Consider the following 57671-nt stretch of genomic DNA (forward strand, 5'->3'; position numbering starts at 1 on the left):
AAAAACGATCACTGTCAGTATTGTTGCTGGTTTGCCTTGCTGCCGCGGCCAGCGCGCAGGGACTGCATTACGGCATCAAGGCAGACCTGAACATGTTTAAACTGGACGGGGCAGGCATTAAATCAAATTACACATTAGGCGGAAGATTAGGCGTATACGCCGAATATGATTTTTCAAAAAGATGGGGGCTGCAACCCGAACTCCTCTTCTCACAGGTGGCCCCCAAACGTGGCGATGATTTCGGGGCAAAATATATCTCTACCGGTAACGACAACGCCAATAAAAGCATTAAACTCAGCTATATTACCCTGCCGTTGTTATTGCGTTACAATGTGAATAAGTTAATTACTATCAATGCAGGACCGCAATACAGTTACCTGTTTTATGCCAACGAAAACCTCCTGACCTACAACCGTAACGCTTTTAAACGCAGCGACGTGGGAGTGGCCGCCGGCGCTACACTGAACTTCGATATACTGCACGTATATGCACGCTATGTGCTTGGACTTACCAATGTAAACGACATCGATGACCGGTACCAGTGGAAAACACGTCAGATACAGATCGGCCTCGGCGTGAATATAAAGTAAGCGCTTTATGCCTTTACTACGGTATCGTATATACGTTGTAATTGCTGTATATGTCTTTGCGTGTGAATGTTGATAAACTGTATCCATTCCAATCGTGTAAAAGGCCCGAAGCCCGGCACTTCAAAGCTGGTACATTCTTCGGTAAGGTTCACCGTATTGGCGGCAGTTGTTAATTTCTGCCAGGTAGCAGCGGCATCCTGCAATACAGCGTCTTTGGGCAGATACCCTTCTTCCGGCAGGATCATTTCCGGGGCCTTCATTTTAATATCGAAGTTCAGGAACAGGGATTTTACGGCAGGCACTTTTTTATCCGGTTGCCGGTCGGTAGGTACAGCGCCGCCATACAACACGCCGCAGTCGCCGGCTTTGCAAATATGCGATGCCACCTGTGCGGCCGTCCAGCTACCTTCAAAAGGTACCTTGTTCAGTTGTTCTTCATCAAAGGAGGTTAGCAATTGTTGCAAGGTATCACCGGTGGTGGTTATTTCCAGAAGCAGTTCTTGTCTCATGATTTTCTTTTCCACAAACTTAACCGGATATATCGATACGGAAAGGGGGAGAATACGACAATCAGGCGGGCGAAAAAGGACAATAACAGCTGCGGGTATGTAGTTACCTGCAGCTGTTCCTTATTTTTTAAGATATTATTTCCGGGAAGATCCCAGTTTCCTTTCAGCAGATTCCACTGTTTGCGCAATCAGCTTTGCAATGGTCATAGGGCCAACGCCACCCGGTACTGGTGTATAGGCGGCTACACGGTCTGCCAGCGGCCCCAGTTCTATATCGCCGATGCCGCCTTTATGATAACCGGCATCTATTACAATGGCATCATCTTTTATCCACTCGGCTTTTATAAATTCAGGCTTGCCCACAGCGCCTACTATGATATCTGCCTGTTTGATAAGCTCTGGTAAATTATTGGTCCGCGAATGACAAATAGTAACCGTGGCATTTTCATTCAGCAGCATCATGGCTACCGGTTTGCCCAGGATAGGACTCCGGCCTACTACTACCGCATGTTTGCCCGCAATGGGTATCTGGTAATGCTTCAGCAGCTCCATAATTCCGGCAGGGGTGGCACTGCCATAAGCGGGCTCATTCATCGACATCCGGCCAAAACCCAGGCAGGTAACCCCATCTACATCTTTATCAATATGTATTTTATCAAAACACGCCCTTTCATCGATCTGGTGCGGAACCGGGTGTTGCAACAGGATGCCGCAGATCTGGTCGTCGTTATTCAGCTTTTTGATGGTATCCAGCAATTCTTTGGTAGTGGTTTCCTTTGGCAGGTGTACTTTTACGGAGGTCATACCCACCCGCTCACACGCATTACCTTTCATTTTCACATATACTTCTGAGGAAGGATCATCGCCCACCAGGATGGTAGCCAGTACAGGCACCACACCCGTTTTTTCAATGATGCGCTGCACCCTGATCTTTAATTCCGCTTCCATTCGTTTGGATAAGGCTTTTCCGTCGAGCAGTACTGTTGTTGTTGTCATATTCAGGTGTTTATTTCCGTGTGTTGAGGTAGTTGTACCGTAGAAGGGCACAAAGATACTAACCCCCTTTGATATATTTTTTTTTAGACAGACACATTCCTGTTACCTTTTTTTTCGTCTTTATAAACATAACGGTCTTCTTAAAGGGCGGTTATTGTTTCACGTATGAAAATCAAACTCTTTTCTATCCTTCTTGTATGTACAGGATATCTCCTTCCGCTTAGCAGTTACGGGTTTACGGCTCCCCCCAGGGAGGTGGACATTTGCGTGTACGGCGGCACCTCCGCAGGGGTAATTGCCGCCTATACCGCAAAGCAGTTGCACAAAACAGTGCTGCTGGTATCACCGGAAAAACACCTGGGCGGCCTTACCTCCGGCGGTTTGGGATATACCGACATCGGTAATAAGTATGCTATCACGGGGTTGTCGCGCAACTTTTACCGCCGGATCGGCAACCACTACGGAAAACTGGAACAGTGGATTTTTGAACCCCATGTGGCAGAAGCTACTTTCCACCAGTATATCGATGCCGCCAAAGTGGAAGTGCTGTACGGATACACCATCACTAACGCTGTAAAGCAAAACGGGTACGTTACGGAAATAACCGTGAACGGTCCCGCTGCACAGGTGGTAAAAGCCAAAATGTTCATCGATTGCTCCTACGAAGGCGACCTGATGGCCAAAGCGGGCATTTCCTACACCGTTGGCCGGGAACCCAACGCACAATACAACGAAACCTATAACGGTGTGCAACTGCTCGATAAGCACCAGTTCCCTGATGGCATTGATCCGTACAAAATACCCGGCAAACCCGAAAGCGGCCTGCTGTGGGGCATCAGTACCGATTCCCTGGCAGCGCACGGGACGGGAGATAAAAAGGTACAGGCGTATAATTTCAGGATCTGCCTGAGCAACCGCCCGGAAAACAGTATTCCTATTACAAAGCCGGACGATTATGATCCGTCGCGTTATGAACTGCTGCTACGCGTGCTGGACGCTACCCAGCCTAAGATCCTGAAGCCCAATCTCAAGATAGACCTTATGCCCAACGGGAAAACGGATATCAATAACTACGGCGCTTTTTCCACGGATATGATTGGTATGAACTACAACTATCCGGAGGCCGATCCCGCTACCCGGAAAAAGATCATCCACGATCATGAGCTGTATACCAAAGGGCTGCTCTATTTTATAGGACACGACGAACGGGTGCCCGCCCATCTCCGGGAACAAATGTTACAATGGGGATACCCGAAAGATGAATACACTGATAACGGGAACTGGTCAACCCAGTTGTATATACGTGAGGCAAGACGCATGATCGGCGGATATGTGATGACACAGGCCAATTGCGAAGGCCGCGAAAAAGTAACGGACCCTATTGGTATGGCCGCCTATAATATGGATTCCCATAACTGCCAGCGTATCGTGGTAAATGGGATGGTAAAAAATGAGGGAGATGTGCAGATTGGTGGTCTTGGCCCTTACCCGGTTTCTTACAGGTCCATTACACCTAAACCGGAGGATGCGAAAAATGTATTGGTGCCGGTTTGTTTATCGGCGTCGCACATTGCCTATGGCTCTATCCGCATGGAACCGGTGTTTATGGTACTGGGGCAATCCGCTGCCACGGCGGCTGCTGTAGCCATCGATCAGCGCAGTTCCATCCAGGAGGCTGATGTACAGAAAATACAAACCATGCTGCGTACCAATCCGCTGGTGGATAACAGCCCCGCTGAAATACTGGTGGATGACAACGACGAGCAACACGTAACCATCACCGGCGAATGGAAAAAGCTGATTCATGGGGGCTATGGTCCATCCCTGCTTACAGACGACAGCAAGGGAGCCGTGCATAAATCAATACGTTTTTCACCTGCTATCCAGAAAGCCGGTAAATATGAGGTATTTACCTATGTACCACGCCTCCCCGGTTTGGATGGGAATGCACACGTAAAAGTATTCGATGGCCGCACCGTGAAAGAAGTGGAAGTTGCAGCAGCAAGTATAAAGGTAGAGGGACAAACCAGCGGCGAATGGGTGAGCCTGGGCAGCTACCAGCTGAAAGCCGGAAACGGCGCCTACGTGGAAATAGACAATCACAAAACGGACGGCATAATAGCCGCAGATGCGGTGTTATTTGTTCCCAGATAATTATTTTGGAAAAAAAAGAAAAGGAAGGATTCGGTTTACAATTTTTATCGTCTTTATAAGTACAGGTAGTTCCGCGAAATGATTATTTTGTAATAAATTCCATGACCTTCCTTGCCGATAGATAGTCCACATAATGAAAAAGAGCTGTTGCTGCGTGTGGCAGCGGGGGATCAGCCCGCCTTCCAGCGGTTGTTTAACCGTTACTGGGGGAAGATGTATGCCAACACCCTGCAATTTGTTAAGTCGCCTGCCCTGGCAGAAGACCTGACACAGGAAATTTTTATAAAGATCTGGATGAACCGGGAACGCCTGCTGGCGGTAAACCGTTTCGACGCCTTTCTGTACACTACGGCGAAAAACCTGATCCTGGATGAATTCCGGAAAAGGGTATTGCCCACGGTGCAGGAAGAAGGACACCACGTGTACATGGCATCAGACCTTCCCTCTGCACAGGACAAACTGGAACTAAAGGATTTCGAAGGCCAGTTGCATGCAGCCATTAATCAGCTGCCCGCACAAATGCAACTGGCTTTCCGGCTGAGCCGTTTCCAGGGAATGTCGCACGATGAAATAGCCCGGCAGATGAATATTTCCAGGGTCACCTCCAAAAATTATATCGCACGGTCCATTGCCGCCATCCGGAAGTATATGGGTGGGAGAGCAGAGCATGTTACATAAGTATGGAAACAGGTGATAACGTTGCCGGTTAAACGAAGAATAATATTTTCCGGTAACAGAAGGATTCCCGCCCGTTCTTTTTTCGTCTTTATTATACAACCCTTCATGAGAGTGTTGTGCTTGCATCCGGTTTTATGTTACACGATGAGTTAAAAGATTTATTGGAGAAATACCTGGACAACCGGATTACACCGGAAGAAACCAGGCGCCTGCAGGCATTGATGCAGACGGATCGTAACGGGCCGGCACTGGAAGAAATGATTGCAGCCATACTGGCGGAAGACAGGTATACTGATGCCGCTCACCCAGATCTGCAACAGGCTTTTAATAAAGTGATGGAAACCGCAGCACTTCGGCAGGCGCTCACCCGGAAAGATCATGATGAGGATACAAACGACTCCGCGCAACAACCTGTCCAGGAGGCAGATAACCGTTATCACATCTCCCGGAAAAAAATCCGCACCTTTTATAAAACAATGGCCGCGGCAGCAGCAGTAGCATTTATACTGGCAGCGGGTTACACCTGGCGCTATTATTACGTAGGCCCGGCGCCGTTAGTATCCAAAAAAACAGTATCACCCATATCCACAGGTAATAAAGCAGAGCTGATCCTGGCAGATGGCAGCACTATTGTGCTGGACGATGCAGGAACAGGCACTGTAGGCAAACAGGGGAATACCCGTATCATTAAACTGGACAGCGGCCGGCTCGCGTATCACGCCGCAGGCAGTAACAGCACCGCTCCCGAATACAATACCATCCGTACGCCCAAAGGCGGACAGTACCAGGTAGTATTGCCCGACGGCAGCCAGGTATGGCTGAACGCCGCTTCCTCGCTGACATTCCCCGTGATGTTTGCGGGCAGCAACAGAACAGTACGCCTCACCGGGGAAGCTTATTTTGAAATTGCTCAGCAAGCCGCGAAACCTTTTATCGTGCAAACATCCGGTGTACAGGTGAAAGTACTGGGCACGCACTTTAACGTAATGGCATACACCGATGAAGCCCGCGTAAAAACAACCCTGCTGGAAGGCGCTGTGAGCGTTACACAGGGCGCCGCTACTACCATGATGAAGCCCGGCCAGCAGGCAAGCATCGCTGAAAAGGAAGACCATTTTTTAATTACACGTCCGGATATGGAAGAAGTAATGGCCTGGAAAGAAGGACAGTTCAGGTTCCGCAAAACAGATATCACCGTTATCATGCGGCAGATAGCCCGGTGGTATGATGTGGACATCGAATACGAAGGCGATCTTTCCGGTATTCAACTGTTTGGCAGTATGACCCGCAAGGAAAATGTAACACAGCTGCTGGAACTGCTGGAGCAAACCGGAAGGGTGCATTTTATCGTCAAAGGAAACCGTATCACCGTAATGCCCGCCACTATGAAATAAATCAGGAGTACTACTCCACGTATGAATTATTTAAACTCAACCAAAAGATAGTATGGAACTGTTTACTATTGCGCACTCCCACGGGAGCAGGAGCCGTATGCCGGCTAAACAACGAACATGGCTGGTGATCAAACTGACCACCTGGCTGCTGCTGGCAGCATCACTAACCGCCGGCGCTCAAACCGTAAAGCTTTCCGTCAGTAAAATGCCGCTGGATAAAGTATTTGATCTTATCAGCAAGCAAACCGGTTACCAGTTTATCTGTGATGAAAAATTACTGGAAGATGCGCCGCCGCTCAGTGTGAATATCGCCAACAAATCACTGGAAGAAGCGCTGAAGATCTGCCTGAAAGATCTTCCGCTTACTTACACGATTAAATATGGCACCGTCGTCATCAAAAAAAATACCACGTCCGGCGGAAAGCTTTCGCCACAGGAAGGCCGCTCACCGGGGAAAACCATTACGGGCATCGTTACGGATAGCACCGGTGCAGGTTTGCCCGGCGTAACGGTAGGCATCAAAGGCACTACAAAAGGCGTACTTACAGATGGAAACGGAAAGTTTTCATTGCCCAATGTAACAGACCAGGATGTGCTCACTATTTCCAGTATCGGGTATCTCACAAAACAACAGCCTGTGAAAGGCGAAAATTTTTTTCGTATACCTTTGTCCGTTACCCCCAAATCATTGGTGGAAGTGGTGGTAGTAGGATATAGTACCCAGAAAAAAGTAAACCTCACCGGCGCCGTAGCCACTGTATCCGGCGAAGTGCTGGCAGCGCGGCCGGTAGGGCAAACCACGGCAGGCTTACAGGGTACCATGCCCGGTGTTACCATCACACAGGGCAACGGTAAGCCAGGCGGCGACGGTGGTACGGTACGTGTCCGCGGATGGGGCACCCTGAAGAACCCCGATCCGCTGGTGCTGATCGATGGTGTGGAAGGTTCCATCAACAACATCGATCCTAATGTGATCGCTTCCGTTAGCGTGTTGAAAGATGCGGCATCAGCAGCTATCTATGGTTCGCGTGCGGCCAATGGCGTAATACTGGTAACTACCAAAAGAGGTAAAAGCAATAAGCTGTCTGTTAACTACAACAACTACGTAGGCTGGCAGAAACCCACCAATCTGCCTGCCCTCACCAACGCGCTGGATTATATGCTGCTCGCCAACGAAGCTTATAAAAATTCCGGCCGCACCCCGCTATACTCCGATGCATTGCTGGAAAAATACCGGCAGCAGGGAAACGGCAATTCTGATTCATTACCGAACACCGATTGGCAGAAGGCTGTGCTAACAGGCTCCGGTTTTCAGCAGAGTCATTTTTTAACGGTGAACGGCGGTACGGATAAAGTAAAGATGCTGGTATCACTGGGGTATTTTGATCAGAAAGGACTGATGGATAACAGCGAATTTAAACGCCTTACCATCCGCAGTAATACCGATATTATTTTTTCGAAGCAATTAAACATGCAGTTTGACCTGCAGTATATCAGCCCGGTAACCACCGAACCGTCAGCAGGCGCTGATGCTATCTTTGCTTACATGAATAATATTTCCCCCAACCAGCTGGCCGTAAATGCCAATGGTACCCGCGGGGAAGGATGGGTGGGCCTCAACCCCGCTGCTGCCGCCAGCGATGGTGGCCTGAACCGCGTAAGCGCCCCCTGGGGAAGTATTAACACCACCCTGAATTACCAGCCGGTAGAATGGCTTACCGCCTCCATTAACATTGCACCCAAATACGTGCAAACCTATACGAACAAATTTAGTAAGGTGCTGCAAACCTATCATCCTGATGGCACGCCCAGTTATAAGTGGCCACAGGTAAGCACACTGGACGTTTCCAGTCAGCGGCAGTTTTACAATAACATGCGCGGTACCCTTACCTTCCAGAAAAAATACGGTGCACACGACCTGAAAATATTGGCCGGTGCAGAACAGAACAGCTACCGCCAGGATAGATTTACAGCGTACCGCGACAACTACATTTTACCCGACTATCCTATACTGGATGCCGGAGCGGCTACCAATATGAATAACGGCGGCGCCGGCGAAGAATGGTCGCTGCGCTCTTTTTTCGGCAGGATCAACTATAACTACAAAGAAAGATACCTGCTCGAAATCAATACCCGTTACGACGGATCTTCCCGTTTCGCGGAAGGCCGCAAGTGGGGCGTATTCCCTTCCGCATCTGCCGGATGGCGTATTTCAGAAGAACCATTTATGGCGCCCCTGAAACCGATGGTGAATGAATTAAAGCTCCGCGCATCCTGGGGCCGGCTGGGTAACCAGAACATAGGAACCTACCCCTCTGCCACGGTAGTGAATTTAAGTTCTTATTCGCTCGGTGGGCAAATAGTTGGCGCCGCTACGCTGGACGCTCTGGCGAACAGGAACATCACCTGGGAAAGTACCGAGATGAGTGATGTAGGATTTGATGTGACCCTGTTTTCCCATCTCTCGGTAACAGGAGATTATTATATCAGCAAAACAAAAGATATCCTGCTGTTGCTGAACATCCCGCTGATCACGGGTTTGAAAGCGCCTTACCAGAACGCAGGAAAAGTAAGTAACAAAGGATGGGAACTTGGCATTAACTACGATGGTAAGATCCGTGACTTCAAATATAACATTGGCGTTAACGTATCTGATGTGAAAAATAAAGTAGTGGATATGCATGGTATTAATCAATCGGCTGTAACCGTGAGCAGGGAAGGATATCCCGTGAACTCCATTTTTGGATTACAGGCAGAAGGATTTTTCCAGGATGCCGATGAAGTGGCAAAACACGCCACACAATTTGGTACTATTGCCCCCGGCGATATTAAATACAAAGATCAGAACGGCGATGGCATCATCAATGAAAGTGATAAAGTAATTCTCGGCAACACCATTCCCCGCTATACTTACGGCGTTAGCTTAAACGCATCGTGGAGAGGCTTCGACCTGGGCGCATTTCTGCAGGGCGTAGGTAAAGTAGACGGCCTGATTTACGGCGCCGGCATCATGCCTTTTTATGTAAGTTCTGTAGGTGGTACAGCGCAGGAACGATTCAAAGACTACTGGACACCGGAACATAAAAATGCTGCATTTCCACGGCTGGTGTTTGGCGGTACCAACAACCAGCAGATCTCCAGTTTCTGGATGAAGAGCGCTGCCTATCTGCGTTTGAAGAACCTGCAAATAGGATATACCCTGCCGGCCAACCTGGTGAAAACCATGCGGCTCAACAGCCTGCGGGTATTTGTAAATGGTTCCAACCTGTTTACGTCCAGTAAATTCTGGCCGGGCTATGATGTGGAAACCGCCGTGGGCGTGGCCGACAACTATGCCATTGTAAAGGTTTACAGTTTTGGTGTTAATGTAAATTTCTAAAAACAGCAATCATGAGAAAGCGTTTTACCTGTTGGATGATAGCGGCTGTTACCCTGTTAGGGATACAGGCATGTAATAAAGACTACCTTGATAAAGATCCTTTAACCGGCCCTTCCGACGCCGATTATTTCAAGAACCAGGATGAACTGCTCCTGGCGGTGAACGGGCTGTATAAGGGGCTGAATAAGCCAATGGATAAAGAAAATGACCCTGGTCAGCTGGATGGGCTGCCCCTGGTTTTACTGCTGGATGCCACCAGCGATATTGGCTACGAAAGGAATAACAGTGATCTGCAAAAAATAGGCACCGGTAATCATGACGCCAATAATACAGTTACACAAGGCGTATGGAGCAACTACTATAAGGTGATAGGCCGCTGTAATTATATCCTGGATAATGCGGAAAAAGTAAGAGCGGTAACCAATCCGGCGCTGTATCAACGCAGCATGGGCGAAACGCGTTTCGTACGTGCGTATATGTATCAGCAGCTGTTGTCCATGTTTGGCGGTGTGCCGTTGGTAACGCACGTGCTTACACTGGAAAATGCGCAGGTGCCGCGGAGCGACAAAGCAACCATCCTTAAATTTGTGCTGGAAGAACTGGACAGCGCCGCTGCCTGGCTGCCTGCCACTTACCCGGCTACAGATTTTGGCCGTGCCACCAAAGGCGCTGCACTGACGGTAAAAGCCAGGGCTGCACTGTATAACGAACAGTGGAAAACTGCTGCAGATGCCGCCAAAGCCGTGATGGACCTCGGCGTGTATAAGCTGGACGACAGCTATCCCAGGCTGTTTTCCTATGAGGGAAGAAATTCGCCTGAAGTGATATTAAGCCTGCAATACCAGTTGCCGGTGGTTACCTGGGTAGGCCCGTATCCGTTTTTATGCAGGAATGCCGGCGGCGCTTCCAATAAAATCCCTTCACAGTCGCTGGTCGATAGCTACGAGTGTACCGACGGCTTAACCATTGATCAGTCGCCGTTATTCAACCCGCAAAAACCTTTTGAAAACCGTGATCCGCGGCTGGGTTATACCGTTGCGCTTCCGGGATCTATATTTTTTAACTACCAGTTTGAAACGCATAAGGACAGTCTTAAGTGCTGGAACTACAACACCAATCCGGCTACCCGGATCGTGAACCAGGATGCCGTTAACGCTTATGCATCTTTCAGTGGCTATTGCTGGCGCAAGTATGTGGATATGAAAGATAAAGACAACATACGCCAGTCCACCATGAACGTGACCCTGGCGCGCTACGCGGAAGTACTGCTTATTTACGCAGAGGCAAAAACAGAAGCCAATGAGCTGGATGCCACCTTATACCAGGCCATTAATGCAGTGAGAAAAAGGCCGGGTGTAAATATGCCCGACATTCCTGCCGGCAGCACGCAGGAAGCGCTGCGTTCCGCTGTAAGGAAAGAACGGCTGTATGAATTGTCGATGGAAGGATTCCGTTTGTTTGATATCCGCCGCTGGAAGATTGCCGATAAAGTGATGAAGGGACCGTTTTATGGCCGCGTGCCGAGAGGCTGGCTTGCTGCAGCCCCGAAGATAGATGCCAACGGTATTGCTGATTACAGTGCGGTGCCCAACAAAGGAGAGATGCGGGTGGTGGAAGTGCGTACGTTTAATGCTGCGCGGGATTACCTGTGGCCGATTCCTTATATAGAAACACAAACAGATCCGTTGATAGTACAAAATCCCGGGTATTAATTTCCGGAGATAAATACCTGGTCATCCTGTCTGCTGCCCGTTGTGTTTACAGCGGGCAGCTTAGTTTTTGAGATCTTTCGGAAGCAGGCCGAATTTTTTCCGAAAGGCAGCCGTGAAGTGCTGCGGGTATTTATAGCCCATCCGGTCGGCCACTTCGTTTACATACATTTTTTCCTCCAGCAACAATCTTTTTGCTTCCTGCATTCTCAATCCTGAGATGTAGCCAAACACCGTGGTATTAAACAGGGCTTTAAAGCCGTTTTTAAGCTTCATCTGGTTGATGCCGGCAGTACGGGCCAGCGCCATTATAGAAAGCGGTTTTTCGTAGTGCAGATCGATGTAGTGCTTAATGCTGTGAAGCCGTTCTGTATCGCCGGGTGTTAACCGCGCAGGAACCGGCGATGGCTGATCCAGTTGCAGTACCTGCATCAGGAACAGCTCCGTGGCTTTTGTTTCCAGGTAGGTGGCCCTTAATGCGCCGCTGTAAGGAGCATGCTGCATATCATGGATGATGCTGTGCATAGCCGGTAGCATTTGCGCAGTAAATTCCGGTGCAGGCCTATTAAAGGTTTGGTACCCACGGAACCGTTCCATAAAGCGGCTTTCTTCCGTGAAGATGTGATCAAAGAAATCGTCCGTAACAATCAGTTCAAAGAAGGAGCGTGTTTTATTATTGGAGGGAGGAATGAAAAGGTCGTACGACTCCGGCGTTTCGCGGTATACCACAAACTGTTTTTCGCGGATGGCGTGTGTGTTGGCAGCGCTGGCATCCTGGATCCTGAAGTGTGATACGATGGCTTGCTTATCCGGACGAAAGGACAGCACCCTTGCATCGTGGTTAATGTAACTTCCCCAGCGGAGATCCACGCCGTTAAAAGTGATCTCTTCCAGTTGAATGCGGAACCCGGAAGGGTCCTGTATACTCAGTTGCTTTTCCTGCACGGGCGGCTTGTGGGCGTTATGGGTTACCTGGCATCTGCGGATCATAATACTTCTTTTTGCGTTGGTGAGTGTTCCTTATGCGTTATCAGCCGGGATGTACGGGTGGTAACTTTGGATCTAAATTAAATCATAAAAATGGAAAACACATCGTACCGCACCGTGTTTGGTGCAACAGGAAAAATAGGCAGGGCGTTGCTCGGTTTTTTATCGCAGGCGCAGATACCTACCATTGCAGTAACCCGCAACCTGGACAAAGCGGAACCCCTGCCTTTTGTAGAATGGGTAGCCGCGGATATGAGCCGGCCGGAAACGTTGCCTGCCGCCCTGAAGAATAGCGCAGCTATTTTCCTGGTATCCGGTATGGGTACCAGCTTTGTAGAGGAGCAGCACAATGTAATTACCGCCGCCAAAGCCGCAGGGGTGAAAAACTTCGTGAAACTATCCTCTGCGGCGGCCGGGAAAAGCTCGCCCGCGCACATTGTACAATCGGCTATCGGGCGGTCGCATAAGGAAGTGGAAGAATTGCTGAAAGCTTCCGGCCTGAACTGGACCATCCTGCAGCCGACCGGCTTTATGCAGAATTGGCTGGGGGAGTTTTCAAAACGGGTAAAAGAAGAGCGTGGTATTTACGAGGCCACCGGCGATGGCAGGCGGGCGTACATCGATCTCCGGGATATTGCGGAAGTGGCATTTACCGTGCTGAAAGAGCCGGCAAAGCATGCGGGGCAAACGTATATCCTTACCGGCGATGAAGCGCTCAACTACTGGCAGCTGGCTGATATCATAGGAGAAGTGATTCATCACAAGGTGACCTATGTACCGCTTACCCTGGAGGAAGCCCGGGAACGGATGGAAATGAAGGGGATGCCGCAGTGGGCCATTCAAACCTTTATGGCCTATACGGAAGTGCAGCGGAATGGCGACGCCGCTTATGTAAGCAGCGATGTGCAGCAGGTGTTGGGTAAGCCGGCGCGTACTACCGCCGCTTTTTTTGCAGATTATGCGGAATGGTTTAAATAATAAGACCAGATGTTTGCTATTATATTACCCCGTTACCCGGAAGATATTCTTCCGGGTAATGTATTTAGTGTAAAAACGACAATTAATATAAAATATCAATTAACCATTGATTTGTTCCCCGAAAGCCCCTATCCATCATATCTCCCGTAATAATTTTAAAAAACCTGGAAAAAAATAACTGGTCAATTACTATTAATTGTATATTAGACAATTAATAATTCTCACGTTCCGGGAAGGAACAGAATGCCGTAGGTAAAGACAGGTTTCACGTTTATGTTAATTTTCCACTTATGAATGGTGTGCATCTTCAACAATATGCAGACGATATTCTTTTAAATTTGCTGAAAGAGGATAGCAAGGAAGCCTTTGACGTGATCTATATGCGTTACTGGGAGCAGCTGTATTGCTACCTGGTAAAGGCAATTAAGGATACCACAGAAGCGGAGGATATCCTGCAGGAGATATTTGTGTCCCTGTGGAAACGCCGCAGCAACCTGCACAACGTAGATTCCCTGTATACCTATCTTTACTCCTGCGTACGGTATGGCGGCTTCCGGTACATCCGACAGGAAATCAAAAGAAATCATTTCCGCAAATCCTGGAGCATCCTCTTCACGGAGGCAGACGATCTCTTTGAACGGCAACTGGCCGCCAATGAGCTTTCCCTGCTGGTAAACCGTGAAATAGATAAGCTGCCGCTGAAAATGCGGGAGGTATTTCTCCTTAGCAGAACAGAAGAACTTTCTCATAAAGAAATCGCGCATAAACTGAATATCTCTGATAAAACCGTGAAGAAGCAGATCAGCAACGCATTGAAATACCTGCATCTGAAACTGAATGTATAATTTCTTAAAAAAATATTCAGGTTATCTACTACCATCCCTTCTTTTTATACACTTCTATATTAACCACGTGTTCCTATACAAAGAAAAACAGCCGTTATGAATGAAACAGACTTTAACACGCTGCTGGAACTTTACCTGGAAGGGAAATGTACGCCGGAACAAAAAGAGTGGATGGAGCAGTGGTTCGACCGCCTTTCAGAAGAAGGAAGCGGGGAGGAGTTGCCGGCAAACAAGGAACTGGTGATGCAGCGGTTGAAAAACCGCATCGATGGACAAATCAAAAGACAAAATTTTTTTAATCTTCCGGTGCTATTACGTGTAGCCGCCTCCGTTATTGTTATTTTATCATTGGGTACATGGGCATATCTGCGTTATCAAAGTACCGCTACCGTTGGATTGCAGTATGTTACCAGGTCGGCCGCCAGGGGACAGCAATTGAAAGTAACGCTCCCGGATGGATCAATGGTAACACTGAATGCAGGTTCAGGTATCCGGTACCCGGAAAATTTTAAGGAGAACAGAACCGTAACATTGCTGGAAGGTGAAGCCTGTTTTGACGTAACCATCGATCAGGCGCATCCCTTTACAGTAACAAGCAATGGTATACAAACAGCAGTACTGGGTACCGTATTCAATGTACAGGCATACAAAGCACTTGACGAAATAACTGTAACGGTTATACGTGGAAAGGTGGCGGTGGAAACATCTTCACAACAAAAACCACTGCTGGTGCTACCGGACGAACAGGCGGTAATCCGCTCTGCTACCGGATCGCAGCAGAAGAGAAAAGTGAACGCCGCAGCGGTAACCGGCTGGGTAACAGGAAAGTTAGCCTTCAGAAATGAAACACTGCAGCACGTGGCCGTTCTGCTGGAGAATATTTATGATGTTAAAATAGTTTTTAAAGATGAAGCTACGAAGGGAATACGTTTTACAGCAAATTTCAGCTCCACCGATTCATTGGAGAAAATTCTTTTCGCCATCGCTAAAGCCAACAAACTTAACTGGTCTATCAGGAACAAGGTAGTACAATTCTAATCGCATTTTACTTTAACCAAAACTCTCAAATGTATGAAGCAATTCATTTGGTGTCATCTCTATGCCATCCGGAAAACGATGCGCACCGGCTGCAGCATATTCCTACTCATTTCACTTGGAACGCAATTGCTGTTTGCAGGCGCCTTAACAGGGCAAACAGCCAGGGAAGTAAAAATAGATGTGCAGCTGGAGAACCGCTCCCTGCAGGATGTTTTAACAGAGATAGAAAAGAAAAGCGGACTGTCATTTGTATACAATGATAAACTGGTAGCGGAATACACGCGCTTGTCCGTATCCGCAAACCGGCAGCCGCTGTCGGTTGTACTGGACAAACTACTGAAAAATACAAAGCTCAGTTATCTGCAGAAAGATAACCTGATCATTATTGTGGAAAAAGAAACCCCACGCACGGAAATCATCAGTAATGAGATACCCATACAACAGGTAACCGTACAGGGAAAGGTAACCGATGATAAGAATGAAGCTCTACCCGGCGTAAGCGTAAAAGTTAAAAACGGGCAGACAGGCACTTCTACAGATGCGGAGGGGAAATACCGCATTGCCGTTGATCCCGGCGCCGTACTGGTGTTTTCTTATATCGGCTTCCAGGATGAAGAAGCGCTGGTAGGTAACAAAACAGTAATAGACGTAGTGATGCAGGGCTCCATAGCAAGTCTCCGCGAAGCAGTGGTAATTGGTTATGGTACGCAACGCAGAGGCGATGTAACCAGCGCCGTAGCCACTGTGAAGTCCGCTAACTTTGTGAAAGGTCCGGTACTGGATGCCGGACAACTGCTGCAGGGAAAAGTTGCTGGTTTAACCGTTGCCACGCCCAGCGGCAACCCTACCGATGGATCGCAGATATTGCTGCGCGGTAACACCACCTTATTCGGCGCCAATGCCAACCCCCTCGTTATCATCGATGGTATCCCCGGCGATCTGAAAACAGTAGCCCCTGAAGATATTGAATCGGTGGATGTATTGAAAGATGGCTCCTCTGCGGCTATCTATGGTGTAAGAGGTTCCAATGGGGTGATCATCATCACCACAAAAAGAGCTAAAGGTACCTTCGCCAATTCCGTGGATTACAGCGGCTATGCTACCACGCAAATGATCTCCAAAAAACTGGATATGCTCACCGCACAGGATTACCGGGATCAGATAAAAGCTGGTACCAGGCTCGCTTCCTGGGATGCAGGCAGCTCCACCGACTGGCTGAAAGAAGCCACCCGTACACCGTTTACACAGGTGCATAATCTTACCATCCGCGGAGGTAACGCTACCACCAATTACCTCGCTTCTGCCAACTACCGCGCGTTACAGGGGATCTTTAGAAAAAGTGATAACAATACTTTCTCCGGCAGGATCGATGTAAACCACAGCATGCTGGATGATAAACTGAAACTGAATATCGGTATCCTGAACCAAACCAATAACTATACCCGTAATAATAACGGCGACAATAGTTTTAACGGATGGATCTACAGGCAAACAGTAATCAGGAATCCTACAGAACCGGTGCGTAAAGAGAATGGCGATTTCTACGAGCAAACCGGCAACTTTGATTACGAGAATCCAATGGCATTGCTGTATGAAAGCGATGGCGAAGCTAAGAATGTAAATTCCCGCATGAACGCTACACTTACCTACAGGCCCATTAATAATTTGAAGCTGTCGGCCTTATTCTCCTATGCACGCTTTAATTCCAACAAAGGCTATGCAGAAACGAAGAAACATATCTCCAATATTAAAAGCGGCGTGAATGGCTTTGCATCGGTAGCTTCAGATCTGTCTATCGACCGCCTCACGGAATGGACGGCGGAATATACCCGGTCGTTCAATGCGCATCACTTCACATTGTTAGGTGGATATGGCTACCAGGAAAATGAATCTTCCGGTAACTATTCCGACAACCAGGATTTTCCGACAGATCTTTTTGGCTATAACAATATTGGTTTGGGAGAAGGCATCAAGAACCAGCTGGCGAATATCAGCAGTTATAAAACAGAATCAAACCTGATCAGTTTTTTTGGACGACTGAACTATAGCTACGAAGACCGCTACCTGCTGATGGCCAGCCTGAGAAGGGAAGGAGCCAGCCAGTTGTTTGGCGCGAAGAACCCCTGGGGTAATTTCTGGGCGGCATCCGGTGGCTGGAGAATTTCAAATGAAAGCTTCATGAAACAGCAACGGCTGTTTGATGACCTGAAACTGCGCGCTGGATATGGTATTACCGGGAACCCGCCAAAGGATGGGTTTTTAAGTCAGCCGCTGATCGGTTATGGCGACTATGTATATACCAACGGCAAATGGTCCCGTATCCTGGTGCCTTCCACCAATGCCAATCCGTTTATCCGCTGGGAAGAGAAAGCTGAAGCCAACATAGGGCTGGACTTTAGTATGCTGAGGGGCCGCATCAGCGGTAGTGTGGATGTATACAACCGCCGGATCAAGGGCCTGCTGTATAATTATGAAGTGCCCAGCCCGCCAAATCTCTACCGCACCACTACCGCGAACGTAGGTAAAATGGAAAATAAAGGCATTGAGGTAATGCTGAACTTCATCCCGGTAAAAGCAAAAGATTTCACCTGGAATACCAGTGTTAATTTCTCTACCAACAGCAATAAATTAATCAGCCTTTCCAACGAATTATACCAGACTACTACGCCTTACTTCACTACCGGTGCAGCAGGGGTTCCCATCCAGACATTTACCAACATCGTAACCATCGGCAAAGGCATCGGTGATTTTTACGGATATAAAGTGATCGATATAGATGATAACGGGAAATGGATATACGAAGGAAGAGATGGTAAACCGGTGAACTACGATAATTTTGCACATGCTTTTGAAGACAAAAAAGTAATTGGTAACGGCTTGCCTAAATATTATGCAGGCTGGAATAATAGTTTCTCTTACAAACACTTTGATCTCAGTATCACTATGCGCGGCGCTTTCGGGTACCAGATCATTAATTCGCAAAGGATGTATATGGAGAACCCATCTATCCAGAATTATAATATCCTGAAATCGGCGTATGATCCTGTTTTTGGAAAGAAAGTACTAAATGTAAATGCACTCGAGTTCAACAGCTATTATGTAGAAAACGGCGATTTCTGGAAGATAGATAACATTACACTGGGCTACACTTTTCCACAGATAAAGAACAAGTATCTTAAAGGCGCCCGTTTATATGTTTCCTCGCTGAATACTTTCGTTATCACAAAGTACAAAGGACTGGACCCCGAAGTAAACAGGTTGGGATTGAATCCTGGTATGGACGACCGCGACAAGTACCCGTCTACCCGTTCCTTTACCGCTGGTGTGAACCTGAATTTCTAATCTTCCAAAAACACGCGTATGAAAATGCTTCGTAAAATAAATCTGCTGATGGTTATTGTTTTACTGTCGGCGTGTACCAAGTTAAAAGATACACCTTACACCACTATCATCTCCACGCAGTTTAATCCTACCAAAGATGATATCGCCGCACTGGTGGGCGCAGGATATTCGCAATGGCGGTTTATATTGCTCGACTGGAATGGCCTGTGGCGGGCGCAGGAAGTAACAGGCGATCAGCTGGTAATACCCAAACGTCCGTGGGGATGGTTTGATGACGGCGTATACCAGCGTTTGCACAAACATACCTGGACTACCGATGATGATGTGGTAAACCAAACCTGGTCCAGGACCTATGCAGGCATCACCAACTGTAACAGGATCATTTACCAGATTGAATCCGGCCTGATCCCTATTACAGAAGGGAAAGAAGCCACACTTGCAGAACTGAAAGTGCTCCGCGCATCGTACTATGCCATCCTGTGCGACTTTTACGGGAATGTTCCTATTGTAACGCAGTTTGACCTGCCCTCGGGATTTTTACCCGAACAGAGTACGCGTAAGGAAGTGTATGAATTCATCGTAAAGGATCTTACCGATAATATTCCTTTTCTGAGCAAAGACAATACGGTAGCTACCTACGGCAAGTTTAACAAATGGGCGGCCTTCACGCTGCTGGCTAAAATGTACCTGAATGCAGGCGTGTATACCGGCACACCTCAATGGGAAAAATGTATCAGCGCCTGTGATAGCGTCATCAAATCCGGCGCGGGATATATCCTGGAACCGGCGCAGAAAAGTGTGTTTATAACGGAGAACCAGAATTCAAAAGAAATAATACTGGCTATTCCGATGGATGAGGATTATACCAATAACTGGAATGCCTTTGATTTTCATATGCAAACACTGCAGCAGGAAAACCAGGCGACCTATAACCTGAAGAATACGCCCTGGGGCGGTATCTGTGCCATTCCTCAATTCATCAGCACCTTTGACCCTGCCGATGCCCGGTATCAGAATAACTGGATCAAAGGACAACAGTATACCGCCGGCGGCCAGATGCTGTATGTGGCGCAGGGCGATTTCGCCGGTAAGCCGCTGAGCTTTGTAAATGAATTACCCGGTTTGGAAAAGGGAGAATCGGTGCATGGTTTCCGTTTGGGAAAATTTGAAATAAAGATGGGCTCCACTAACCGGTTGAGTAATGATTACCCACTGTTCCGCTATGCCGAGGTGCTGATGATGAAAGCGGAAAGTTTGCTTCGTACAGGCAAGGCCGATGAGGCAGCGGCCATTGTTACACAGGTAAGGCAAAGGGATTTTGCCGCCAATCCTTCCAAAGCAGTGGTAACCGGCGCCCAGCTGATAGGCGGCAGTGCCTACCAGTATGGTATGAAGGATGCTGTGAATAATCAGTTCAGCAATGAAGGTGGTGCCGATCTTGTATTCGGACGGTTTTTGGATGAACTGGGCTGGGAGTTTGACCAGGAGGGGCATCGCCGCACTGATATGATCAGGTTTGGCGCCTTTACAAAAAAATCGTGGTTGTCGCATGCCGCCACTAATAATATTAACCGCACGCTATTCCCGATACCCAGAACGGAGATTCAGAAGAATAATAATCTGAAGCAGAATCCGGGGTATTGAGGCTTGTTTTGGTTGTAGATTGATCGCGGGGATGAGTATTCATCCCCGTTTTTTTGCGGTTACATTCCCCCTTCAAAATAAAATTTCCCCAGACGCTAGGATACTATCATAAATTATTTTAGTTTCAATCTTGTTATTTTGCTTAAACGTGTAAGCAAAATCAGATGATCCACGGAGAAACGATGAAAAACGAAGTGTTAAACCAGCAGAGCCATAGTTGATTTTATTGTAAAGCGCAGCACGGGCGGCACTTGCCGGCTGTTTTAAATTTGAAACCCACATGAAAAAAAGTAACAACCGGCGTTTTTTTCTGAAAAATATTGCAGTTGCCTACCTGGGCGCTACAACCATCCCTGCTATCGCATTGGCGGCAAAGGAAGAAACGCCTGCGCCGGGGGAAAAGAAGGCGCCCGGCGACCGTCGTTTTAATGAAGCCTACCATGGAAAGTATAATAATCGTATAGCCTTCCCCGTTGGAGGAATAGGCGCCGGCATGTTTTGCCTGGAAGGTACGGGCGCTATTTCGCATATGTCGGTACACCACAATCCTGAAATGTTTTACGAGCCGGCTATGTTTGCCGCTATCAGTATTAAAGGCGTTCCCAACGGAGCGAGGGTACTGGAAGGAAGTGTGCCCAACTGGAAGAAGTTCGGGCAACGTGATGCTGGGTTAGGCGGTACCGGCGGCGCTACCTGGGGGTTGCCGCGTTTTAACGAAGCCACTTTTAACGCGCGTTTCCCATTTGCGGATATCCGTCTCCGTGATAACGCATTGCCCCTGCAGGTGAGTATAAAAGGCTGGAGCCCTTTTACACCGGGCGATGAAGATCATGCCAGTATGCCCTTTGGCGCACTGGAATACCAGTTTACCAATACCGGTACTAAACCGGAAGAATATATTTTTTCCTATCATGCCCGCAACTTTATGCGGCAGGGAGATAAAGGGAATAGTGTAGCGGCCATGCCGCAGGGATTTGTTTTATCACAGGAAGCAATTTCCGATGCGCCGGAAAAGAAAGGAGCATTCGCCATCTTTACCACCGAGCCTTCCACTATTGTGGATCATTGCTGGTTCCGCGGCGCCTGGTTTGATCCCTTAACGATGGTATGGAATACCGTAAAAGCAGGCGAAACACGTGATGCAGCACCAGTGGAGAAAGACGCACCGGGCGGATCTTTGTATGTGCCCTTCCGTTTGCAACCCGGAGAAAAAAAGGTGATCCGGCTTATGATGACGTGGTATGTGCCGGATTCCAAACTGCATATAGGTGATAGTCCGGGTGGTGGTACTCCCGCCACAGGTAAGTATTACAAGCCCTGGTACAGCAGCCGGTTTAAAGATATTACAGAAGCAGCCGCTTACTGGTCCGGCCACTATGATGAACTCCACCGGCAAACATCTCTTTTTACAAATACTTTTTATAAAAGCACCCTGCCACCGGAAGTACTGGAAGCAGTAGCTGCCAACCTCACCATCTTAAAATCCGCTACGGTGATGCGGCAATTCGATGGCCGCTTCTGGTGCTGGGAAGGTTCCGGCGATAACTGGGGCAGCTGCCACGGTACCTGTACGCATGTATGGAACTATGCACAGGCAGTGCCACACCTGTTTCCTGCGCTGGAAAGGAGCTTACGACATACAGAGTTTCATGAAAATCAGAATACGGAAGGACACCAGGGTTTCCGGGCCAATATCCCTATTTCGCCACTGGTACATAACTTCCATTCAGCCGCCGACGGCCAGCTGGGCGGCATTATGAAAATGTACCGCGACTGGCGCATCAGCGGAGATGACGACTGGCTGAAGAAAATGTTTCCCCTGGTGAAAGTGAGTATGGACTATTGTATCCGCACCTGGGATCCGAAAAGAAAAGGCATTGTGGAAGAACCCCATCATAATACCTACGACATTGAATTCTGGGGGCCCACCGGTATGTGCACGAGCTTCTACCTCGGTGCACTCACCGCATTCACCGCAATGGGCAGCGCGCTTGGTGAAGATGTGAGCGCCTATCAATCGCTTTATGCAAAAGGAAAGCAATACCTGGAAACGGAGTTGTATAACGGTGAATATTTTATACAACAAATAAAATGGACCGACCTGCAGGCACCCGATCCGGTAAAAGCCCAATCGTTCAGCACGCAATATTCACCGGAAGCACTGGCATTGCTGAAAAAGGAAGGACCGAAATACCAATACGGCACGGGATGCCTCTCCGATGGCGTACTGGGCTCCTGGATTGCCCGCGTATGCGGCCTGCCGGAACCCGTTGATACTGCCAAAACAAAAAGTCACTTACTGGCGGTACATAAATACAATCTTAAAAAAGATTTGCAGCAACACGAAAACCCGCAACGCTCTACCTATGCACTGGGGCATGAAGGCGGACTGCTGCTATGCTCCTGGCCCAAAGGCGGGATGCTGTCGCTCCCGTTTGTATACAGCAATGAAGTATGGACCGGTATCGAATACCAGGTGGCCTCCCACCTGATGTTCCAGGGAGAAGTGGAAAAGGGGCTTGATATTGTACGTACCTGCCGTGAGCGGTATGATGGTACCGTCAGGAATCCTTTCAATGAATATGAATGTGGTCATTGGTACGCCCGCGCCATGTCGAGCTACGGATTGTTGCAGGGACTTACCGGTGTACGCTACGATGCTGTGGACAAAGCCATTCACATCGATTCAAAGATCGGCGATTTCAGCAGCTTCCTGGCCACCGACAAGGGCTTTGGTACTGTGAGCTGGAAGAAGGGAGTACCGTCCTTAACGGTGGCCTATGGTACTATTCCGGCGGTACACGCCATAGTGGGAGGCAAAACGATTCCATTGGCTTAAATGAAAACAGATGAACATTTACCGTTGCCTGGTTTTTAGTATACTCGTTACCGTTAGCACTGCCGCTGCGCAGCAACCCGCGGAGCCGCAATGGATCCAACCCGATAATACCGCTGCACCGCCGCTGTGGGGGATCCGCAATGGCATTGTGATCGGGTTGTGGCCAGCGGCGATTGAGGGCCCGCGACCCGGCAATGATGGTGGTCCCCGTGGACTGCTCCGCATCGGTTACGAATGGAAGGGCATCATTTATCATCTCAACTATATTGCTATAGAGCCGGTGGTGAATGGCAAAATAGAGTTTAGTGAAATATCGCCTTCACGGGCAGACGGGAAGTGGGGTAAGTTGATGTGGACCGGCGAAACCATTGAGTCTGGCCGCTTTACAGCCACTGCCGGCACCCGCGGCGTGCTGTCACATCCCGATGCGCAGCATCCGGAATACACCACACTCAGCTTTTACGTTTTCATGGAAGCATTTGAAAACGGCGCCCGTCCTTATCTCCGCCTGAGCATCAGCAGCCACCGGCCGGAAGAAGTATGCATAGAAGTATTTGATCAGCCCGGCGGCACGCCAATGGAGCGCTGCGGCATCACTGCTACAATGGGCAACTACGCGCGACTGAGGAAATTATACCTGAAAGATAAAATCGTGTATGCGAAAACGTTATATGGAGGGTATGATGGTACCGGCTTCATGGAAAAAGCGCCTTACCCGTTGCAGCAAATGCTGCGCAATAAAAGCGGCGATTACCTGGTGATGGCGCAACCCGATGAATCACTGAAGGAGCTGGCTGCCTGGCCGGAAGATGAGCAACATGCTGCTCACTGGGGCTGGCGGTATCGTCCCTTTTATACACTTACACAATACTGGCGCAAAGAAGCCCGTGAGGCCGATAGCTCGCTGCAGGTCAGGGTAAACGGGCGGGCGAAATACTGGAGCGGTGGAAGCACCGATCCAAACGCATACATAAATATACCCGGTGGTCCATCTTTCGAAAACTTTGAATTACGGGAAAAATATAATGCCGGTCAGAAAATATATTTTGGTCTTACCCGTAAAACTACTGCGGAACTGCTTGCACAGTAACCGGCGCTGCACGTCTTAACGCATAATAACCTACTACCGCAAAACAAACCAATGGTACTGTATATGCCAATTGCACATTGCTGTAGAAGCTCACTGCGCCCAATGCCAGTGGTATCAAGGCACCGCCTACTATGGACATTACCAGGAAAGCAGAGGCAGATTTGGTTTCATTGCCAAGATCGCGGATAGCCAATGAAAAAATAGTAGGGAACATGATAGACATAAAAAATTCCACGGCCAGTAAAAAGTAAACGCCCGTTCTACCGCCAACGGCTACACTATAACACAGCAATAATACACAAGCGATACTGTACAGCAACAGCAATCGTTGCGGTGCTATTTTCCGCATGAACAATGTACCCGCATACCTGCCTGTCATAAAGCAAAGCAGCAACAGCCCTAAATACGTGGTGGCCTCTTTCTCTTTCATATGCCCGCTGTAACCGGCGTAACGGATAAAGAAACTGGAGATGCATACCTGTGCACCTACATATGCGAATTGTGCAATCACACCCCAGCGGAAATGAACGTGTCTGAATACACGAAGATTAATACTCAGTCTGCCGCTGTGCTCTTCCTGTATTTTAGGAAAGCGCACTAACCGGAATAATAATGCCGTGAGCAGCAATACGCCTGCAATGGCGAGGTAAGGAACCTGCACAGAACGCGCTTCCGTGAGCAGGTATTGGTTCAATGCTTCGGGCGACATGCTGCTGCTCTCCGCCGCGCTAAGTTCCTTCCCTGAAAGGATCACTTTACTCAGGAAGAAAGCCGCTACAAAGGCGCCCAGGCCATTAAATGCCTGTGCAAAATTGAGTCGCTGTACCGCCGTTTCCGGCGTACCCATAATGGTGATATATGGATTGGCGGCGGTTTCCAGGAATGTCATACCGGCTGCCACGAGGAACAAAGCAAAAAGAAACAAGCCAAAAGAACGCAATTCTGCGGCGGGAAAGAACAGGACGGCGCCTGCGGCTGCAATAAGCAAACCCGTGATGATACCGGTTTTATAACTCCATTTACGCATCACCCAGGCTGCCGGCAACGCAAAAAAGAAATAGCTGATCCAGTAGGCGGCGTCAATAAAAGCCGACTGGAAATCATTCAGCTGACAGGCTTTCCGCAGATGCGGTATCAGCACAGGAATAAGATTACCCGTGAGCGCCCATAAAAAGAAAAGGCTGATAATAAGTACAGTGGCGAGTTTCAGCTGGCGAGATGTAGAAGACGCGGGCGCTGTTTGTTTGACGGCTGCAGTGGAATTCATAAGGATATTTTTTAATTATAAGCGGTAAGTCTGTACTTCATTCACCAGCTGCCCGATATGGGCTATACTAATTTCTACCCGGTCGTTGTCCTGTAACGTGAAACTATTGTCCGGTACGAGGCAGGTGCCGGTCATGAGGAAACAGCCATCCGGGAAAGCACAGCCACGGTATAAAAAATCCACCAGCTCCTGGTGGCTACGTTTCATCTGGCTGATAGGCACGCTATCAGAATACTGTACTTCATTGTTCCGGTAAATGGACATGCGGATAAGCGTATCCGGAGGAATAGGTTTATCGGGCACCATCAGGCAGGGACCAAGCCCGGCGCATTTCTCGTATACTTTTGCCTGCGGCAGATATAAAGGATTTTCCCCTTCAATGCTGCGCGAACTCATGTCGTTGCCTATGGAATAACCTTCAATAGTGCCTTTGCTGCTGATAAACAAAGTAAGCTCCGGCTCCGGCACATCCCAGGAGGAATCTTCGCGGATGTACACCGTTTGTCCATGACCGGATACGCGGTGTGGCGTAGCTTTGAAGAATAACTCCGGGCGTTCGGCTACATATACCTTGTCATAAAAAGTGGCGCCGCCGGATACTTCTGATTCTTCCATGCGGGCGGTACGGCTCCGGTAGTAAGTAACGCCGGCTGCCCATACTTCCTGTGAACCGATAGGAGGCTGCAGCGATGTTGCCAGTATTTTTTCAGCAGCAGATTTTTCGATGGGTGATAATCCTTTCAGATCCTCCACCACACGCTGGTACAAGCCTTCCCTGTTTACGAATTCATTCCAGCCGGCAATAATGGTGTAGTATTGCTCCTGGTAGGCGATGAGTAAAGTGGTAGTGGTCTTATAAATGCGGATACTATTCATTTGGAATTATTTGTTGGTAAGAAAATGTTGTACGTCTTCCAGTGGGAGCTGCCACAGTTGCATGGCCAGTGCCTGTAATGCTTTGCGGTCGCCTTCAAAGTGCAGCGTGGTTTGCCGGTAACGGAGCGATTCGCCTGCTTTCAGTGCGCGCGCATCGGAAGAGGATTCTACTTCATAGAAGGGACCCATTTGTGTGCCGTCGGCAAGTGGCCCATCATTGTAGCAATTCACCGCATCACCTTTGAAAGGTTCTTTCTGAAATTCCCATTTTGAATTTACATATTGGCCCTGTGGTACTACGTCATAGAGCAGTACGGTGAGCGTGTTGTTTTCAAGGTCAATACTACCCGCACCTTTTTTAGCTACGAGCGGGGAGAGGCCCAGTTTGCCGCGCGACTTTCCATCTGCACGGAATAGCAGCAGGCTGTCTTTTAACTGTAAATTCTGCGCTGGTATCTTTCCAAAATAATCATCTGTAATATGTTGTTTAGCATCAGGCCCTGGTCTGAAAGGCGCTACAATAGCCGTTTGATCAGATGGTTTAAACATGCCTAACAGCCAGATACTTAACAACCCGTTTTCCTCCTGCCAGCTGCTGTCGCCTTTGTTGGTAATGGTGTTATCTGTTTCATAGGCCACGCTGCTGATACCAGCGGGTAGTGTAAGGCCAATACTGGAAACAATGTCCGCGTTGTTCAACAGGCGGATGGTTCTGTTGATCTGCAAGTGAAAAGCACTGCCTTTATAATTTTGAATTGTTCCTTCCTGCTGATAGGTGATACTGTTCTCTGATTGTGCAGTTACTGCATAATGTGCGGTATCTATCAGGCCGGGTGTTTGCCAGTTGGCAAAGTCGAAAGGTTTTCCCGGGAGAAAGAAGAGTGCATACTGTCCGCCTTCCGGTCCCAGCCAGAAACGTTCTTCGCCGCCAAAGGCATTGATATGCGGTGCGTATTGCTGTGATGACACCAGGTTGTAATTGATCCAGCCAAAACTCTTTCCTTTATCACCCCCGGTGGTGCTGGTCATTACACGCGCCTGGTAGTCGCCGGTAACCACCAGCCGTCCACTGTCGCTGCCATTTTTCAATACCACTACATTTTTCAGATGTTGCTGTAAAAAGGTTACATCTTCACCAAAATTTGAAGGCTTCATATTGTTGGGTTCTTTCGTTGGTCCGGCGCCGTTACAGCCAAAAAGCGCTGCAGCAATACAACCGGAGAGAAGGATAGATTTCATAACGATGGCATTTTAGTGTGATAGAAAATGAACTATAATGATACACCTCTTTTCCAGGGAATAAAATCATCCTGTCCGAGTACCTGTGCTTTCGTCTGGTAGTTGCCGCTGGCAGTGTCTATCACCATTTCCATGATACGCGCAGCTACTTCGTCAATGGTTTCTTCTCCGTTGATGATGGTGCCGGTATCAAGATCAATGATATCATGCATTTTGCGGGCGAGTATAGTGTTGGTAGATAATTTAACGACCGGTGTAACAGGGTTGCCGGTAGGCGTGCCGAGGCCGGTGGTAAACAGTACAATGTTAGCGCCTGCTCCCACTTCCGCTGTAGTGGATTCCACATCGCTGCCGGGTGTGCATAGCAGGGCAAGTCCAGGACGTTGTACCCATCCGGGATAATCTATTACATCCGTTACAGGAGAGGAGCCGCCTTTTTTGGCCGCGCCCGCCGATTTGATAGCGTCTGTGATCAGCCCGTCGCGGATGTTACCGGCAGAAGGGTTGGAGTCGAAGCCGGAGCCTACAGCTTCCGCTCTGCTGGCGTAATCACGCATCAGCTGCACATAGCGTGCAGCCATGTCCGTAGTAACGCAGCGATCGCTCAGTTCCTGTTCCACACCGCATAGTTCCGGGAATTCCGATAGGATCACCGAACCACCCAAGGCTACCAGGATATCGGCCACTTTGCCTACCGCCGGATTGGCGGAGATGCCGGAGAACCCGTCGGAGCCGCCGCATTCCATACCAATACATAATTTGCTGAGTGGTGCAGGTTGCCGCTGCCAGTTGTTGGCCTGCGTTAGTCCTTCAAAGGTTTGTTGCAGTGCCTGCGTCATCAGTTCTTTTTCCGAACCTACCTGTTGCTGTTCGAGATAGATAACGGTTCTGTCGAAGCCCGGTGACCGCTTTTCAATTTCTTCTTTAAGAATACTGATCTGCGCATTCTGGCATCCGAGGCTCAGCACTGTGGCGCCGGCCACATTGGGATGAGTGATGTAGCCCGCCAGTAATCCGCAGAGTGTACGTGCATCGTCTTTGGTGCCGCCGCAGCCCATGGTGTGCGTGAGCAGTTTAATGCCATCAATGTTGGGGAAGGTACGGGTGGGCAGCGTAAGCGTGGCCGTAGCGGCGGAATGATCCTGCCGGAAGTCCCGCAGCAATTGTTGCAGCATGGATTCATAGGGAGAGGGTTCCCGGTAGCCCAGTTCTTTCACCAGCATTTCATGCAGCAGCTGTACGTTGCGGTTTTCGCAGAACACCAGCGGAATAATTACCCAGTAATTACCGGTGCCTACGCGGCCATCTTTGCGGGGATAGCCCATAAAGGTGCGGTTTTTCCAGGGAGATGTATCCGGTGGTGTCCATTCAGCGTGGCGCTCGCCGCTCACGCTGAACTGGCCGGAGGCATGGCGTATATTCCGGGTGGTGATGAGTTCACCGGCAGGAAGATCTTCGTTGGCCAGTCCTACCAGTACGCCGTACATGATAATGGGCGCATCTTTTGGGATGCTGCCCGCGACTATTTTATGCTTGGCGGCAATATCACGTATAGCCGTTACTGTTTGTGCCCCATTGCTCACTGCTGTGCCGGCAGGAATGTTTTGCAATGCTACCCAAACGTTGTCCCCGGGATGGATTTGTAATATGCTTTGTTTCATCGTTGCTTGAATAAAATAAATTTATACCAGTGCCCTGTCGAGGTGTACATAGCCACCATCCACATGAATGAGTTGCCCGGTGGTATGGCTTGATTTCCCCGACAGGAGGAAGGCCGTCATTTGGGCAATTTCTTCGGGAGTGGTCATACGTTTTTCGAAAGGAATGCGTTCCACAATGCTGGCCAGTTTGGCTGCTTTATCGGGGAAGGTATTGATCCAGCTTTCATATAAAGGCGTCCACGATTCGGCTACCACGATGGCGTTTACGCGGATGCTGAAAGGCAGCAGTTCCACGGCCCATTCACGGGTAAGCGCATTGCGGCCGCCGTTGGCGGCAGCGTAGGCGGAAGTGTTACCCTGACCGGTTTCTGCGGTTTTGGAAGTGATGTTTACGATAGCGCCCTTTGATGTTTTGAGGAAGGGAAGCGCATGATGTGCCATCAGGTAATAGTGTACGAGGTTGCGGTGCAATGATTGCATAAACGCTTCGTAGCTGCCTTTTTCCAGTCCTACGCCATCGTTGATACCTGCGTTATTAACAAGTCCGTCTATCCGCCCGAATTCCGCGGCTACTGCGGCCACGGCTTTTTCGCAGGCCAGCGGATCGGTCAGTTCTGCTACAGCCTGTGCGCTATTGCCGCCTGCTTCACGGATACGTTCCAGTTGCAGGAGATTATCGGCTTCACTTCTGCCGATGATAACAGGAATGGCGCCTTCCTGTGCCAGTACTGCGCTGATAGCGGCGCCAATGCCTTTGGCGCCGCCGGTTACGATGATGATCTTATCTTTTAAACCCAGGTCCATACGTAATATTTAGAGGGGGTTTTTTGAAATGTCGCCATTCACCTGTCGCCATATCTTCATAGGATTTTCATCCTGTAGTTCCGGTGGCAGCAGGTAAGCGGGGAAGTCCTGGTAACATACGGGGCGGCAGAACCGGTAGATCGCTGCGGTGCCTACGGATGTGCCGGCGGCAGGAGTGGTAGCCGGCCAGGGGCCGCCATGTACCATCGCATGACTAACGGCTACGCCTGTAGGGAAACCATTGATAATGATCCTGCCTGCTTTCTCCCGTAAGATATCTATTAAAGCTGCGTGTTGCTGCAGTTCTTCTTCAGTACCATGAATGGTGGCGGTGAGTTGTCCTTCCAGCCGCCGGGCCACTGTGTATATTTCTTCTATGCTGCCGGCGTGGATGTGCAGGGAGGAGGGGCCAAACACTTCATGACAAAGGGCCGGGTTTTCCAGCACCTGCGCGGCTGTAACCTGCAACAGGCTGGGAGTGGCCTGTTGATCAGCAGGGGGGGCTTCACCCAGTACTTCTACGCCCTGCTCACGCAGGGTGGCAATACCGTTATTATACGCGGCTAATATACCGGGTGTGAGCATGTAGCCGTTTGGCAATGTGCCTACGCCCTGCCGGAGCGCGTTGATAAATGCATCCGTGTCATTACCTGCTGCGGTGATAAACAAACCGGGATTGGTACAAAACTGCCCGGTGCCCAGGGTAACAGATTGCAGGAATTGCGTGGCCAGCGCGGTTCCTTTCTCCCGAAGTATTCCCGGAAGAAAAAATACGGGGTTTACGCTGCCCATTTCCGCAAATACAGGAATAGGCACCGCTCTTCGTGTAGCCGTGTCAAATAGTGCCTTGCCTCCTTTAAAGGAGCCGGTAAAAGCAATGGCGGATACCAGCGGATGCGCCGCCAGGTATTGTCCCGTTTCATGGGAGGTGCCATGTACCAGGGAGAATACGCCATCGGGCATATTGGTGCGCAGTACCGCTTTGCGTATAGCCGTAGCCGTTAAATGGGAGGTATGCGGATGTGCGGGATGCGCTTTAAACACCACGGTACAGCCGGCAGCCAGTGCAGCGGTGGTATCGCCGCCGGCTACGGAGAATGCCAGCGGGAAGTTGCTGGCGCCGAAGATACCGGTAACGCCTATGGGAATCTGCATTTGCCGTAAATCCGGGGCGGGTGTGGTGATCCGCGCATTTACCCAGGAGCCTTCCGTGATGGTAGCGGCAAACAGCCGCAGCTGTCCCGTAGTACGGTCTCGTTCTCCCTGTAGTCTCGGTAGCGGTAGTCCGCTCTCTGCAGAAGCTACATTGATTAATTCATCTCCCAGGGAAATTATTTCCTCTGCAATCGCCTGCAGGAAAGCGGCTCTTTGCTGCGGGGTTGTTTTTTTATAAACCGTAAAAGCCTGTGCGGCTAAATTTAAAGCCGAATCAATTTCGCCGGTGGTGGCTTCCCTGAATTCCTGTGGCAGCCATTGCTGCTGCAGGGGTGCGAATGCCCGGAAGGTATGGTCGCCTTCACCGGAAAAGTTATTGCCGATCATCTGCAATCCTGTCAACGAAGTTCTGTTCATCTTCCTGGTATTTTTATGATTAGTTTACTTCCAGCTCATTCATGGCCGGCAGTTTCGGGAACGGTGCATGTGGTTCACGCTGGTACCAGTATACTACGCTGCTGATATCCGATTGTTGCGGAAGATAGCGTCCGCCGCTGCGCCAGCCGAGGTCCTGGATGGTGATCTTCAGTTCTTTTTCAAAACGTATGGGGTCCATAATGTGCCAGCGGTACAATCCAAACCGTTGCTGGGATTTATACAATCCGTCGGGGCGTATCACCTGTGATAGTCCGGAGTACGGTGTGCAAAATTCCTGGTAGCGGCCTTTGGTATCGAAGTTATAGGAACCGCAGAAGTAGTCTTCTGTACCGGTGCCGCAAATGGTTGGATATTGTTTGTCGCCGTCCATAAAGAATTTTATTTCTCCTTCGCCCCACCAGCCGTTGTTGTTAACGCCCCAGGCGATGTAGGTACCTACGTACTGGCCTTTTCCTTTCACGCCGTCGATCATGGTAAAGCTGGCGTCTTTCACGGGATTATTGCGGCGGAACTGTGCATGGAAATAACCGGCATCTTCAGGTACATTGGTGAGGGTGTAATCTACCTGGTAGTATAAGGTCATTCTTTCTGTGTTGATATTTTCCATTGTGATGCGGCACTTCTTACGGAAGGGCATGGCCCAGTAGCAGTTGAAGGCGCTGCCTGGATTTACGCATACTGCCAGTGAGTTGAGCGGTGCATATTCGCCCCAGCCCATCCCAAAGAAATCGCCTACGGGTACTTCTACGGATGGCGTGGTTTCATCATCCCAGTAAAAACGGATGATAGAGTAGCGCCAGTTGCCGGTGGGTGTCATCCAGATGTGCTGGATGGCGCCGGGGCCGGTAATTTCTGCCAGGGTAACGGTTTTGCCGGGTTCGATATGAATATATGGATTTACTTTCCAGCCCTGGCCCAGTTCTCTCGCAGCGCCGCGGGCATTGCCCTGGTCGAGTGTGGCCATGCCGCCTTTGCCGGGTTCGCCGGTGAGGTTTTCCGGGCTGATAGAACGGGTTTTTGCATCAGACAAACGATAGAGGTTTCCCATGTTCATCTCCAGGCCATTAAAAGGTTGCTGGGCGCTGGTGGCCGTCCATGTGAAGACCGCAATAAAAGACAGGAGCAATAATTTTTTCATCATACGTGAATATTAAAAGATTAGGTTTCTACGGGTTTCTGCTGAATATAGCTTTATCGTTTAAGCAAGCTGATAAATTTTAAAAGATCACTTTCATACGTGGTCGTACATTACCGGCTGCCACAGGATTTTCTCACCACCAGCGTTGTGTCAATACAAATAGCCGTGGTGGCAGTAGTATCGTCTAGGATTTGTTCCAGCAGCACACGCACCGCGGCCTTTCCTATTTCAAGGATCGGCTGTCTTACAAACGTTACCGGCGCATAAAACAAATCCAGCGCTTCCCCTTCATCAAATGTAATCACCGCCAGATCATCGGGTATGCGTATCCCCAGTGTATTAATATATTTCAGTCCCTCTATGGCCAGGCTGTTAGTGGCAAAAAAGATAGCATCTGCCGGGTGTTTTCCTTTCAGCAGCTCACCGATAGCCAGCCGGATATCTTCTTTTAAATGTGAGTATCTCGCCTTCTTCAGTAAACTGTTTGTTGCCTTTATGCCATGTTGTTGTAAAGCATCCTGGTAGCCGCCTATCCTTTCACTGATATGATGCAGCGTGGTTTTATACGCCACCATACCGATACGCTTCCTGCCTGCCTTAATAAGATGCGATACCGCGCCAGCTGCGGACTCCCGGTTATTAACGGCAATGTAACTGGCAGCAATCTCCGGGAAGAACCGGTCGATCAGCACAAAAGGAATCTTCTGCTCCTGCAATTGCCGGATCTGTTGCTCCGATCCTTCGGTAGGGGTGATAATAAGGCCGTCTACCTGCCGGTTTACGAGCACATTGATCAGGTCCTGCGACTTATCCACGTTTTCGTCGGAGCTGCCAAAAATCACGTTATAATTATGCTTTTTGGCCTCGTCTTCAATTGTACGGGCAATATTGGCAAAGAAAGGATTGGAGATATCCGCTACGATCAGGCCAATGGTAAAAGACCGGCCACTTTTAAGACTGCGCGCAATATGATTGGGCTGGTAATTCAGCTTCCGCGCAATTTCACGGATCTTCTTCGCCATCTCTTCCCCGATCCTGGCCTTCTTGTCTTTGTTGGTCAGCACATAAGATACCAGTGCAGTGGATACACCTGCTTCGGTAGCGATATCTTTCAGCGAGACTTTCTTCATCTTTTAAAAATATGCTTAAACGTTTAAGTTTGCAAGCTTTTGGAAAGATTTTTTTTGAGAGAAGAAGTATTTTTAGTGCAGAAGAAGGATAGTGGCGGAATACAGCCAGTCGTTTGTATATTTACCTGCAATGGTCTATTTTTAAAGGCATGATACAGCTGGAAACATTTACTGCCGCGGATTTCGACCGTTTTATATCGTGGGTTGACAATGAAGAAGCATTGATACAGTTTGCAGGCCCGTTGTTTACTTACCCGTTAACCCACGGGCAATTAACCGCCTACCTGGAACAAACAAAAAAGAAACCTTTTAAAATCCGGTTACTGGAAACAAACCAGGTGATTGGTCATTGCGAATTGAATTTTGAGAAAGAAATGCCCCGTTTGTCGCGCATCCTGATAGGCGAAAAGAGCATGCGTAATAAAGGATTGGGGAAACTGGTGGTGAAGGAGATGGTTAATAAATTATTCAGCACTACGGAACATACGGCAGTTGACCTGAATGTGTTCGACTGGAATCATAATGCCATTGCGTGTTATACACAGCTGGGATTCCGGATTAACCCGGATATGGCCAGTACTACAGTGGTAGGCGGAAAAATATGGCATACGCATAATATGGTGTTACAGAAAGCCGACTGGCAGATGCTGTAATATTTCCTACTTTAGCAGTTGGGCCGGCATGTGCCGCCACCCGTAAACAGAAGCCGATCAGCATGGAAAAAGCAGCACTCACTTCACCCGGTTTGGTGAATGAAAATCTCGAAAAACTTGCCGCCCTCTTCCCGGATTGTGTTGTAGAAAGTGCTAACGGTAAAGTCATCGATTTTGATTTGCTGAAGCAGGAAATCGGCCATGCCGTAGTGGAAGGGCCCAGGGAAAGATACCGCCTGGAATGGCCCGGGAAGCGTGCTTCCATTGTCGCCGCTCACCTGCCGGCCACACAGGTGCTGCGCCCGGTGGAAACGGATTCCCTGCACTTTGAGGAAACAGCGAATAGCTATATCGAAGGAGATAATCTCGAAGTATTGAAATTGCTGCAGCAAAGCCATCTTCATAAAATAAAAATGATTTATATTGATCCGCCCTATAACACCGGGCGAAACTTTGTATACCGCGATAATTTTACACAAAACAATGGAAACACGCTGAACGGGACGCAGGATGAACAACCGGAGGCCCACGCCAACTGGCTTTCCATGATGTATCCACGGCTGAAACTGGCCGCTGCCTTGCTGCGCGAAGACGGGATCATCTTTATTTCTATCGACGACAGGGAGCTGCCAAATCTTCGCAGGATCTGTGATGAAATTTTTGGAGAGATAAATTTTGTGAGTTGCCTGCCACGCATCACCAAAAAAGCCGGTAAGTCAACTAACATGATCGCCAAAAATAATGATTATGTGTTGTGCTACCGTAAGTCGCCCTACGCCCGCTTTAACGCCTGTACATTTGAAGCGCAGGGATACGTCCACTCCGATGAATATGAACCGGAAAGAGGTAAGTATAAATTAAATCAAACGCTGGACTACAGCTCCATCCAGTATTCGGCCTCCCTGGATTATGAAATTGAGATAGAAGGACAGGTATTAAGACCCGGAAACGCCACCCGGGAAGAGATGTTGAAGCGGCAGCAGCGTAATCCTCAAAGCGATTTTTGCTGGAGATGGAGCAAAGCGCTGTTTGAATTTGGATTAAAGAATGGGTTTGTAGTGTTGAAGCAATCGAGGCACGGCTATCGCATTTATACTAAAACATACGAGAAAGCTACTATTTCCAAAGCAGGCAGCGGATATGCGGTGGAAATGAAAGAAAGAACCAAAGCCTTCACCAGCCTTGATTTTATCGATAACCGGTTTTCGAACGATAATGCCAAGAAAGACATGGGCAGATTGTTTGGGGAGAAAATATTTGAATATTCAAAACCGATATCACTGATCAGTGAACTGATTGCCCTGGCTACCTCCGCAGATGATATTGTACTGGATTTCTTTTCGGGATCTGCCACCACAGCGCATGCGGTATATTCACTGGCGGCGCACACCGGTGTACAGCGGAAGTTTATCCTGGTGCAGGAGCCTCAGCCTACCGCTGAAGACAGCGACGCTTTTCACGCCGGCTACAAAAATATTTGTGAGATAGGGAAGGAGCGGATCCGGAGAGCCGGCAAAGCAATAAAAGAGGAAACCGGCGCCAGCTTCGACGATGGTTTCCGTGTATATAAGTTGGAAAATCCGGATCGGTAGTTATTTGGAAAGAATATAAAATATTTCAGTAGGAGAAATCCGCTGCCACTTATTCACCGGGTGATATTTAATATTCCAGGAGAATATTTTAGACAGGTATTTATCTATAAAAAGATAAAATGGATATTCATAAATAGGTTTTGCCAGCAACTTCTCTGTTTTCCTGACAAGGAAGGAAGTCATGGTGAAAAAGTGATTTTTCTTTACCACTTTAAACCCTATCTCCGGAATATTTTTCCGGAAATATTCATAAGGAATACCTCTTTCCCATTTGGTAAGTCCCTGCCTCGTTTCGCGCCAGTCGCCCATACTATTCACCGGTTCCTTCAGCAGTAAATGCCCGCCCGGCTCCAGGCAGCGGTACATTTCCCTGAGCACATTTTTTACGTTGGGAATATGATGAAGCGTATCGAAGCAAACGATCAGGTCGAAATAGTTATCAGGAAAATCTATTTTACCATCTACATTCGGTTTTTTGTAAGTTACTTTCACCTGCCCGATGGTATCGGACACCAGGTTATCCGAGGGTTCTAAAATATAGAGACTTTCTATTTGCGAACTGATAGGTTTAAATTCATGACCAAAAGCAGAGCCGATGCCCAGTACTCTTTTAAATTTTTTTTCCGGAAGATATTTGAATCCAAAAAGCTGGTTAACCCGGTGATAGCCGTAATGATAATCCTTATACCCGGATACAAGCCCCGCGTAGCCCTCCTTTTCATCATCGTACCATTGCCTGATTTCATCCAGGGTAAAATCATCCCCATGCAACACCTCCCCGGAAAAATATTTCTCCATAAATTCATTTATTTAGAACAAGATATAAAAAAAATCATATAAATACCTAAAAGCTACCGCCAAAATAGTGCCTGTTAAAGCGGCGTGATCAGTACTTCGGCCGTTTGTTTCTTTATTCCGTTATATTTGATGTGGTATGTCCAATTGCTGCCATTCCATTTGTTATAAGGTATATTATCACACTTAAAACTTAAAAAAATGGAAGAATTTATGCTGATTTTCAGACACGAGGATGGCACCAAAGTAGCCTCCCCGGAGCAAATCCAGGTTTGGATGAAACAAACTATGGACTGGATCGGGGGCATTGCCGCACAAAACAAATTCGTGGAAGGTAATGGGTTGCCTTTTGCCGACAGCAGGGTGGTACATCATAATAACGTAGTCACAAACGGGCCTTTCGGCGAAATAAAAGAAACCATTGGCGGGTACATTATTGTAAAAGCGGAATCGGTAGAGGAAGCGGTGGAGTTTGCAAAAGGAAGCCCCGTGTTACAGGGAGATGGTAACACCGTGGAAGTAAGGAAAGTGGACCGTCACTAAAAACTATACAGGCCCCTGTGCAACAGGGGCTGTTTTCATGTATGGCACAAGCTGAATTAATACCACATCTGTTCCGTACAGAGTTCCGGAAAATAACGGCGGTGCTCTGTAAGGTTTTTGGCATCGAACACCTGGAAGTTGCCGAAGACATTGCCAGTGAAACTTTTTTGTCGGCGATGGAAACCTGGACCTATAAAGGAATTCCGGAGAATCCAACGGCATGGCTGTACCTGGTGGCAAAAAATAAAGCAAAGAATTATTTTCAGCGGAATCACCTGTTTGCGGCAAAAATTGCCAGCCAGTTAAAATATACTGCTTCCGGCAGTGAAGAACCGGACATCGACCTGTCTGATAAAAATATCACCGACAGCCAGTTGCAGATGATCTTCGCCATCTGCCACCCCGGTATTTCAAAAGAGGCGCAGATAGGGCTTGCACTCCGCATCCTGTGTGGGTTTGGGATTACAGAAATTGCCAATGCTTTTTTAACCAATAAGGAAATTATTAATAAACGTTTATTCCGGGCGAAAGAAAAACTGCGGGAAGAAAAAGTACAGATGGAATTTCCGGGGAAAACAGAAATTAAAAAACGCCTGGATACCGTACTCACCACCCTGTACCTGCTTTTCAACGAAGGATATTATTCTGAAAGCCAGGATGTGGTATTGCGGGAAGACTTTTGCCTGGAAGCCATGCGGCTCACTTACCTGTTGCTGGAAAATCCTTCCACCAATACACCGGGGGTAAATGCGTTGTTTGCCCTGATGTGTTTTCATGCATCGCGGTTTGAGGCGCGCCGGAATGAGAACGGTGAAATTATCCTGTACCAGGATCAGGATGAATCGCGCTGGAATGAAACGCTGATCGCCAAAGGCGCATGGTTCCTGCATGAAGCTTCCGGCGGGGAAAAGCTTTCCCGGTATCATCTTGAAGCTACCATCGCTTACTGGAATACACAGAAGCAGGATACACCGGAAAAATGGGAGAGTATCCTGCAACTGTATAACCGTTTGCTGCAGATCTGCTATTCGCCGGTGGCGGCATTGAACAGAACGTATGCATTAGCAAAAGCCAATGGAAAGGAAGTGGCCATCGCAGAAGCAGAAAAGCTGCAGCTCACGGATAATCATTATTACTTTGTGTTGCTGGGAGAATTGTATACAGATATTGATAATACCCGCGCCGTTACCCATCTTCAAAAAGCTTTATTACTCGCTAAAACGGAAGCGGATAAACGAACTATTCAAAAGAAAATGGCCCGGCTGGAGGCGGGGTAAGCCGGCTCAGGAAAAGTTCTGCGATATTTGTTCCAGGTATGTTTCAATAGGCACCGAATTTCTCAGCGCCATCAGGCCGTTGCCGGAGTTACCGATAACCGTCCGGAATTTATTGCTTTTCCTGGTGGCAAGGTCGAAGAGTACTTTTACAATATCCAGTGTATCATCTTTCAGGCTCCTGTCCGCTGTTTCAAACAGGTGTTTCAGTTTGCGGGTAAGATCCTCATACACTGTGATGTCGGGGTTTACATTCCAGACAACATTGTTGATAAAATTGTTGTCCGTAGAACCGCCCTGCTCAATTAACCGCAACTCTATATTAAGTGGTTTCAGCTCATAGTACAGTCCTTCTGTAAGCCCTTCCAGCGCGAACTTCGACATATTATACAACGATCCCAGTGGTACGGCTGTAGTAAGACCCATAAAGGAGCTCACATTGATAAACATACCACCGCCGTTGTTACGGAAGTGCGGCAGAAACGCACGGATAATATTAATGGGCCCGCGCGTATTTACGGCAAACTGCCAGTCGATATCCGCTTCCTTTGCCAGCTCCAGCGCGCCATAGGCGCCCATGCCGGCGTTGTTAATCACCACATCAATTTTTCCGAACGCATTGATGGCATCCTGTGTGGCCTGCTGCACTTCAGCAAGATTGGTAACATCCAGCCGGAATATTTTGATGTTGGGGTATTTTGTCAGATCTGTTTCCTTTTCCGGGCTGCGCATAGTGGCCGCTACGTTCCAGCCCTGTTCTGCAAAATAACGGGCGCTGGCCTTTCCTAGTCCTGAACTGGTGCCGGTAATAAAAATAGTTTTGTTCATGATGCAATTATTTATGACACAAAACTATCGGTAAATTGGTATAACTTTGTTACCAGTATCACAGAGTATACCAAAAAAGGATAGTATGGAAAAAGTCATCCAGCCAAGAAATCAACAGGCAGAGTTAAAAGCATTGCAGGATACAATTTATGTAGTAGGCGGTAAATGGACCTTACCTATTATTAACTCCATTTGCAATGGCAATAGGCGTTTCAGGGAAATAGAACGCAGCATACCTGGTATCACTACGCGCATGCTTTCCCGCGCATTGAAGGAGCTGGAACTAAATAACCTGGTAGTGCGTACCGTATATGACGAATCGCCGGCGTTGGTGGAGTACACCTCCAATGATTATTGCAAAACATTAGGACCGGTTATCCAGGCCATGATTAATTGGGGGCAACAGCATAAAAATAAGATCCGGTCAAAAAAGTAATGTAATGTGGCGCAATCAGCTGCCGATACGCAGCGCTTTTGAAAATGCGCTTGTAATGGCGGCGTTATCCCTTCTCAGGATCGTTGCATTCACCATCATACGCGAAGCGCCGTAAGATTGCGGCTGACCTACAATTATCCCTTTCTCATCACGGAGCCATTTAGCCGTTTTTACGGTATCTATCTGTTTATCAAAATGCAGGTCGAAGATATTGGTACCTCTTTCCCGTGCAGCTATTTTGATGCCGCCAATGTTGTTCAGTTCTTTAAAGAGTGATTGCGCCTTCCTGATGGATTCCTGTAGCACGCTGTCGATGTTTTGCAGGTGATGCAGCGCCATAGCGGCATTCCCCCAGTTGGTGAAAATGCCGCCGCCGTGTACTTTCAGCAGGTGAGGCATTTTATCGATTACTTTCTTTTCACCGCACAGGATAGCGCCGCCCTGTGCGCCGAGGTACTTATAAAGACAGAGATATACCGTATCAAAGTTTTTCGTATAGTCGATCACTTTATTCCCGGTGAATGCGGCGGATATATGCAGCCGTGCGCCATCCAGGTGTGTTTTTATGCCTTGTTCCCGGCAATAGGCAGTGATAGCGGTAATATCTTCCAAAGGAAAAAAAGTATTGGTAAATCTTCTCACCGGCGTTTCTATGGATAGCGCGCCTACCGGGGCTTCAAACGCTTCCTCTGCTTTATGCCAGCTGATGGCCTGCTTCAGTTCATCTAACGTAAAAGTGGCCTGTTCTTTTCCCAGCGGGATCAGTCTTTTGTTAAACACTGTTTGCGCAGCGTCGGCCTCATCACGGTACACGTGGCTGCTTTCCTGTACTATCACCTTCGGATTATCGCCGGAAAGCACCTGCAATGCCAGCTGGTTGGCCAGTGTACCGGATGGCATATATATCGCTGCTTCCTTGTCGGTTATCTCGCAGCATTTATCCAGCAGCTCTTTCAGCGTACCATCGGTGCCGTAAAAATCCCTGGTGATAGGATGTTGTTGCTGGATAAGTTGAAGTTGTTGTATATAATCTGCCGGCCTGTAAAAAATACCGTCGTTGATAAAATAGATCCTTTCACTGTCTTTGTCGGGATCCATGTTGTCATGATGAGGTGTTGCTCCGGATATCAACGGGAAAGCGCCTGCTAATGCGCTGAGGGAGGCTGCTTTAAGGAAATTTCTGCGTTGAATATAAGCCATAGACAGTTTATTTTTACGGGGAGATGTTTACCTGTTTATCCGGTAAATATAACAAACGCGGCACCTTACTTTTCATTGTGCGTTATTGCTTTTTTATATGCTTTCTGCAGGGATACCTGTTGTATTCATATATTTTCAGGCAAAGGAAAACACCGGCAACAATATTACCGGACCGGTTGTTAAAACAAAAGAGAAACATCATACGATCATGAAAAATATACTGCTTTTTCTATTGTGCTTACCGCTTTTTACTTTCGCCCAGCGGGAGAAACTGTTGTATGGTTACGCTTATGGCATGATCCACGACGGCAGCGGCGGTGGCGGGGTGACCGCTAATGTGGAGTTGCTGAATCATATCATTAGTGTTGGGCCTGGCGTGGAGCTTACTTCTTACAATGACCATACGCTGATCCCGGTATTTGCGGATGTGAAGATCAAACACCGTTTCGGGAGCATCGATCCCTACATCACCGGGCAGTTCGGGCGGAATGGCTATAATGTAACCCGTACTGCGGAGGTTCCGTCAGGCGCAGGGCAGGAGTCGGTTACTTTCAATGAGTCCGGTAAATACTTCTATGGAGCCGGCGCCGGTGTTGCCTGGCACTTTAATAAGATAGGCGTGTTCGCTTCTTATATTTATCGCGGATACAAATACCGGTACCCCGACAGGATAGCGGAAGAAGATCACAGCGTTGTGTTCGGCGAAAAATCTGTAAATGCAAATGTGTTTGTCGTAGGTATTGTATTTTGAAGCAGGTGCCGGCTGCCCCAGTTAAAAATTACCGGCTTAAAATATCGGAAAGCTGTTGTTGTTTGATCTTCTCAATTTGCCGCCTGTGCCGGAGTACGTGAACAATGGCGTGTTCGGCCATTTGTTCTATATCGTATACCTGTCCCCAGCCAGCCTTTATTTTCAACGCGTTATCCATTTGTTCCAATTCATCATCTTTAAATGCTTCGAATACTTTTTCTGTGAAGATGAAAACATTGGTCAGGTCTTCCAGGTAGGCGTTTGTGGTAAGATGAAATGTTTTGGCGGGCCGCGTCAGCTGGGGGCCCCGGAGGTTGTGAATGCTGGTGGCATAGCCATAGCCGGAGTTGACTACATGCGACAATATGGTTTGAACCGACCGGCAGTTTTCGTCGGCCGTATGTGGATCGGTGATGATGGTGAGTGCGTGATCGGGTATGGTGCTGATCACTTCTTTCAAGTCTGAAATGGCTTTTTCATATTCATCAAGCAATGCACCGATGGCGCCTTGTCTGAAAGGTTTTGTCATATTTATCATGATGGTCTTGTCAAAAATAGGATATTCACCTGATACTGGTGAAAAAAGCTACATTTACGAATGTGGCTTTTTTGTGCCGACAGGCCATAAATCCCAGAAAAACTTCCCCGAAAATGTGATTTTTCTGTTATTGGTGCGAATAATTAAGAAATAGCATTCAACGAATGAATTCAACTGATCTGTTTCTTGCTGTTCTACAAACAAATAAGGGTATTATTTATAAGATTGCCCAATCTTACTGCCAGGATGCAGAAGAGAGGAAAGATCTTGTCCAGGAAATCATTACCCAGTTATGGCGGTCATTTGGCAGCTATACCGGCCAGGTTAAGTATTCCACCTGGATCTATCGTATTGCGTTGAATGTGGCTATTTCATTTTATCGTAAAGGAACCCGTCGCAAACAGGCTTCCAGTCCCTTGTCTGAAGATATCCTGCATATCGTGGATACCAATGTCAAAGACGAAACAGCGGAAAATATTGGTTTTCTGCAGCGCTTTATTGCCGAGCTGAAAGAGCTGGATAAGGCACTGATGCTGCTCTATCTCGAAGAAAAAAGTTACCGGGAGATAGGGGAAATCATGGGGCTGTCGGAAACCAATGTAGCTACTAAAATCGCAAGGATCAAGGGCATCTTAAAACAAAAGTTTTCGTCCATCAAAACGTAACAAAAATGGAAGACAAAGAAATGATTCATCTCTGGAAAACGTATGACAAAAAATTGGAAGAAACCCTGTTGTTTAACAAGGAAGTGGCCGCAGACATTACCCGGATAAAGGTGCAGCACTTTATTGCTTCAATGAAGCCCATAAAGATGTTTACCATCATTGTGGGGATTTTATGGGTCGCCTTTGTGGACACGCTGATCATTAATTTTTTTCATGTTGCCAGCCTTTTTTTCCTGGTTTCAGCAGGGATCCAGGTGTTGCTGACACAAGTGGCCATTGTTATCTATCTGTACCAGTTGATCTTAGTGCACCAGTTGGATATTGATGAGCCGGTACTGGCTGCACAGGAAAAATTATCCCAGCTGAAGGCATCCACGCTTTGGGTGGCACGGTTGCTTTTCCTGCAATTGCCGGTATGGACTACCTTTTACCTTACGAAGGATATGTTGTTGCATGGCAATACGGTGCTTGTATTGATCCAGGTATTAGTAACGGCCGCCTTCACCTATCCTGCTGTATGGCTGTTTCTTAATATCCGGTATGAGAACCGGGAAAAGAAATGGTTCCGCTTAATTTTTAAAGGAAAAGAATGGGATCCGATTATAAAATCGATGGACTTGCTGAGGCAAGTGAGAGAGTATAGAAGTGCCGGATGACGGTAGCTTATCGGTAAGGCCGGTCCACAAAGCTTTTGAGGCTAAATGGAACCGGCCCTGCATTTGTAAACTGGAAAATATTAATAATCCGACCGCTTTTTCGCTTCTTCCTTCGCCAAGTCCAGCAACGAATTTTTGATCACCTTTATATAAGCGTCTTTGGTTTTGTCGCTATAGGAAAACGACTGGAGGTATTGTGCATAATCCTTCCCCTCGTAGTTCAGTTTCTTTGCCAGCAGGAGCCAGGTATCCTGGCCGGCCTCTTTCCCGAAAATATGAATAATGGTAAGGGTATTACGTGTTAGCAGCGCAGCCAGGTAATCCTTGTGTTCCTTTGAGGTGTCTTCTTTTGCAGCGAGATCTGTCATCACTACTGCGCCGAGGTCAACACTGTTCGCATCATATACCGGCTGTGGACTATCATCAGCTTGTTGCAGGCTGTCCCTTCTCTTATAATAAATATCCTGCGTTGCTTTCATGGCGGCTTCTGCTTTCTGCAGCTTTTTGGCATCAGCCTTTTCATTTCTCAGTGTAACAGCTGCTTTCTTTATCAATGCCAGGAATTGCGCCTGCTTAATGCTGTCTGCCTGTTGCGCGAAACAATTGCCGGTAACAAAAAATAAAATGATGGCAGCTGTGAACGCGGGAAATATATGCCGTTTCATAAGATCAGGGTATCTTTTTTTAAGACAGACAAATATATAATATATTATGTATATGGTGTTTCGGTTTAAAAAAATAACCTTCCGGCAGATTTTATTAATAAATTTACTTCCACAACCATAATTTACTAATCAAGGAAATTTATCCTGATTTCATTGATTCACATATGAGGGGTTTCGGAATTCATGAGGATCTGCCAGGAGAGCAGGAGTTGCTGCATCGCGTAGCTGACGGTGACAGCACGGCCTTTGCCATATTGTTCAAAGCGTATAAGAAAAATCTGTACACCACTGTTTTACATGTAACCGGCAGTCATGAGATGGCCGAAGATGTATTACAGGAGGTATTTATCAAGGTATGGATGCACCGGGAGCGACTGCCCGGCATTATTAATTTCCCCGGATGGCTGTATAAAGTGGCCGAATATGCCGGCTTCAAAGTGATCCGCAATAACCGTCGTATAGCAGGCGGACTGCATGTTTTATCCAACGATCCGTTAACTCCGCCGGAAAAAGATCCCGTTGATATTTTTATTGAGAAAGAATACGACCAGTTGCTGGAGGCCGCCATTGCGCAATTGCCGGAGAAACAGCAGCTCACTTACCGGCTCATTAAGCAACAGGGACTGAAAAGAAAAGAGGTGGCAGCACGACTGTCAGTGTCACCCGAAACCGTAAAATGGAACCTGGACCAGGCCAACCAGTCCGTCCGTAAATATTGCATGGCGCACCTGGGACTTACCCTGGCTTTTATGCTGGTGAACGGCCTGCAATAATTTTTTTTCGTCCTTACCCCCCAATTGTTATTCCCGTGGCTCTTATATATATGATTCACAGGAAAGGCCGTAAAAATCATACTGTTTATCTGCCTGATGAAGCAGGGTTACTCGGGAGAATTGCCAACGGAGACACCGCTGCTTTTGCCATGGTATTTGCGCATTACAGGAAACAACTGTATACCACCATCTATCACCTCACGGGAAGCCGCGAACTGGCCGAAGATGTGTTGCAGGAAGTTTTTATGAAGGTATGGTTGCACCGGGAACGGTTACCGGTGATCACACATTTCGGAGGGTGGATTTACCGGGTAACGGAACATGCCGGTTTTAAAGTGATCCGGGAGTTGCGCAGAACCGTCAGCGATCCGCAGTCACAAGCGGAAACGGACAAAAAAGATCCGCTGGACCTCTACATCGAAAAAGAGTTGGATACCTTGCTGGATGAAGCTGTAGCCCGGCTACCGGATAAACAGCAACAAACCTATAAGCTGATAAAACAGGAAGGATTAAAAAGAAATGAAGTGGCCGATCAGCTCCTGGTGTCGCCCGAAACTGTGAAATGGAACCTGGATCAGGCAATGCGATCGATACGGCGGTTTTGCCTGGCAAAGCTTTCCCATTAAAAACATACACCTAAGAAATTGAATGATGGAACTACCAGATAATATAGCTGCTTTATATCACCGTTGCATCCAGGGCGCCGCTACCGCACAGGAACACGCGGAATTCCTGCAGTATCTGCAGCAGCCCGGCCACGAGGATATTTTGCGCGAAGTATTGCGCCGCGGTTTGCGGGAACAAAAACCGCTGACAGACCTGCCACCGGAGCGGGAAGACGTGGTGTGGCAGGCTATCATGACTGCCACCGGTGCCACCCCTGCTGCAACGCCGGTGTATCGCATGACCTGGCTCCGGATGGCTGCGGCGGCCTGTATAGCGGTATTGATTGGCATAGGTGGCTATACCTATTACCGTTCGCTGGAACGCAGGCCAATGGCCGTACAAACGCCACTGGCGCCGGGTGGCAACAAAGCGATACTCACGCTGGGCAATGGCAAAGTGATTACACTGGATAGTATCAGCAACGGCCAAATTGCCGGTGAAAATGGCGTGGTTAAACAAAACAACGGCAAACTCGCCTATGCAGCCGATCCTTCGGGAGCTGTTACCATGCATGTGCTTACCATCCCGCGTGGCGGACAATATCAGCTGCAACTGTCTGATGGTACGGAGGTATGGCTCAACAGCGCTTCTTACATCAGGTATCCCAACCGTTTTGATGATAAAGAAAGGAGTGTGGAAATTTCGGGAGAAGCATACCTCCGTGTGGCTAAGAATGCCACGAAACCTTTTATCGTTGTTTCCAAAGGGCAGCGCATCGAAGTACTGGGAACGGAATTTAACCTGATGGCATACCCCGACGAAGCAGCCATCAAAACCACGCTGATAAACGGCGCCATCAGGGTGATACAGCAAAGAGAACAGAAAATATTAAAACCCGGGCAACAGGCAGCAGTAACAAATGGCGCACCCGGTATTGTCATAACCACACCAGACCTGGAAGAAGTGCTGGCCTGGAAGGAAGGCAAGTTCCGTTTTTATAATACAGACATTGCCACCATCATGCGGCAGGTGGCCAGGTGGTATGATGTAGAGATCGTATACCAGGGACAGCTGCCGGGCGAAGAATTTTACGGCGCCATTCCGAAAAGCGAAAACGCCACACAAATCCTGGACGTCCTGGAATTAACACACAAAGTACATTTTGAAATAAAAGGGAAGAAGATCATCGTTATTCCCGGTCCTAGAAAAAATTAAACCAACCAGTCATTGTGAATGAAAATATATAAATAAACCGTAGTACATCAACCAAAAAAAATCCGGAAATGGGGAAAACATTTCCGGATAACAGCAGGACTTAAACGTAAAACCAAAATCGCTTTTCAGCATTACTTTAACATCCAAACCGGTACAAAGATATGAACTTAATTGTACATGGCAGTCCCATGCCTGATCGTATGCCACTTAAACTGACCAGATTTATGAAGGTATGTTTCTTTGTTTTTACAGCAGCATTACTTCTCAGCGCCAATGCTTACGCACAAAAGATTACGATCACAGGACGGAATTTATCCCTGGAGAAAATTTTCAGGGAAGTAGAAAAACAAACAGGATATTCTGTGCTCGTCAGTAAAGAAACACTGAAGAAATCGAAATCTGTAAACCTGAACGTAAAAGATGCCTCCCTGGAGGATGTATTGGATCAATGTCTTTCAGAACAACATCTTACCTGGGAAATAAAAAATAAGGTGATTGTGATTACACCCGAACAACCTGCTGCAATGGCGCAACCGGTAATGGTGGAGCCAGTGCCTTCCAACCCAGGCAGGATTTTCAACGGGCGGGTAGTAGATGAACGCAAAAGACCTATTGCCGGCGCCACCGTTCACGCTGATGTATCCGCCGACCGTTTGCAGATGTCTTTTACAGACGAAAAGGGCGTCTTCATTTTATCTGAAGTAGAACTTCCGGTGGTGAAGGCCCGGATTACCGGCGTAAATATAGAACCCTGGACCGGCGAGCTGAACATGGATGAACAGCAACATACCATTGTCGTAAAAAGTAAAGTGTACCAGCTCTCCGATGTAAAGGTGATTGTTAATACCGGCTATCAGAAACTCGATAAAGAAAGGGCCACCGGCTCCTTTGGTAAGCCGGATATGGAGATTGTTGCCAAACGTACCGGCAGCATGGATATCATGCAAAGACTCGATGGACTGATCCCCGGATTAACCCTGGCAGTGGGCGCCGATTATGATGTAGATTCACGCAACATGAATGGAAATGGCGTTACTACCCGGAGAAGTGTGATCAGGGGAAAAGGCACCGTTCAGCTGAACACAGATCCGCTGTATGTGGTCAACGGCATGATCGTAAACGATTTCAGTACGCTGAACCCCGATGATATCGAGAATATCACAGTATTGAAAGACGCCGCTGCTGCCGCCATTTATGGCGCCAGGGCAGCCAACGGCGTAATAGTACTCACCACTAAATCGGGGAAAAATAATCAACGGCTCACGGTTGGCTACAACGGCTTTATTAACTTCCAGGGTAAACCCAACTACAGTTATATCCCGGTGATGAACAGCCAGCAGTTCATTGCCACCGCAAAAGAATTATTCGACCCCATACAGTTTCCGTGGAATACCTTGTACGATCAAACCATTCCGCCGCACGACCAGCTGATGTATGATCATTACCGCGGACTGATCTCTGACGCGCAGTACAACAAAGGAATGGACAGCCTGGCGTCTATCAACAACCGGCAGCAGATCCTTGATCTGATGGTTCGCCCGGCGTTTACCACCAATCATACCGTTTCTGTGAGCGGTGGAAATAACGTGTATTCATTTTATGGATCATTGGGCTATACTATGTCGCAGGATAATATGCCGGGAAATAAAGACAATAGTTACAAAATAAACCTGACGCAAAATCTTCAGCCGAATAAAAATATCAGGATCTCTGTAAACGCCTCTCTCATCAACAGCGTACAAAGCTCAAAGAACCAGGTGGCAGCTGCTCCTAATGTGTTGCCCTATCTGCTGCCCAGGGATGCATCCGGGAAAAACGTAGCAATGCCTTTTATGTCCGGCTGGTCAGATTCCCTGCGGCTCGATTACCAGGCGCGCAGCAGGATCAATATGGATTATGTACCGCTGGATGAAACGGATTACGCGCATAGTGAAAGGAATACTATTTTCATTAACCTTACCGCCAACGCAAACATCAAAATCTGGAAAGGATTGAGTTTTGATGGTACCTATGGTTATGTGAAATCTCCGGGTATTAACAACTATTTTAGTGATAACAGGGCGTTTTCTCAGCGGCAGCAGCTCCTGGGTTTTACCATAGCGCCTACTGTCAATTCCACACCTAAATACCTGGTACCCACTACCGGCGGCACTTTCATGGAGGGGCACAACGATCAGCGCAACTGGACCGTACGGAACCAGCTGGTATACACTGCAGAACCCGGACAGGGCCGGGATCACCTGATGATACAGCTAGGGCAGGAGGCACAGGAACAATTCAACTTTTCCACCACCAGTACTTTTTTGGGATATGATGAAAAACTGGGCACCTATGGGATGGTTGATTATGCCACCCTGAGCCAGGGTGTAACAGGTACGGTTAGCGGTTACGGCTACCTGCAGCGCCCATACTTCGTTAACCAAACGCTCTCCCGTTTTACTTCAAAATTTGCACTGGCCAGTTATACTTTTAACGGAAAATATAGTGTAGATGGAAGCTGGCGGCAGGATCACAGTAATCTTTTTGGCAGCGATGTTTCTTCGCAGAATAAGCCGATATGGAGTTTTGGCGCTAAGTGGCAACTGGCAAAAGAGCATTTTTTCAAACCCATCACATGGGTCGATAACCTTAGCATCAGAACCACCTATGGTATCACCGGTAATTCGCCCTACGTGGGGTCTGCATCAAGGAATGATATCCTGAATGCGAGCCCCCAGGCTGTTAGCGGCGGAATAGCCGGTGATGCATTAGGCATTCAAACTACTGCCAATAACAAACTTGCCTGGGAGCATACTGAAACCATTAATATCGGTATAGATTATTCCCTGCTGAAAGGAAGGATCAGCGGAAGTATTGATATGTACCGCAAAACCACCTCCGACATGTTGGGCAACGTTTTCCTGAATCCATTTACCGGATATAGAAGTAGCCTGGGCAATATCGGCAAATATTCCAATAAAGGCTTCGAATTGAATATCACTTCACAGAATATCCAGGGAAATGGTTTGAACTGGTCCACCACATTTATATTCAGCTATAACAAAAATAAGCTGCTGGATTTTGAAACGCTATCCGCCTATGCCAATACCGGGGATTATAAAATACAATCGTTCTATTATATCGGTTATCCCGCCGGGCCTGTTTTCGCCTACACCTGGGGCGGACTGGATAATATGGGCGACCCGCAGATAAAACTCAGCGATAAATCCATTATCAAAGATCCCTACTACCAAACAAAGAATGAGGATATTAAATATATGGGCACCACCATTCCCATTTTCAATGGCGGGTTCTCCAATACCTTTCGTTACAAGGGCATTTCACTTTCGGTGAACATGATTTATAACATGGGCAATGTGATGCGCACTGATGCTGCCATTATCACCTCTGACCGGATAGGACAATATGCGTCAGGATTTATGTCCGGAAATCTGCCCAGCTTTTTCCTGGACCGCTGGAAAAAGCCGGGAGATGAAGCTATCACCAATATGCCTTCCTATGTAGCCAATCCATCTGAAGGCTATACCCGCCGCAACATGAACTACTATAACAGGGCCGATATCAATGTAGTGAGCGCCTCCTATATCAAGATCAGGGACCTTACGCTTAATTATGAACTGCCTGCTTCCTGGCTGAAACCTTTGAAGGTACAGGAACTGAGCGTATACGGACAAGCCACCAATTTTATGGTGTGGAAAGCCAACGATCATGGTATTGATCCGGAATACCACGACATGCGGCAGGGGGGCAGGACCACGCCTCCTTTTCTGCATAGCTACAGCCTGGGCGTAAACCTTACTTTATAAGTGAACATAAAATGAACAGATCATGATAAAGAAAATAATTTGTCCTTTCTTATATATAACGCTGCTCTTTTCTTTTGTTGCCTGCAAAAAGGATTTCCTGGAAGTAGTGCCGCAGGGCAGCCAGGTAGCTACCACCACCGACGACTATGATAAGCTGATGAACAACCCCTGGTTTTATATGAGTGACATTTCAGGGTGGCAGGAAGCCGTATCAATGGGCGATGAAACAGGCGCAGAAGCAGCGTTTCTGAACAGGGGCTCGGTATGGATGCCGCGGCTTTTTCAATGGGCCGACAGCATCTATAAGCCTGGCGATGAACTGTCGTACCCTTACTTGTTACGGGAAGGACTGGAAAAGATGTACCTGCTCAACAAGATCATCGCAGAAGTGATGGAATCTTCCGGAGGATCAGATGCGCAAAAGAAACAACTCCTCGCCGAAGCAAAAGCTACCCGCGCCTGGATAAATTTCCAGTTTATCAATTTTTACGCAAAACCCTACGATGCTGCTACTGCCGCTACAGATATGGGTTTCCCGGTTATCGACAAAGCGGATATTACCGTGCGGGAGTTCAGCCGCGGCAGCGTACAGGGTAGCTATGATTTTATTATTAAAGACCTTACAGAAGCACTGGCGGATGTACCCGTGCGCCCCAGTATTGTGACGCGCATGTCCAAACCCGCGGTGGCCGGGCTGTTGGGCAAAGTGTATATATTTATGGGCCGCTATACGGATGCGTTGCCATTACTGAATAATGCCTTCACCGATATTGCTGCCAACGGCACACCGGTACTGTATAACTACAACGTGGAGTTTGCACCGGGCGGCGCATTCCTGCCCATCGATCCAACTTTCGGCCCGCAGGGGCCGGGCGTTAACCGCAATGATACCAGGGAAGCAATTCTTTCTAAAGTTTATTACAATGGTCCGTTCCGGGGGAATATGTTTGGCACCGACGGACTGGTACTGATGCCGGCCACCGCAGCCTTGTATGGGCCTCATGATCAGCGCCTGCTGCTGTATACCAACAAAGATATGGATGGTAACCTCAACCCCGGCGGCAGGTTGCGTAAATATGGAATTACCTGGTCGCGCTTCGGATTGCAATTGCCCGAACTGTACCTGCTACGGGCAGAGTGCAGGGCCAGGACAAACGACCTGGGTGGCGCAGTTGCAGACCTGGAAACATTAAGAAGGAACCGCATGCCATCGGCTGATGCGCCGGTGCCGGCAATCATCGCCGGCAACCAGGTTGCGCTGATAAAATACATCATCGATGAGCGTATCCGTGAATTTGCACAGGAGGGATACCGCTGGTTTGATATGCGTAGATTATCGGTAGATCCCATTTTCAGCGGTAAGCCGATCACGCATACTTTGTACAACACCAACGGAACAACTACGGTCATTACACTGAAGCAGCCCAACCGCCTGGTGATGAAAATACCGCCCTACTTTATACAGAACAACCCGGGTATGCCCGATAATCCATAATTCAATAAAAAAACAGACCAACACGATATGACCAGCATTGTAAAGCTTGAGCGCCTGTCTCATAAGTATAGCAGCTCATGGGCGATCCGTGATATCAATATAGAGATCAGCAAAACCGGTATCGTCGGACTGCTGGGATCTAATGGTGCGGGTAAGTCCACCACCATGAACATCCTTTGCGGCGCCCTGAACCAAACAGAAGGGAATGTATATATCAATGGAATCAACATGCGCGAAGATCCGCAGCTCGCAAAAAGAGAGATCGGTTTTTTGCCGCAGAACCCGCCGCTGTACATGGATCTGACGGTAGATGAATACCTGGGTTATTGCGCAGGATTAAGACAGTTGCCAAAAGACAGAATGAAACCAGCCATAAAAGAAGCCAAGGAACGTTGCGGCATCGACCACTTCAGCAGCCGGTTGATCCGCAATCTTTCCGGTGGCTACCGGCAGCGCGTAGGCATTGCACAAGCCATTGTTCACCGTCCCCGCCTGGTAGTGTTGGACGAGCCTACCAATGGCCTCGATCCCAACCAGATCACGGAAGTCCGCTCCCTGATCAAAGAAATTGCACAGGACCGGGCTGTTATCTTTTCTTCCCACATTCTCTCTGAAATACAGTTGCTCTGTAAAGAAATCAAGATGATTGAAAACGGAAGGATCGTATTCTCCGACAGCATGGACGCATTCAACAACTATGTGGAACCACACAGTGTAATGATGCACCTGGAAAATCCGCCGGCTGCCGCCGAGCTGTTGAAAATAGATGGGGTTACCAAAGCCGATTTTCTTACAGAACGGCAAGTGCGCCTGTATTTCAACGGCAACCAGGATATCACCGAAAAGCTGATCATCGCCAGTGTGCAGAACGGATGGCGGCTGCGCGAAATCAATCTCGATAAAACAGCACTCGATGAGATCTTCAAACAATTATCCAGTCAATCATCTCAATAAAAATATTTAATGAAGACAATATTCAGAATTGCAAAAACAGAACTACGGGTACTGTTCTATTCTCCCATTGCCTGGTTTTTACTGGTTGCCTTTTTTATTCAATGTGGTATCGCCTATTTCCTTCAGCTGAAAGGATACGCCGGCATGCAGGAAATGGGCGGCGAACAGTTACGGTATATGGATCATCTGACTATCAAGATCTTTTCCAGTCAAATGAGCGTATTCGATAACGTGATGCAGAAACTGTATCTCTACATTCCCTTGCTTACAATGGGATTGATCAGCCGGGAAACCAGCAGTGGTACCATTAAACTGCTGTACTCTTCCCCGATAAAAGTACGGGACATTGTGCTGGGTAAGTACCTGGCGATGCTCATTTACAGTGTGCTGATGGTAGCAGCTATGAGTGTTTTCATTGCGGCCGGAATGTGGCAGATCAAATCACTGGACAGCGGGATCATGCTATCTGCTGTACTGGGACTTTTCCTGTTACTGTGCACGTACGCCGCCATCGGGTTGTTTATGTCCAGTTTAACTACCTACCAGGTAGTAGCGGCGGTATGTACTTTTGTGATGATCGGCATCCTCAGCTTTGTAGGCACCATGTGGCAAAGCATCGATTTTGTGCGGGATCTTACCTATTTCCTGTCTATCCAGGGACGTACGCAGAAAATGTTGTTTGGTTTAATCAGCAGTAAAGATGTATTATATTTCCTCGTTATCATCTTTATGTTTATCGGCTTCACCTATTTCAAGCTGAAATCCGGCATGGAATCCAGGCCATTTATGGTGAAAGCAATGAGATATGTGATCGTGGTGGTTATTGGCCTGGCTGTGGGGTATATCAGTTCCCGGCCTGCCTTTACAACCTATACGGATACCACGGTTCACCAGGAACGAACCCTCACACCCAATGCCCAACGGATTATTAAAGAGTTGGGAGATGAACCACTGGAAGTGATCACTTATAACAATGCTTTGAGCAGATATTCGTGGCTGGGCGTACCCGAGCAACGTAACAGGCTGCTGGACAACTGGGATCTGTATACCCGTTTCAAGCCGGGTATCAGTTTCCGGTTTGTACAGTACTATGCAGAGCCGTTGGATAATCCGCAGTTTCCGTTTTCTAAAATGTATCCCGGCAAAACTGTTAAAGAGGCGGCGGAGCAAACCATACGTGGGATGGGGATGAAGGTATCCGCGTTTAAAACACCCGAAGAGATCAAAAAAATAATTGACCTGGAACCTGAATTGAACCGGTTTGTAATGCAGTTAAAATACAAAGGCCGCTCTACTTTTCTGCGGGTCTTCGATGATCAGATGGTATGGCCAGGCGAAACAGAGGTTTCCGCTGCCTTCAAACGTTTACTGCAGGCTAAGCTGCCAAAGATCCTGTTTGTAACCGGCGACCTGGAAAGGGATATTCATAAAGTGGGCGCCAGGGAATATATGACCATCACCAATACTAAACCATTCCGGTATTCCCTCATTAACCAGGGCTTCGATTCAGACACCATCTCCCTCGGTTCGCGCGATATCCCAGAAGGGATTACCGCCCTGGTACTGACAGATCCGAAAACGGCCCTCAGCGCTGCTGCGCAGGCCAAACTGGAACAGTATATTGATAAAGGAGGAAACCTGCTTATTGCCGGGGAACCAGGCAAGCAAACGGTGCTCAATCCCATCCTGCAAAAACTGGGCGTGCAAATGATGGAAGGTGTGGTGGCCCAACCCAGCAAGGATCTTACGCCGGATATCGTATTGCCGCAGTTAACTCCGCTGGCAGTGTCTTTATCCGCCGATGTAGCGAAAACAGTGAAAGACAGCCTGAAAGTGGCAATGCCGGGTGTTACCGGTCTTGCCTACAGCGGTAGTTCCTTCACCATTGAGCCATTGCTGATTACCGATACCCAAAAGAGCTGGCTAAGGAAAACCTCGCTGGTACTGGATTCTGCACAGGTTGTATATGATGCCGCCGCTGGTGATGAGAGAAAAGCATTGCCGGTGATGATCAGCATGACCCGCAAAGTGAACGGTAAAGAACAACGCATCATTGTAGCCGGCGATGCCGATTTTATGAGTAACAGCAACCTGAACAGGTTTGATGTGGAAACCGCTAACTTCCCCTTCATCACCGCATTATTCAGCTGGCTGGATTATAAACAGTTCCCCATAGATACACACCGCCCGGAATCGGAAGACAACCGGGTAAAAGTATCGCTTGACGATGTAGATCTGCTGAAGATCGTATACCTCTGGGTGATGCCGGGAATCATGATTGCTTTTGGCGCTATATTGCTGATCAGGCGTAAGCGGAAATAAAACTTTATGCTATTTACAACAGATAAACAAACACTGGAAGATCTTAACATCTTTGGCAAACATGGCGGAGATTCCATCTTCAATATCTTTAACCGCTGCATCACGAGAGGTGGTGCAGCGGTGCTGGATGAAATGTTCCAGTACCCGCTGTCGGACGAGCAGATGATTAACCGCCGCAGTGGCATCATTCAGCATTTTGCTGCAAAGGAAACCGTGTTCCCGTTTGAGAATACACTCTTTGATGCAGCAGAACCCTATCTCACAAATACGGATGAACGGACCAGGCTCACCATAGAAGAACATGCGGTCACTAAAAAACTCAGCAGCCTTATTGCACCGGATGCAGACGCTGTTCAGCTCCGTAAGGGAGTGATGGCGCTTGCCAGGCTGATAAAAGGACTGCATGATTTTATTCACTCACCGGAAGTAGCGGGAATGCCTTATTATAAAACAGAGAAAGCCGCTATAGCCGCACTGCTGACGGACCCCGCGTTGAGCCCCGTGATCACACAAACGGGAAAAGACAAGCTGCCGGCCGCTACAATGGCTGCTTTTGACGGTATTTTCCGTTTCCGCCATCGGGACATTATTTTGAAACTGCTGCGGCATATCTATTACCTCGATGTATACATCGCCGTAGCAAAGGTGGCAAAGGAGCGGGGATTTGTGTTCCCGGTTGCCCTGCAAAAAAGCCGCCTGACGGTAACCCTGGAAGGCGTGTATCACCCGCAGGTGCCCAATGCCGTGGCCAACACGATCGGGATAACCCCGGATGGCAACGTTATTTTCCTGACAGGCGCTAACATGGCCGGGAAGTCTACTTTCATGAAATCATTGAGCATTGCGCTGTTCCTCGCGCATATGGGTTTCCCGGTACCGGCCACCCGCATGGAGTTTTCAGTGCTGGATGGTATTTACACTACAATAAATCTTCCGGATAATCTTGGGATGGGCGCCAGCCATTTTTATGCGGAAGTGCTGCGCGTGAAAAAGATGGCACATGAACTCAGTCAGGGTAAAAACCTGCTGATCGTATTTGACGAAATGTTCCGCGGTACCAACGTAAAAGATGCCTACGAAGCTACTATTGCCATTACCAAAGCCTTTGCTACCAAACGTAACAGCCTGTTTGTGATTTCCACCCATATCATTGAGGCCGGGGAAGTATTAAAACAAGCCTGTGATAATGTTCATTTTATTTACCTCCCTACACGTATGAATGGTAACAAACCTGTGTACACGTACAAACTGGAAAATGGTATAACGGACGACCGTCATGGTATGATCATCATCAATAATGAGGGTATCCTTGATATGCTGCGGGCAGGTATCTCAAAAATGAATTAAAAGATAATAACATGAGCTTCATTGCCGATAAACAAACATTGGATGACCTGAACCTGCTGGGTAAATATAAATCGCATTCTATTTACAGTCTTTTTAATAAGGTGCGCACAGCAGGCGGTGAGCGGTTACTGGAATCTATGTTCCAGCATCCGCTTACAACGCCGGAAGAAATCAACCGGCGCAGCAGCACGTTCCGGTACTTCCAGGAAAAGCAGCTGGAGTTTCCCTTTCAGAACGGCGCTTTCCGGGTAGCGGAAAATTACCTGGGCATGGGATCTGCCGGCAACAGGGTATCGGAAATGATTACGACGGTGAAAAAAAAGATTGGGCATTCGCTGTTGAGAGATGACCAGTTTACAATCCTGCACAACGGGCTGCTGGCCTGTATCGCCGCATTAAACGCGTTGAAGGAGCTGTTAAATCATATGGATGATAACCATCCGCATCCTTTCCGGGAACAGGTGAAAATGTTGCTGGATATTTTTTCCAATCACCGGTTAAAATGGCTTACCGAAGAAAAAGACGCAACACAGTTGCCGCTGATGAAAGTGGTCCGCTATGATTTCCTGTTGCGTAATACCCTGCGAAAAGAAATGGACATCATCCTGGAAAATATCTACCTGTTGGATGTTTACACAACAGTGAGCCAGGTGGCGCGGGAGAAAAATTTCTCTTAT

Annotated in this window: 46 protein-coding genes (2 of these 46 running past the window's edge); 30 read left to right on the top strand and 16 right to left on the bottom strand. The window is 48.1% G+C overall.

Annotation, left to right across the window (positions count from 1 at the left end; translation table 11 throughout):
* Positions 1–590: the 3' portion of a porin family protein gene (locus tag V7S65_RS02125; RefSeq protein ID WP_111580111.1), read on the top strand. It extends 4 nt beyond the left edge of the window; only the last 590 of its 594 coding nucleotides appear in the window; its start codon lies off the left edge, out of view; its stop codon occupies positions 588–590.
* Positions 591–595: 5 nt separating this feature from the next.
* Here V7S65_RS02125 and V7S65_RS02130 read toward each other — a convergent pair whose 3' ends face one another.
* Together V7S65_RS02130 and folD are read right to left on the bottom strand one after the other, a co-directional pair.
* A complete protein-coding gene (locus V7S65_RS02130; RefSeq protein WP_079468458.1) occupies positions 596–1099 on the bottom strand; it encodes a DinB family protein in 504 nt (167 codons plus the stop codon).
* Between the two features lie 135 nt (positions 1100–1234).
* Positions 1235–2095 (bottom strand): bifunctional methylenetetrahydrofolate dehydrogenase/methenyltetrahydrofolate cyclohydrolase FolD, encoded by an 861-nt coding sequence (gene folD, locus V7S65_RS02135; protein WP_079468457.1) that lies wholly within the window; start codon positions 2093–2095, stop codon positions 1235–1237.
* A 165-nt stretch (positions 2096–2260) separates the two neighbouring features.
* Between folD and V7S65_RS02140 the strand changes: the two genes are divergently transcribed.
* The 5 genes from V7S65_RS02140 (at position 2261) to V7S65_RS02160 (ending at position 11412) form a co-directional block, all read left to right on the top strand.
* Complete coding sequence (locus tag V7S65_RS02140) at positions 2261–4249, top strand: FAD-dependent oxidoreductase (protein WP_336386373.1); 1989 nt, start codon at positions 2261–2263, stop codon at positions 4247–4249.
* A gap of 111 nt (positions 4250–4360) precedes the next feature.
* Positions 4361–4927, top strand: a complete 567-nt coding sequence (locus V7S65_RS02145; RefSeq protein ID WP_133256276.1) for an RNA polymerase sigma factor — start codon at positions 4361–4363, stop codon at positions 4925–4927.
* A gap of 134 nt (positions 4928–5061) precedes the next feature.
* Complete coding sequence (locus tag V7S65_RS02150; RefSeq protein WP_336386372.1) at positions 5062–6321, top strand: FecR domain-containing protein; 1260 nt, start codon at positions 5062–5064, stop codon at positions 6319–6321.
* A 52-nt stretch (positions 6322–6373) separates the two neighbouring features.
* Positions 6374–9700: a TonB-dependent receptor gene (locus V7S65_RS02155; protein WP_336386371.1), complete on the top strand. Its 3327-nt coding sequence runs from the start codon at positions 6374–6376 to the stop codon at positions 9698–9700.
* An 11-nt stretch (positions 9701–9711) separates the two neighbouring features.
* Positions 9712–11412 carry a RagB/SusD family nutrient uptake outer membrane protein gene (locus tag V7S65_RS02160; protein ID WP_079468452.1) on the top strand — a complete coding sequence of 567 codons (1701 nt, stop codon included), beginning with the start codon at positions 9712–9714 and terminating at the stop codon, positions 11410–11412.
* A 60-nt stretch (positions 11413–11472) separates the two neighbouring features.
* Here the strand turns inward: V7S65_RS02160 and V7S65_RS02165 are convergent, their stop codons facing one another.
* Positions 11473–12399, bottom strand: coding sequence for a helix-turn-helix transcriptional regulator (locus V7S65_RS02165; protein WP_336386370.1), 927 nt, complete (start codon positions 12397–12399; stop codon positions 11473–11475).
* A gap of 90 nt (positions 12400–12489) precedes the next feature.
* Between V7S65_RS02165 and V7S65_RS02170 the strand changes: the two genes are divergently transcribed.
* The 7 genes from V7S65_RS02170 (at position 12490) to V7S65_RS02200 (ending at position 24172) form a co-directional block, all read left to right on the top strand.
* Complete coding sequence (locus V7S65_RS02170) at positions 12490–13374, top strand: SDR family oxidoreductase (protein WP_336386369.1); 885 nt, start codon at positions 12490–12492, stop codon at positions 13372–13374.
* A 290-nt stretch (positions 13375–13664) separates the two neighbouring features.
* The gene (locus tag V7S65_RS02175; RefSeq protein WP_079468449.1) at positions 13665–14219 is read left to right on the top strand and encodes an RNA polymerase sigma-70 factor; all 555 of its coding nucleotides are present in this window, start codon (positions 13665–13667) and stop codon (positions 14217–14219) included.
* Between the two features lie 96 nt (positions 14220–14315).
* Positions 14316–15257 (top strand): FecR family protein, encoded by a 942-nt coding sequence (locus V7S65_RS02180; protein WP_336386368.1) that lies wholly within the window; start codon positions 14316–14318, stop codon positions 15255–15257.
* 33 nt (positions 15258–15290) lie between these two features.
* On the top strand, positions 15291–18599 hold the full coding sequence (locus V7S65_RS02185; protein ID WP_336386367.1) for a TonB-dependent receptor: 3309 nt from the start codon (positions 15291–15293) through the stop codon (positions 18597–18599).
* A gap of 18 nt (positions 18600–18617) precedes the next feature.
* Positions 18618–20243, top strand: a complete 1626-nt coding sequence (locus V7S65_RS02190; RefSeq protein WP_336386366.1) for a RagB/SusD family nutrient uptake outer membrane protein — start codon at positions 18618–18620, stop codon at positions 20241–20243.
* Positions 20244–20523: 280 nt separating this feature from the next.
* Entirely contained in the window at positions 20524–23082 is a 2559-nt protein-coding gene (locus tag V7S65_RS02195; protein ID WP_336386365.1) for a GH116 family glycosyl hydrolase, read from the top strand.
* Positions 23083–23092: 10 nt separating this feature from the next.
* Positions 23093–24172 carry a hypothetical protein gene (locus V7S65_RS02200; RefSeq protein WP_336386364.1) on the top strand — a complete coding sequence of 360 codons (1080 nt, stop codon included), beginning with the start codon at positions 23093–23095 and terminating at the stop codon, positions 24170–24172.
* Here V7S65_RS02200 and fucP read toward each other — a convergent pair.
* The 8 genes from fucP to V7S65_RS02240 form a co-directional block, all read right to left on the bottom strand.
* Entirely contained in the window at positions 24147–25439 is a 1293-nt protein-coding gene (gene fucP / locus V7S65_RS02205) for an L-fucose:H+ symporter permease (RefSeq protein WP_336386363.1), read from the bottom strand. The genes V7S65_RS02200 and fucP overlap by 26 nt on opposite strands.
* Before the next feature lie 15 nt (positions 25440–25454).
* Positions 25455–26315: a fumarylacetoacetate hydrolase family protein gene (locus V7S65_RS02210; protein WP_336386362.1), complete on the bottom strand. Its 861-nt coding sequence runs from the start codon at positions 26313–26315 to the stop codon at positions 25455–25457.
* A 6-nt stretch (positions 26316–26321) separates the two neighbouring features.
* Positions 26322–27554: a DUF6786 family protein gene (locus tag V7S65_RS02215; protein ID WP_336386361.1), complete on the bottom strand. Its 1233-nt coding sequence runs from the start codon at positions 27552–27554 to the stop codon at positions 26322–26324.
* A gap of 32 nt (positions 27555–27586) precedes the next feature.
* Complete coding sequence (locus V7S65_RS02220) at positions 27587–29215, bottom strand: UxaA family hydrolase (protein ID WP_336386360.1); 1629 nt, start codon at positions 29213–29215, stop codon at positions 27587–27589.
* Positions 29216–29236: 21 nt separating this feature from the next.
* Complete coding sequence (locus V7S65_RS02225; RefSeq protein WP_336386359.1) at positions 29237–30019, bottom strand: SDR family oxidoreductase; 783 nt, start codon at positions 30017–30019, stop codon at positions 29237–29239.
* A 9-nt stretch (positions 30020–30028) separates the two neighbouring features.
* On the bottom strand, positions 30029–31591 hold the full coding sequence (locus V7S65_RS02230) for an aldehyde dehydrogenase (NADP(+)) (RefSeq protein WP_336386358.1): 1563 nt from the start codon (positions 31589–31591) through the stop codon (positions 30029–30031).
* A 19-nt stretch (positions 31592–31610) separates the two neighbouring features.
* Positions 31611–32753, bottom strand: a complete 1143-nt coding sequence (locus tag V7S65_RS02235) for a glycoside hydrolase family 172 protein (protein WP_310010119.1) — start codon at positions 32751–32753, stop codon at positions 31611–31613.
* Positions 32754–32860: 107 nt separating this feature from the next.
* The gene (locus V7S65_RS02240; protein ID WP_336386357.1) at positions 32861–33880 is read right to left on the bottom strand and encodes a LacI family DNA-binding transcriptional regulator; all 1020 of its coding nucleotides are present in this window, start codon (positions 33878–33880) and stop codon (positions 32861–32863) included.
* Positions 33881–34029: 149 nt separating this feature from the next.
* Here V7S65_RS02240 and V7S65_RS02245 point away from each other — a divergent pair, with 149 nt between their 5' ends.
* Both V7S65_RS02245 and V7S65_RS02250 read left to right on the top strand, forming a co-directional pair.
* Positions 34030–34533 (top strand): GNAT family N-acetyltransferase, encoded by a 504-nt coding sequence (locus V7S65_RS02245; protein WP_336386356.1) that lies wholly within the window; start codon positions 34030–34032, stop codon positions 34531–34533.
* 62 nt (positions 34534–34595) lie between these two features.
* The gene (locus V7S65_RS02250; protein ID WP_336386355.1) at positions 34596–36125 is read left to right on the top strand and encodes a site-specific DNA-methyltransferase; all 1530 of its coding nucleotides are present in this window, start codon (positions 34596–34598) and stop codon (positions 36123–36125) included.
* Here the strand turns inward: V7S65_RS02250 and V7S65_RS02255 are convergent, their stop codons facing one another.
* Positions 36126–36923: a class I SAM-dependent methyltransferase gene (locus V7S65_RS02255; RefSeq protein ID WP_079468435.1), complete on the bottom strand. Its 798-nt coding sequence runs from the start codon at positions 36921–36923 to the stop codon at positions 36126–36128.
* A gap of 198 nt (positions 36924–37121) precedes the next feature.
* Between V7S65_RS02255 and V7S65_RS02260 the strand changes: the two genes are divergently transcribed.
* Both V7S65_RS02260 and V7S65_RS02265 read left to right on the top strand, forming a co-directional pair.
* A complete protein-coding gene (locus tag V7S65_RS02260) occupies positions 37122–37463 on the top strand; it encodes a YciI family protein (RefSeq protein WP_079468434.1) in 342 nt (113 codons plus the stop codon).
* A 41-nt stretch (positions 37464–37504) separates the two neighbouring features.
* Complete coding sequence (locus tag V7S65_RS02265) at positions 37505–38740, top strand: RNA polymerase sigma factor (RefSeq protein ID WP_336386354.1); 1236 nt, start codon at positions 37505–37507, stop codon at positions 38738–38740.
* Positions 38741–38746: 6 nt separating this feature from the next.
* On the opposite strand, the gene V7S65_RS02270 is transcribed toward V7S65_RS02265, so the two are convergent.
* Complete coding sequence (locus V7S65_RS02270; RefSeq protein WP_336386353.1) at positions 38747–39565, bottom strand: SDR family oxidoreductase; 819 nt, start codon at positions 39563–39565, stop codon at positions 38747–38749.
* Positions 39566–39650: 85 nt separating this feature from the next.
* Between V7S65_RS02270 and V7S65_RS02275 the strand changes: the two genes are divergently transcribed.
* Positions 39651–40001: a winged helix-turn-helix transcriptional regulator gene (locus tag V7S65_RS02275; protein ID WP_079468431.1), complete on the top strand. Its 351-nt coding sequence runs from the start codon at positions 39651–39653 to the stop codon at positions 39999–40001.
* 15 nt (positions 40002–40016) lie between these two features.
* Here the strand turns inward: V7S65_RS02275 and V7S65_RS02280 are convergent, their stop codons facing one another.
* Positions 40017–41201 carry a threonine aldolase family protein gene (locus V7S65_RS02280; RefSeq protein WP_336386352.1) on the bottom strand — a complete coding sequence of 395 codons (1185 nt, stop codon included), beginning with the start codon at positions 41199–41201 and terminating at the stop codon, positions 40017–40019.
* 208 nt (positions 41202–41409) lie between these two features.
* On the opposite strand from V7S65_RS02280, the gene V7S65_RS02285 reads away from it, so the two are divergent.
* A complete protein-coding gene (locus tag V7S65_RS02285; protein WP_336386351.1) occupies positions 41410–41952 on the top strand; it encodes a hypothetical protein in 543 nt (180 codons plus the stop codon).
* 28 nt (positions 41953–41980) lie between these two features.
* Here V7S65_RS02285 and V7S65_RS02290 read toward each other — a convergent pair whose 3' ends face one another.
* Positions 41981–42481 (bottom strand): DinB family protein, encoded by a 501-nt coding sequence (locus tag V7S65_RS02290; RefSeq protein ID WP_336386350.1) that lies wholly within the window; start codon positions 42479–42481, stop codon positions 41981–41983.
* Between the two features lie 173 nt (positions 42482–42654).
* Between V7S65_RS02290 and V7S65_RS02295 the strand changes: the two genes are divergently transcribed.
* Both V7S65_RS02295 and V7S65_RS02300 read left to right on the top strand, forming a co-directional pair.
* Entirely contained in the window at positions 42655–43155 is a 501-nt protein-coding gene (locus V7S65_RS02295) for an RNA polymerase sigma factor (RefSeq protein WP_079468427.1), read from the top strand.
* 5 nt (positions 43156–43160) lie between these two features.
* Positions 43161–43811 (top strand): hypothetical protein, encoded by a 651-nt coding sequence (locus V7S65_RS02300; RefSeq protein ID WP_079468426.1) that lies wholly within the window; start codon positions 43161–43163, stop codon positions 43809–43811.
* 80 nt (positions 43812–43891) lie between these two features.
* Here the strand turns inward: V7S65_RS02300 and V7S65_RS02305 are convergent, their stop codons facing one another.
* Entirely contained in the window at positions 43892–44476 is a 585-nt protein-coding gene (locus V7S65_RS02305) for a hypothetical protein (RefSeq protein ID WP_336386349.1), read from the bottom strand.
* Positions 44477–44640: 164 nt separating this feature from the next.
* Between V7S65_RS02305 and V7S65_RS02310 the strand changes: the two genes are divergently transcribed.
* The 9 genes from V7S65_RS02310 to V7S65_RS02350 all read left to right on the top strand — a co-directional run.
* Positions 44641–45249: an RNA polymerase sigma factor gene (locus V7S65_RS02310; protein ID WP_111580140.1), complete on the top strand. Its 609-nt coding sequence runs from the start codon at positions 44641–44643 to the stop codon at positions 45247–45249.
* A 50-nt stretch (positions 45250–45299) separates the two neighbouring features.
* Entirely contained in the window at positions 45300–45875 is a 576-nt protein-coding gene (locus V7S65_RS02315) for an RNA polymerase sigma factor (RefSeq protein WP_111580141.1), read from the top strand.
* A gap of 22 nt (positions 45876–45897) precedes the next feature.
* Positions 45898–47070 (top strand): FecR family protein, encoded by a 1173-nt coding sequence (locus V7S65_RS02320; protein WP_111580142.1) that lies wholly within the window; start codon positions 45898–45900, stop codon positions 47068–47070.
* 224 nt (positions 47071–47294) lie between these two features.
* Complete coding sequence (locus V7S65_RS02325) at positions 47295–50876, top strand: SusC/RagA family TonB-linked outer membrane protein (RefSeq protein WP_336386348.1); 3582 nt, start codon at positions 47295–47297, stop codon at positions 50874–50876.
* A 22-nt stretch (positions 50877–50898) separates the two neighbouring features.
* Complete coding sequence (locus V7S65_RS02330) at positions 50899–52371, top strand: RagB/SusD family nutrient uptake outer membrane protein (RefSeq protein WP_336386347.1); 1473 nt, start codon at positions 50899–50901, stop codon at positions 52369–52371.
* Between the two features lie 27 nt (positions 52372–52398).
* The gene (locus V7S65_RS02335; RefSeq protein ID WP_079468420.1) at positions 52399–53325 is read left to right on the top strand and encodes an ABC transporter ATP-binding protein; all 927 of its coding nucleotides are present in this window, start codon (positions 52399–52401) and stop codon (positions 53323–53325) included.
* Positions 53326–53334: 9 nt separating this feature from the next.
* Complete coding sequence (locus tag V7S65_RS02340) at positions 53335–55647, top strand: Gldg family protein (RefSeq protein WP_336386346.1); 2313 nt, start codon at positions 53335–53337, stop codon at positions 55645–55647.
* Between the two features lie 6 nt (positions 55648–55653).
* Positions 55654–56994 (top strand): MutS-related protein, encoded by a 1341-nt coding sequence (locus V7S65_RS02345; protein WP_336386345.1) that lies wholly within the window; start codon positions 55654–55656, stop codon positions 56992–56994.
* Positions 56995–57005: 11 nt separating this feature from the next.
* Positions 57006–57671 carry the 5' portion of a MutS-related protein gene (locus tag V7S65_RS02350; protein ID WP_336386344.1) on the top strand. Its footprint extends 657 nt past the window's final position, so the window shows 666 of its 1323 coding nt (coding positions 1–666); the start codon lies at positions 57006–57008; its stop codon lies off the right edge, out of view.

It is taken from the genome of Chitinophaga sp. CCNWYY40 (genome assembly GCF_037483205.1).
GTDB lineage: Bacteria > Bacteroidota > Bacteroidia > Chitinophagales > Chitinophagaceae > Chitinophaga > Chitinophaga ginsengisegetis.

Coding starts and splice junctions, on each gene's coding strand:
- V7S65_RS02170 (WP_336386369.1), top strand. CDS start 12,490: ATGGAAAACACATCGTACCGCACCGTGTTTGGTGCAACAGGAAAAATA.
- V7S65_RS02250 (WP_336386355.1), top strand. CDS start 34,596: ATGGAAAAAGCAGCACTCACTTCACCCGGTTTGGTGAATGAAAATCTC.
- V7S65_RS02200 (WP_336386364.1), top strand. CDS start 23,093: ATGAACATTTACCGTTGCCTGGTTTTTAGTATACTCGTTACCGTTAGC.
- V7S65_RS02340 (WP_336386346.1), top strand. CDS start 53,335: ATGAAGACAATATTCAGAATTGCAAAAACAGAACTACGGGTACTGTTC.
- V7S65_RS02195 (WP_336386365.1), top strand. CDS start 20,524: ATGAAAAAAAGTAACAACCGGCGTTTTTTTCTGAAAAATATTGCAGTT.
- V7S65_RS02305 (WP_336386349.1), bottom strand. CDS start 44,476: ATGAAACGGCATATATTTCCCGCGTTCACAGCTGCCATCATTTTATTT.
- V7S65_RS02315 (WP_111580141.1), top strand. CDS start 45,300: ATGATTCACAGGAAAGGCCGTAAAAATCATACTGTTTATCTGCCTGAT.
- V7S65_RS02345 (WP_336386345.1), top strand. CDS start 55,654: ATGCTATTTACAACAGATAAACAAACACTGGAAGATCTTAACATCTTT.
- V7S65_RS02210 (WP_336386362.1), bottom strand. CDS start 26,315: ATGAATAGTATCCGCATTTATAAGACCACTACCACTTTACTCATCGCC.
- fucP (WP_336386363.1), bottom strand. CDS start 25,439: ATGAATTCCACTGCAGCCGTCAAACAAACAGCGCCCGCGTCTTCTACA.
- V7S65_RS02235 (WP_310010119.1), bottom strand. CDS start 32,753: ATGATGAAAAAATTATTGCTCCTGTCTTTTATTGCGGTCTTCACATGG.
- V7S65_RS02320 (WP_111580142.1), top strand. CDS start 45,898: ATGATGGAACTACCAGATAATATAGCTGCTTTATATCACCGTTGCATC.
- V7S65_RS02300 (WP_079468426.1), top strand. CDS start 43,161: ATGGAAGACAAAGAAATGATTCATCTCTGGAAAACGTATGACAAAAAA.
- V7S65_RS02335 (WP_079468420.1), top strand. CDS start 52,399: ATGACCAGCATTGTAAAGCTTGAGCGCCTGTCTCATAAGTATAGCAGC.
- V7S65_RS02220 (WP_336386360.1), bottom strand. CDS start 29,215: ATGAAACAAAGCATATTACAAATCCATCCCGGGGACAACGTTTGGGTA.
- V7S65_RS02165 (WP_336386370.1), bottom strand. CDS start 12,399: ATGATCCGCAGATGCCAGGTAACCCATAACGCCCACAAGCCGCCCGTG.
- V7S65_RS02265 (WP_336386354.1), top strand. CDS start 37,505: ATGGCACAAGCTGAATTAATACCACATCTGTTCCGTACAGAGTTCCGG.
- V7S65_RS02310 (WP_111580140.1), top strand. CDS start 44,641: ATGAGGGGTTTCGGAATTCATGAGGATCTGCCAGGAGAGCAGGAGTTG.
- V7S65_RS02270 (WP_336386353.1), bottom strand. CDS start 39,565: ATGAACAAAACTATTTTTATTACCGGCACCAGTTCAGGACTAGGAAAG.
- V7S65_RS02255 (WP_079468435.1), bottom strand. CDS start 36,923: ATGGAGAAATATTTTTCCGGGGAGGTGTTGCATGGGGATGATTTTACC.
- V7S65_RS02155 (WP_336386371.1), top strand. CDS start 6,374: ATGGAACTGTTTACTATTGCGCACTCCCACGGGAGCAGGAGCCGTATG.
- V7S65_RS02150 (WP_336386372.1), top strand. CDS start 5,062: ATGTTACACGATGAGTTAAAAGATTTATTGGAGAAATACCTGGACAAC.
- V7S65_RS02225 (WP_336386359.1), bottom strand. CDS start 30,019: ATGGACCTGGGTTTAAAAGATAAGATCATCATCGTAACCGGCGGCGCC.
- V7S65_RS02130 (WP_079468458.1), bottom strand. CDS start 1,099: ATGAGACAAGAACTGCTTCTGGAAATAACCACCACCGGTGATACCTTG.
- V7S65_RS02215 (WP_336386361.1), bottom strand. CDS start 27,554: ATGAAATCTATCCTTCTCTCCGGTTGTATTGCTGCAGCGCTTTTTGGC.
- V7S65_RS02140 (WP_336386373.1), top strand. CDS start 2,261: ATGAAAATCAAACTCTTTTCTATCCTTCTTGTATGTACAGGATATCTC.
- V7S65_RS02160 (WP_079468452.1), top strand. CDS start 9,712: ATGAGAAAGCGTTTTACCTGTTGGATGATAGCGGCTGTTACCCTGTTA.
- V7S65_RS02285 (WP_336386351.1), top strand. CDS start 41,410: ATGAAAAATATACTGCTTTTTCTATTGTGCTTACCGCTTTTTACTTTC.
- V7S65_RS02175 (WP_079468449.1), top strand. CDS start 13,665: ATGAATGGTGTGCATCTTCAACAATATGCAGACGATATTCTTTTAAAT.
- V7S65_RS02230 (WP_336386358.1), bottom strand. CDS start 31,591: ATGAACAGAACTTCGTTGACAGGATTGCAGATGATCGGCAATAACTTT.
- V7S65_RS02260 (WP_079468434.1), top strand. CDS start 37,122: ATGGAAGAATTTATGCTGATTTTCAGACACGAGGATGGCACCAAAGTA.
- V7S65_RS02325 (WP_336386348.1), top strand. CDS start 47,295: ATGAAGGTATGTTTCTTTGTTTTTACAGCAGCATTACTTCTCAGCGCC.
- V7S65_RS02295 (WP_079468427.1), top strand. CDS start 42,655: ATGAATTCAACTGATCTGTTTCTTGCTGTTCTACAAACAAATAAGGGT.
- V7S65_RS02240 (WP_336386357.1), bottom strand. CDS start 33,880: ATGAAGAAAGTCTCGCTGAAAGATATCGCTACCGAAGCAGGTGTATCC.
- V7S65_RS02180 (WP_336386368.1), top strand. CDS start 14,316: ATGAATGAAACAGACTTTAACACGCTGCTGGAACTTTACCTGGAAGGG.
- V7S65_RS02190 (WP_336386366.1), top strand. CDS start 18,618: ATGAAAATGCTTCGTAAAATAAATCTGCTGATGGTTATTGTTTTACTG.
- V7S65_RS02290 (WP_336386350.1), bottom strand. CDS start 42,481: ATGACAAAACCTTTCAGACAAGGCGCCATCGGTGCATTGCTTGATGAA.
- V7S65_RS02185 (WP_336386367.1), top strand. CDS start 15,291: ATGAAGCAATTCATTTGGTGTCATCTCTATGCCATCCGGAAAACGATG.
- V7S65_RS02330 (WP_336386347.1), top strand. CDS start 50,899: ATGATAAAGAAAATAATTTGTCCTTTCTTATATATAACGCTGCTCTTT.
- V7S65_RS02245 (WP_336386356.1), top strand. CDS start 34,030: ATGATACAGCTGGAAACATTTACTGCCGCGGATTTCGACCGTTTTATA.
- folD (WP_079468457.1), bottom strand. CDS start 2,095: ATGACAACAACAACAGTACTGCTCGACGGAAAAGCCTTATCCAAACGA.
- V7S65_RS02280 (WP_336386352.1), bottom strand. CDS start 41,201: ATGGCTTATATTCAACGCAGAAATTTCCTTAAAGCAGCCTCCCTCAGC.
- V7S65_RS02275 (WP_079468431.1), top strand. CDS start 39,651: ATGGAAAAAGTCATCCAGCCAAGAAATCAACAGGCAGAGTTAAAAGCA.